50 protein-coding genes (2 of these 50 cut by a window edge) are annotated in these 57,017 nt (G+C 69.6%); 30 read left to right on the forward strand and 20 right to left on the reverse strand.

Annotation, left to right across the window (positions count from 1 at the left end; translation table 11 throughout):
* From J2847_RS22565 to J2847_RS22590, 6 genes are all read right to left on the reverse strand, one after another.
* On the reverse strand, positions 1–726 hold the 5' portion of the coding sequence (locus J2847_RS22565; protein WP_325169464.1) for an SDR family oxidoreductase. The gene continues 165 nt to the left of window position 1, outside the view; only the first 726 of its 891 coding nucleotides appear in the window; its start codon is at positions 724–726; its stop codon lies off the left edge, out of view.
* Positions 727–753: 27 nt separating this feature from the next.
* Positions 754–4,287, reverse strand: a complete 3,534-nt coding sequence (locus J2847_RS22570) for a serine/threonine-protein kinase (protein WP_209781073.1) — start codon at positions 4,285–4,287, stop codon at positions 754–756.
* Entirely contained in the window at positions 4,284–5,012 is a 729-nt protein-coding gene (locus J2847_RS22575; protein WP_209781074.1) for a hypothetical protein, read from the reverse strand. The genes J2847_RS22570 and J2847_RS22575 overlap by 4 nt, the downstream gene beginning before the upstream one ends.
* A gap of 62 nt (positions 5,013–5,074) precedes the next feature.
* Complete coding sequence (locus J2847_RS22580) at positions 5,075–6,424, reverse strand: TfuA-like protein (protein ID WP_209781075.1); 1,350 nt, start codon at positions 6,422–6,424, stop codon at positions 5,075–5,077.
* The gene (locus J2847_RS22585; protein WP_209781076.1) at positions 6,421–7,656 is read right to left on the reverse strand and encodes a YcaO-like family protein; all 1,236 of its coding nucleotides are present in this window, start codon (positions 7,654–7,656) and stop codon (positions 6,421–6,423) included. Before J2847_RS22585 ends, J2847_RS22580 begins: the two co-directional genes overlap by 4 nt.
* 91 nt (positions 7,657–7,747) lie before the next feature.
* Positions 7,748–7,975, reverse strand: a complete 228-nt coding sequence (locus tag J2847_RS22590; protein WP_085558098.1) for a hypothetical protein — start codon at positions 7,973–7,975, stop codon at positions 7,748–7,750.
* Positions 7,976–8,335: 360 nt separating this feature from the next.
* Between J2847_RS22590 and J2847_RS22595 the strand changes: the two genes are divergently transcribed.
* Both J2847_RS22595 and J2847_RS22600 read left to right on the forward strand, forming a co-directional pair.
* Positions 8,336–9,181 carry a GGDEF domain-containing protein gene (locus J2847_RS22595; RefSeq protein ID WP_209781077.1) on the forward strand — a complete coding sequence of 282 codons (846 nt, stop codon included), beginning with the start codon at positions 8,336–8,338 and terminating at the stop codon, positions 9,179–9,181.
* A 53-nt stretch (positions 9,182–9,234) separates the two neighbouring features.
* Positions 9,235–10,023: a PP2C family protein-serine/threonine phosphatase gene (locus tag J2847_RS22600; protein WP_209781078.1), complete on the forward strand. Its 789-nt coding sequence runs from the start codon at positions 9,235–9,237 to the stop codon at positions 10,021–10,023.
* On the opposite strand, the gene J2847_RS22605 is transcribed toward J2847_RS22600, so the two are convergent.
* Entirely contained in the window at positions 10,020–12,569 is a 2,550-nt protein-coding gene (locus tag J2847_RS22605; protein ID WP_325169465.1) for an HWE histidine kinase domain-containing protein, read from the reverse strand. The two genes, J2847_RS22600 and J2847_RS22605, sit on opposite strands and share 4 nt — an antisense overlap.
* 246 nt (positions 12,570–12,815) lie before the next feature.
* Here J2847_RS22605 and J2847_RS34285 point away from each other — a divergent pair, with 246 nt between their 5' ends.
* From J2847_RS34285 to J2847_RS22655, 10 genes are all read left to right on the forward strand, one after another.
* Positions 12,816–13,196 (forward strand): c-type cytochrome, encoded by a 381-nt coding sequence (locus J2847_RS34285; protein WP_223678024.1) that lies wholly within the window; start codon positions 12,816–12,818, stop codon positions 13,194–13,196.
* 19 nt (positions 13,197–13,215) lie between these two features.
* On the forward strand, positions 13,216–14,382 hold the full coding sequence (locus tag J2847_RS22615; RefSeq protein ID WP_209781081.1) for an HPP family protein: 1,167 nt from the start codon (positions 13,216–13,218) through the stop codon (positions 14,380–14,382).
* A gap of 118 nt (positions 14,383–14,500) precedes the next feature.
* Positions 14,501–14,725, forward strand: coding sequence for a periplasmic nitrate reductase, NapE protein (napE, locus tag J2847_RS22620; RefSeq protein WP_209781082.1), 225 nt, complete (start codon positions 14,501–14,503; stop codon positions 14,723–14,725).
* A gap of 10 nt (positions 14,726–14,735) precedes the next feature.
* Positions 14,736–15,260, forward strand: coding sequence for a ferredoxin-type protein NapF (gene napF, locus J2847_RS22625; protein WP_209781083.1), 525 nt, complete (start codon positions 14,736–14,738; stop codon positions 15,258–15,260).
* A complete protein-coding gene (locus J2847_RS22630; protein WP_209781084.1) occupies positions 15,250–15,561 on the forward strand; it encodes a chaperone NapD in 312 nt (103 codons plus the stop codon). The genes napF and J2847_RS22630 overlap by 11 nt, the downstream gene beginning before the upstream one ends.
* A 46-nt stretch (positions 15,562–15,607) precedes the next feature.
* Positions 15,608–18,100, forward strand: coding sequence for a periplasmic nitrate reductase subunit alpha (gene napA / locus J2847_RS22635; protein WP_209781085.1), 2,493 nt, complete (start codon positions 15,608–15,610; stop codon positions 18,098–18,100).
* A gap of 15 nt (positions 18,101–18,115) precedes the next feature.
* Positions 18,116–18,613: a nitrate reductase cytochrome c-type subunit gene (locus J2847_RS22640; RefSeq protein WP_209781086.1), complete on the forward strand. Its 498-nt coding sequence runs from the start codon at positions 18,116–18,118 to the stop codon at positions 18,611–18,613.
* Positions 18,610–19,236 carry a NapC/NirT family cytochrome c gene (locus tag J2847_RS22645; RefSeq protein WP_209781087.1) on the forward strand — a complete coding sequence of 209 codons (627 nt, stop codon included), beginning with the start codon at positions 18,610–18,612 and terminating at the stop codon, positions 19,234–19,236. Before J2847_RS22640 ends, J2847_RS22645 begins: the two co-directional genes overlap by 4 nt.
* A gap of 250 nt (positions 19,237–19,486) precedes the next feature.
* Positions 19,487–20,419, forward strand: coding sequence for a beta-keto acid cleavage family enzyme (locus J2847_RS22650; RefSeq protein ID WP_209781088.1), 933 nt, complete (start codon positions 19,487–19,489; stop codon positions 20,417–20,419).
* A 68-nt stretch (positions 20,420–20,487) separates the two neighbouring features.
* A complete protein-coding gene (locus J2847_RS22655) occupies positions 20,488–21,693 on the forward strand; it encodes an ABC transporter substrate-binding protein (RefSeq protein ID WP_209781089.1) in 1,206 nt (401 codons plus the stop codon).
* 26 nt (positions 21,694–21,719) lie between these two features.
* Here the strand turns inward: J2847_RS22655 and J2847_RS22660 are convergent, their stop codons facing one another.
* The 4 genes from J2847_RS22660 to J2847_RS22675 form a co-directional block, all read right to left on the reverse strand.
* Positions 21,720–24,029, reverse strand: coding sequence for a xanthine dehydrogenase family protein molybdopterin-binding subunit (locus J2847_RS22660; protein WP_209781090.1), 2,310 nt, complete (start codon positions 24,027–24,029; stop codon positions 21,720–21,722).
* Positions 24,026–25,018: an FAD binding domain-containing protein gene (locus J2847_RS22665; RefSeq protein WP_209781091.1), complete on the reverse strand. Its 993-nt coding sequence runs from the start codon at positions 25,016–25,018 to the stop codon at positions 24,026–24,028. The genes J2847_RS22660 and J2847_RS22665 overlap by 4 nt, the downstream gene beginning before the upstream one ends.
* Positions 25,015–25,551 carry a 2Fe-2S iron-sulfur cluster-binding protein gene (locus tag J2847_RS22670; RefSeq protein WP_209781092.1) on the reverse strand — a complete coding sequence of 179 codons (537 nt, stop codon included), beginning with the start codon at positions 25,549–25,551 and terminating at the stop codon, positions 25,015–25,017. The genes J2847_RS22665 and J2847_RS22670 overlap by 4 nt, the downstream gene beginning before the upstream one ends.
* 130 nt (positions 25,552–25,681) lie before the next feature.
* Positions 25,682–26,380 carry a pirin family protein gene (locus J2847_RS22675; protein WP_209781093.1) on the reverse strand — a complete coding sequence of 233 codons (699 nt, stop codon included), beginning with the start codon at positions 26,378–26,380 and terminating at the stop codon, positions 25,682–25,684.
* 151 nt (positions 26,381–26,531) lie between these two features.
* Between J2847_RS22675 and J2847_RS22680 the strand changes: the two genes are divergently transcribed.
* Positions 26,532–27,461 (forward strand): LysR family transcriptional regulator, encoded by a 930-nt coding sequence (locus J2847_RS22680; protein ID WP_209781094.1) that lies wholly within the window; start codon positions 26,532–26,534, stop codon positions 27,459–27,461.
* A gap of 23 nt (positions 27,462–27,484) precedes the next feature.
* On the opposite strand, the gene J2847_RS22685 is transcribed toward J2847_RS22680, so the two are convergent.
* Entirely contained in the window at positions 27,485–28,372 is an 888-nt protein-coding gene (locus J2847_RS22685) for an AraC family transcriptional regulator (protein WP_209781095.1), read from the reverse strand.
* Positions 28,373–28,533: 161 nt separating this feature from the next.
* Here J2847_RS22685 and J2847_RS22690 point away from each other — a divergent pair, with 161 nt between their 5' ends.
* The 6 genes from J2847_RS22690 to J2847_RS22715 all read left to right on the forward strand — a co-directional run bounded on the left by J2847_RS22690 (position 28,534) and on the right by J2847_RS22715 (position 35,503).
* Entirely contained in the window at positions 28,534–29,289 is a 756-nt protein-coding gene (locus tag J2847_RS22690; protein ID WP_209781096.1) for an SDR family oxidoreductase, read from the forward strand.
* A 228-nt stretch (positions 29,290–29,517) separates the two neighbouring features.
* Positions 29,518–30,627 (forward strand): ABC transporter substrate-binding protein, encoded by a 1,110-nt coding sequence (locus tag J2847_RS22695; protein WP_209781097.1) that lies wholly within the window; start codon positions 29,518–29,520, stop codon positions 30,625–30,627.
* A 279-nt stretch (positions 30,628–30,906) separates the two neighbouring features.
* Positions 30,907–32,154 carry a tyrosine--tRNA ligase gene (gene tyrS / locus J2847_RS22700; protein WP_209781098.1) on the forward strand — a complete coding sequence of 416 codons (1,248 nt, stop codon included), beginning with the start codon at positions 30,907–30,909 and terminating at the stop codon, positions 32,152–32,154.
* Between the two features lie 658 nt (positions 32,155–32,812).
* Positions 32,813–33,754: a replication protein RepA gene (locus J2847_RS22705; protein ID WP_085558120.1), complete on the forward strand. Its 942-nt coding sequence runs from the start codon at positions 32,813–32,815 to the stop codon at positions 33,752–33,754.
* Positions 33,755–34,304: 550 nt separating this feature from the next.
* Positions 34,305–34,934 carry a ParA family protein gene (locus J2847_RS22710; protein ID WP_085558121.1) on the forward strand — a complete coding sequence of 210 codons (630 nt, stop codon included), beginning with the start codon at positions 34,305–34,307 and terminating at the stop codon, positions 34,932–34,934.
* Entirely contained in the window at positions 34,931–35,503 is a 573-nt protein-coding gene (locus J2847_RS22715; protein ID WP_209781099.1) for a hypothetical protein, read from the forward strand. The genes J2847_RS22710 and J2847_RS22715 overlap by 4 nt, the downstream gene beginning before the upstream one ends.
* 104 nt (positions 35,504–35,607) lie before the next feature.
* On the opposite strand, the gene J2847_RS22720 is transcribed toward J2847_RS22715, so the two are convergent.
* Genes J2847_RS22720 through ptsP form a run of 3 tightly spaced genes read right to left on the reverse strand, consistent with a single transcriptional unit; the run spans position 35,608 to position 40,919 of the window.
* On the reverse strand, positions 35,608–37,386 hold the full coding sequence (locus tag J2847_RS22720) for a fructose-specific PTS transporter subunit EIIC (RefSeq protein ID WP_209781100.1): 1,779 nt from the start codon (positions 37,384–37,386) through the stop codon (positions 35,608–35,610).
* Positions 37,387–37,422: 36 nt separating this feature from the next.
* Complete coding sequence (gene pfkB / locus J2847_RS22725) at positions 37,423–38,373, reverse strand: 1-phosphofructokinase (protein WP_209781101.1); 951 nt, start codon at positions 38,371–38,373, stop codon at positions 37,423–37,425.
* Positions 38,370–40,919: a phosphoenolpyruvate--protein phosphotransferase gene (gene ptsP / locus J2847_RS22730; RefSeq protein WP_209781102.1), complete on the reverse strand. Its 2,550-nt coding sequence runs from the start codon at positions 40,917–40,919 to the stop codon at positions 38,370–38,372. Before ptsP ends, pfkB begins: the two co-directional genes overlap by 4 nt.
* A gap of 268 nt (positions 40,920–41,187) precedes the next feature.
* Between ptsP and J2847_RS22735 the strand changes: the two genes are divergently transcribed.
* Positions 41,188–42,189, forward strand: coding sequence for a LacI family DNA-binding transcriptional regulator (locus J2847_RS22735; RefSeq protein ID WP_209781103.1), 1,002 nt, complete (start codon positions 41,188–41,190; stop codon positions 42,187–42,189).
* A gap of 120 nt (positions 42,190–42,309) precedes the next feature.
* Here the strand turns inward: J2847_RS22735 and nhaA are convergent, their stop codons facing one another.
* Positions 42,310–43,527, reverse strand: coding sequence for a Na+/H+ antiporter NhaA (gene nhaA / locus J2847_RS22740; RefSeq protein WP_209781104.1), 1,218 nt, complete (start codon positions 43,525–43,527; stop codon positions 42,310–42,312).
* Positions 43,528–43,722: 195 nt separating this feature from the next.
* Here nhaA and J2847_RS22745 point away from each other — a divergent pair, with 195 nt between their 5' ends.
* A complete protein-coding gene (locus J2847_RS22745) occupies positions 43,723–44,637 on the forward strand; it encodes a LysR substrate-binding domain-containing protein (protein WP_209781105.1) in 915 nt (304 codons plus the stop codon).
* Position 44,638: 1 nt separating this feature from the next.
* On the opposite strand, the gene J2847_RS22750 is transcribed toward J2847_RS22745, so the two are convergent.
* Positions 44,639–45,592, reverse strand: a complete 954-nt coding sequence (locus tag J2847_RS22750) for a LysR family transcriptional regulator (RefSeq protein ID WP_209781106.1) — start codon at positions 45,590–45,592, stop codon at positions 44,639–44,641.
* Between the two features lie 232 nt (positions 45,593–45,824).
* Here J2847_RS22750 and J2847_RS22755 point away from each other — a divergent pair, with 232 nt between their 5' ends.
* From J2847_RS22755 to J2847_RS22795, 9 genes are all read left to right on the forward strand, one after another.
* The gene (locus J2847_RS22755) at positions 45,825–47,159 is read left to right on the forward strand and encodes an acyclic terpene utilization AtuA family protein (RefSeq protein ID WP_209781107.1); all 1,335 of its coding nucleotides are present in this window, start codon (positions 45,825–45,827) and stop codon (positions 47,157–47,159) included.
* 3 nt (positions 47,160–47,162) lie between these two features.
* Positions 47,163–47,525 (forward strand): AtuA-related protein, encoded by a 363-nt coding sequence (locus J2847_RS22760; protein WP_209781108.1) that lies wholly within the window; start codon positions 47,163–47,165, stop codon positions 47,523–47,525.
* Positions 47,522–48,718, forward strand: coding sequence for an ABC transporter substrate-binding protein (locus tag J2847_RS22765; RefSeq protein WP_085558132.1), 1,197 nt, complete (start codon positions 47,522–47,524; stop codon positions 48,716–48,718). The genes J2847_RS22760 and J2847_RS22765 overlap by 4 nt, the downstream gene beginning before the upstream one ends.
* Before the next feature lie 48 nt (positions 48,719–48,766).
* Entirely contained in the window at positions 48,767–49,663 is an 897-nt protein-coding gene (locus tag J2847_RS22770) for a branched-chain amino acid ABC transporter permease (protein ID WP_085558133.1), read from the forward strand.
* The gene (locus tag J2847_RS22775; RefSeq protein ID WP_209781109.1) at positions 49,660–51,468 is read left to right on the forward strand and encodes a branched-chain amino acid ABC transporter ATP-binding protein/permease; all 1,809 of its coding nucleotides are present in this window, start codon (positions 49,660–49,662) and stop codon (positions 51,466–51,468) included. The genes J2847_RS22770 and J2847_RS22775 overlap by 4 nt, the downstream gene beginning before the upstream one ends.
* Positions 51,462–52,187, forward strand: coding sequence for an ABC transporter ATP-binding protein (locus J2847_RS22780; protein ID WP_209781110.1), 726 nt, complete (start codon positions 51,462–51,464; stop codon positions 52,185–52,187). The genes J2847_RS22775 and J2847_RS22780 overlap by 7 nt, the downstream gene beginning before the upstream one ends.
* Before the next feature lie 40 nt (positions 52,188–52,227).
* On the forward strand, positions 52,228–53,685 hold the full coding sequence (locus J2847_RS22785; protein ID WP_209781111.1) for an aldehyde dehydrogenase family protein: 1,458 nt from the start codon (positions 52,228–52,230) through the stop codon (positions 53,683–53,685).
* Positions 53,686–53,712: 27 nt separating this feature from the next.
* On the forward strand, positions 53,713–54,876 hold the full coding sequence (locus J2847_RS22790) for an iron-containing alcohol dehydrogenase (protein ID WP_209781112.1): 1,164 nt from the start codon (positions 53,713–53,715) through the stop codon (positions 54,874–54,876).
* 91 nt (positions 54,877–54,967) lie between these two features.
* Entirely contained in the window at positions 54,968–55,519 is a 552-nt protein-coding gene (locus tag J2847_RS22795; RefSeq protein ID WP_233474717.1) for a P-loop NTPase family protein, read from the forward strand.
* 23 nt (positions 55,520–55,542) lie between these two features.
* Here J2847_RS22795 and J2847_RS22800 read toward each other — a convergent pair whose 3' ends face one another.
* From J2847_RS22800 to J2847_RS22810, 3 genes are all read right to left on the reverse strand, one after another.
* The gene (locus J2847_RS22800) at positions 55,543–56,247 is read right to left on the reverse strand and encodes a glutamine amidotransferase (RefSeq protein WP_209781113.1); all 705 of its coding nucleotides are present in this window, start codon (positions 56,245–56,247) and stop codon (positions 55,543–55,545) included.
* Between the two features lie 77 nt (positions 56,248–56,324).
* A complete protein-coding gene (locus J2847_RS22805) occupies positions 56,325–56,870 on the reverse strand; it encodes a carboxymuconolactone decarboxylase family protein (protein WP_209781114.1) in 546 nt (181 codons plus the stop codon).
* Positions 56,871–56,955: 85 nt separating this feature from the next.
* Positions 56,956–57,017, reverse strand: partial view of a hypothetical protein gene (locus tag J2847_RS22810; protein WP_209781115.1) — the 3' end only. It continues 658 nt past the right edge of the window; the window shows 62 of its 720 coding nt (coding positions 659–720); its start codon lies off the right edge, out of view — the gene reads right to left on this strand; its stop codon occupies positions 56,956–56,958.

The raw sequence follows: 57,017 nt of genomic DNA on the forward strand, positions 1-57,017 counted from the left end.
CTCCAGCGGAACGACGTCCCGCTCCAGGCGCGTCCCGCTCAGCGCCTCCATCCGGTCGATCACCTCGGCGAGCGACAGGGATTCCGGTCCGCCAAGCTCGAAGGTCCGGCCGAGCGCTTGCGGGTTGTCCAGGGTGGCGACCGCCGCCGCCGCGACGTCCGCGACCGCCACCCAACGGATCGGCCCAAGTCCTTCGCCGAAGACTCTGGCGCGCCCCTGGGCCGGATCGAAGCCCAGCGCCGGGCCAAGCCAGACCTCCCGGAAATGGGTCGGGTGCAGGATGGTCCAGGGAAGCCCGCTGGACCGGATCCTGTCCTCGACCGCCCGCTTGGCGTCCTGCAATGGAAAGCCGGCGGGATCCGGCGGAAAGGACACATAGACGAGATGGCCGACGCCCGCGTCCCGCGCCGCCGCCACCAGGGCGGTCTGTCCCTGGAGATCGACCGAATCGATGCTGTCGCCGTCGGCGCGCGACAGGGTCGACGAGGCGGTCGACAGCACGGCGCCGACGTCCCGGCAGGCGTTCCGCAGCGACGCCGGATCCTTGAGATCGCCCACGACGGTTTCGACCCCGGCCTCGACCAGAGCGGCCAGCTTGGCCGGGTCGCTGGTTTCGCGCACCAGCGCACGGACCGGACGCCCCTTCTCCCGCAGCAACCGGCAAATGGCGCCACCGAGTATCCCTGTCGCTCCGACAACCAGATCCATGACCGTTCCACTTTTCATTGGGCGCCCCCGGCGACGGAGGCGCCTTTAGATATACCCCAGTTCCTCGGCGGCGCTCAGGGCCTGCTCCAGTCCGGCTGCCAGCTCGGCAGCGTCCCCGGCCTCGCCGCCTGCCACGATCCGTCCCAGCCCGAGATGGATCGGGTCGGGCAGATGCAGTTGCGGGGGGTTGAACATCAGGCCGGCAAGCGCAGCCACCTGCGGGTTGCCGGCGTCGCCGCGAAGCAGGGCAAGCTCGGTCAGGGCCGCGCTCCACTGGAACGGGTAGGTGAAGGGAAGCGCCTTCCAGATGTCGAGCGCCCGCTGATTCTCCTCACGCGCTCTCGCGACATCCCCGTCCTTGGCGGCGCACCAGCCCAGACAGGCGTGGGCCAGACCACGGTAATCGTCCATCTTGCGTGCGGCGGCGACGCCGACCAGGCTGGTGGCGATGGTTCGGGTCTCGTCCGCCCGACCCTGCCGCCGGTGCACCATGGCGAGGTAGGCGAGCGCCCGCGTCTCGCCGGCAGCCTCGCCGATCCGCCGGCAGCCCTGCACCGCCTCGAACAGCTCGGATTCCGCCGCCTCCAGCTTTCCGGCGAACAGCAGGGTGAAGCCCAGGGTGAAGCGGGCGAAGCCGATGTCGGCGAGGTTCCCGGATTCGATGGCGGCGTCGCGCATCCGCCACCCGTTGTCCAGCGTGTCGTCGCTGACGCGGAAACGGAACTGCCGGTGGTTGCGCAGCACCACCGACATGAAATAGTGATAGCGGTGCGCCGGCGTGCCGACCTGTTCGAGAAGCGGCCGGACCGCCTCCAGCTCGGCGTTGATCTCGGCGACCCACACCAGCCAGTAGAAGACCCAGACGCGGTTCAGCTTGATCTGAATCCACTCGTGCTTCCAGGCGAGCGGAACCTCGTCGCCCTCGACCGACGGCAGGCTGCCGGCGGCCTGGTCGTAGGCGGCCAGGGCCTGTTGGTGGTCGTGCTCGATCTCCCAGGTCTTGCCGGTCTTGCGCCACAGCCGCGCCTGGGTCAGCGGATCGCCATCGCCCCCCGACAGCGCGGCCCGCGCGGCGTCGAAGGCGTCGCGCGCCGGCTGATGCGCGTTCTTCAGGGCCTGACAGTCGCCCAACCCCTCGTTCAGGGCGATCTCCGCCTCGCGCCACTCCCCGCCGGCCGGATCCGGAAGGCGCCGCAGCTCGCGCAGGGCGGCGGCGAACAGACGGATGGCGTCCTCCAGCGCGTGCAGCCGCTGCGCGGCCTCCGCCGCGTGGCGCAGGTGGGGGACGGCCCGCTCGGGCACGCCGCCGGCCGCCCAGTGCCGGCCGAGCGCGGCCCGCTGGGCCTCGCGCTCCGGGCCGTCGGGGTAGGTGACCTCCAGGACCTCGGCGATCCGGCGATGCAGACCGCCGCGCGCCTCGCCGTCGAGCTGGAGTTCGGCGATCTCGTGGATCTTGTCGTGGACGAAATGGAAATTCTCGTTCCCGTCCGCTTCGACGATCTGGTGGCGGACCAGAGCGTCGACGATGTCCAGCATGCCGGTTTCGGACTGGGCCTCCACCCGCCGCAGCACCTTGAGGTCGAGGACGCGCCCCATCAGGGCCGCCGCGTCGACCACCCGCCGGAGCGGCGCCGACAGGCGTGTCAGGCGCAGTTCGATCAGCTGGTGCAGGGAAACCGGCAGCGGCAGCGCCTCGAAGGCGGTGCGGTCGAGCAGCGACTGCGCCGGCAGCGACCAGCGGCCGGCTGCGTCCCGCCGCAGCACCCGTTCGGCGATGGCGCTGCGCAGATACTCGGCGATGAAGAACGGGTTGCCGTTGCTGCGCTCGGTGAGGAAACCGATGAAGGTCCCCGGCAGGCTGCTCATCGCCAGCATGCCACCGACCATCTCCCGCACCTCCGCCGCGCTCATGCGGAACAGGGTGCAGCCGATGGTGTGCGGCGCCGCGAACAGCTCGTCGAGGGACTGCGTCCGCTCCTCGGACCGGAAGGTGCCGAGCAGCAGCAGCGGCATGGCCGGCAACAGCCCGTCGTTCAGGTGACGGATGAAACCGAGGGTGAGGTCGTCGGCCCATTGCAGATCGTCCAGGACCAGCATGACCGGACGGTCCTGGCAATAGGCGGACAGCGTCCTGGCGAAGGCGGTGAACAGGCGCTGACGCGCCGCGAGGCTGGGCAGCAGCGGGGCGGTCCGTTGCGCCATGCCGGGCAGGGCGCGGATGGACGGGAAATAGTCGGCCAGCACCGGCCCATGATCGCCGAGCAGCCGCGCCTGGAGGTCGGCGCCCCCCTCGACGCAGCGGTCGGCCAGCAGATCCATCAGCGGACGGAAGACGTGCAGCGGCGCGCCCTGGGCGTAGCGGCCCTCCTCCCCCTCGGCGACCGTGGGCGAGCAGCTTCCGCTCACCACCTCGAGCCCGGCGCGGCGGGCCAGCAGGCCGGCCTCCATGGCCAGACGGGTCTTGCCCGCCCCGCTTTCGCCGGCGATCAGGACCAGCCGCCCCTCCCCGGCCGCCCCCCGCCGGATCTGCACGTCGAGCGAGGCCAGGAGGTCCTGCCGGCCGACGAAGCCGGAGCGGTAGAGGTAGGGCTTGGCCGCCGGCAGCGCGGAGGTCCAGGCCAGGACGGGAAGGGCGAGGTCGCCCAGCGTTCCGGCGACGATCTCCGCGTAGCCGACGCGCTCGTTCGGCTCCTTGGCCAGCAGGCCGACGATCAGGCCGTTGAGGGTCGGCGAAACATCGGCGGCGATGGCCGCGGGGGGCACGACCACATGGCTCAGATGGCTTTTGATGACGGAGCGGTAGGCGCCGGAAAAGGGGGTGCGGCCGGTGACGAGCTGGTAGAGGATGCAGCCGACGGAATAGAGGTCGCTGCGGGCGTCCAGAATCTCACCGCGCCCCTGCTCGGGCGACATGTAGGCCGGCGAGCCGCTGATGCTGTGCTGGGGCGACGAGATGTGCTCGCGCCCGACGGCGCCGCGGGCGTCCTCGACCAGCCCGAAATCCGCCAGCAGCGGCAGGCCGTTCTCGCGGATCAGGATGTTGTCGGGCTTGAGGTCGCGGTGGACGATCCCCTCGCCGTGCACGAAGGCCAGGCTGTCGCAGACCCGCTGCATGATGGCCAGCGCCTTGGCCAGTTCCCCGTCACGCAGCCCCTGCCCGGCCGTTCCGGCCGACGGATCGGCCTGTGGGGACTCGGCCTGACCGTAGGCCGTTCCGATCATCGTGATCGCCGTCGGGGAATCCGCCGAGCTTGCCGACGGATCCCGGGTCACGACGCTGCGGTCGGCGTTGACCAGGCTGCGGAAGGTCGGCCCGCTCAGCCGCTCCATCGCGTACCAGGGCTGGCCGTTCTCCACGCCCGAATCGAGAATGCGGATCACGCCCGGATGGTCGAGGCGGGCCAGGGCGCGGATCTCGCGCCGGATCTGGCCGAAGCGCGCCGCGTCCAGCCCGTCGACCGTCTTGATCGCGACGGGCGTGCCGTCGCGGTCGTGATGGCCCGCATAGACCACGCCCATCGCGCCCTGACCGAGCACGCCGGTGACTCGGTAGCCGCCGAAGCTGTGAGGCAGGCTCATGACTGGGAGGTGGAGGGCTGGGTGCCGTAAGTGACGGGCTCCCACTGCATCCACTGCGGGTTGGTCGCGACCGCCGTGTTGAGGGCACCCTTGACGGCCGGCTGCTCACCCAGCCACGCCACGGCGTCCGCCGGCTCCGGCCAATGCTGCGACGTCGACCAGATCTGGACGTAGCGCCGCAGCAGGCCGGTCTGGGAATAGTAGGCGTTGGCCAGCGTCCAGCCATACTGCGCCGTGATCGGGCTCTTGGGGTCGGTGGAGCAGGCCGCCATGAAATTGTCGAACGCCTGAAGGGCCGCCGGGTCGGCCACGACGTCGAACGTCACTTGCAGGTAGAAGGTCGCCTTGGCCGTCTCGGAGGCCGCGGCGGCGCCCGACGGGTTGTAGCTCAGGGCCTGGAAGAAGTCCTGGGTCTCCGCCAGCACCATCGCGTCGAGATGCTGGTAGATCGGGTTGTCGTCGAACAACTCCATCAGATAAGGCAGGGAGTTGTAGTCGCTCACCCGCCAGACGTGCAGGTAATGCTTGTTGGCGTCGGGGTCGGGGGGATTGGCCTGATCACGCTGCGCCGACCGCTTGGCGGTCAGCACCGGCTGCCAGCCCGGCCAGGGCGTCTGGGTGAAGGTCGGCAGCAACTCCCGCATGTACTCCTCGAAAGTCTGGCACATATGGTCGTTGTCGGGAACGCTCAGGGACACTTGAAGATACCGAACGGGCAACACCATCGCCGACCTCCCTCAATTCTTGAAAAAGGATAGAAGCGTTTGATTCACATGCAAAGGAAATTTTATTCCACATTCTGGCGGCGGAACAGATAGTCGCGCGCCAGGGCCTGCAACAGGGTGAAGCGGTCCGACAGCCCCAGCGCCAGGCAGTAGGCGTCGAGATCCTCGGGGACCGTGTCGCCCCGCCGTTCGACGAAATGCCAGCGCAGCAGCGCCTCCTCGCCCAGGCCGGTCGCCTCCAGACCGGCGGCCTGGAGATCGTTGTCCACCAGCCAGCGATGCTTGCTCTCGGCCCGCTCGAACAGGCGCCCGAAGCTGCCGGCGACCCGCAGGGCATCGGGAAGCTGCGCCAGCATCTCGCCCTGGAACAGGGTCTCGACCTGGGCGATCCGGGTTTCCTGGCCAATCAGACGGGTCAGCCCGTCGGGATCGAGCCCCTGCTCCTTCAGCCAGCCCGCGATGTCCTCCGGCGAGCGCAGGCCGCGGCGCAGGAAGAAGGCGTGCAGCGCCTCGCGGAACACCGCCCGGTCGACCGGCGGCGTCCCGCCCCGCTCGGCCTCCCGCAGGGCCAGGGCGCGCGACAGAGCCAAGGCCATGGTTTCGCGGTAGCCGTTTCCCTCCAGCCGGACCTCCTCCAGCAGGATTTCGGGAGGAAGCGCCGCCGGCATGGCGGCGGCGACCTGATGGCCGAGGCGGCGCGACACCTGCTCCCAGGCGTCGGTCGGCTCGAATCGGTAAGTGACGCGCCGGGGTTCGAACGGCTTCCGGAGCAGGTCGGCGATGGCGCGCAGCATGGCCTGGGCATCCAGGCGCTTCTGGTCCACCCGGCCGGCCGGCAGCCAGTCCTGGAACGCGGCGCGCTCGGCCTGCGGAAGATCGTCGGCGGCCACCGACTCGAGGAGGGCGGGATAGCTGCGCTCCGGGTAGTAAAGCTCCTTGGCCCGGCGCAGGAGCGCGTCCCGCGCGCGCGGGGCGAGGACGCCCTGCTCCGCCGCCCGCTCCAGGGTGGCGCGGATGTTGACCATCGCCTCCGAGGTCGCCGGGTAGCCGAGCTCGGCCGGCCCGTGGACGATGGTCACCTCGTCGTCGTCGTCCAGCCGGCCGTCCCGGAAGGCCTCGAACACCGCCCCGACTCCGACCATGCCGAAGGGGAACAGCTCCGCCGCCCGCAGGGCCCCCATGCTGGAGGCGCCGAACACATGGACCCCACGGCTCATCGCCCACAGGATCTCCTTGTGCCAGACGGCGGGGACACGCTCGAAATAGCCGTCGATCAGTCCGATGACGCGGGCGCCCTGGAGGACGGCGCGGTGGACGTCGCCTTGGGACACCGGCGGGCGGTAGTCGGCCGGCAGGATCGCCCTGGCCTCGGCCAGCGGCAGGCTGGGACCGACGAAGATGATCACGCTCACGGCTGGGTTCCCCGTTCCGATCCGCCGGGTTCCAATCCACGGGCCAGGGCGGCGGCGCGCGGACCGGGGATGTAGCCCGGCGCGTCGTGCAACCCCTCCAGTCCCGGCACGACGACCCGCGTCACGGCGATTCCGGGCACGCGGGACTCGAAATCCACCACCGCGACCTGCCCGATGCCGACCGCGCGCAGGCGGTCGAGCTCCCAGGCCACATCCTCGTCTAGGCTGCCGGAGGCGTGGTCGGCCACATCCTCCCAGCGGCGGGCCGGAGGCGTGGCGGGGGCTTCGATCTGCCGGCGGATGTGGGTCACCCGGTCGGCGTTGCGCGCCTCCTCGAACATGTCGCGGTGGGCGTCGTCGCGCGTGCCGGCGATGTAGGTCAGGCGGGTCTGGGCAGCCTCGGTCAGGGCGCGCAGCAGAGCGACCTCGCGGGTCGGGTGACAGCCGCTGCCGCGGCTGGAATAGACCTGCCCGATCGGCGAGCTCCGTCGGTCGGCGATGACGCATTGGAAGGCCGGCAGGCCGATGTCGCTGGTGATGTCCCACACCCCCACCGCCTGGTCCGCCGCGTGCAGGCGGTCGAGCAGGGCGCGGCAGGACGGCGCGTCGACGCTGGCCGTGTCCAGGCGCCCCACCGCATCGGCGGTCGCGCCGCGCAAGGTCCACAAGGCCAGGCAGTCGCGCTCCACGACCTCGCACAGCCCGTGGCTGATCGCCTCCAGGCGGTGGTTGCCCGAGGACAGGCCGTTGGAGCTCATCATGAAATTGCCGCTGCCCGCGGGAAGCGGCCGGGTGAAGTTGGTGTGGACCAGTTCGAAGGGGACCCACAGGGGGGCGTCGCCCCGCATCAGGTCGCGGCCTTCGCACCACAGGATCGGCTTGTGAGCGTGGAACCCGCTGACCGACAGCCGCGGCAGTCCGGACACGTCGACGACCGCGATCCCGCCCCCGGCGGCGCGTTCGCTCAGCTCGGCGAGGCTGGCCAGCCGGAGCGGCATGTCCGGATGCTCGGCGTGCCAGGACTCGATCGCCTCCATCAGGCCGGACACCCTGGCGGCCGTCAGATCGACGCCCTTGCCCTGGGACACCGCGACGGAACGGGCGTTCGGCCGGTAGACCGCCACCACCGGCAGCCCGATCCGGTCGAGGCCCGTGATGTTGGCGACCCGGGTGATCCCCATGGCCGGCAGATGCGGACGGATGATCTCCAGCGTCTCGGCGGGAGAGCGCAACCGATGGGTTCCCGCGAGGAAACCCTTCGGCGCAGAAATGGACGGGGACGTCCTCGGAACGCCCCCGTCCATCGAACCATCGGTCACTGGACTATTCGTCGGAACGAATGGAGTTCAGATCGATCAGGTAGCAGGCGGCGCCGATGCCGGTGCCGCTCTGCGGGATCGAGGCCAGGATGGAGCCGCTCTTCAGAAGCTGCATCACGTCGGCCTTCAGCTCGTCGGGAACCTCGTTCTTCTGCCAATCCGCCTCGGCGACGAAATACACCTTGTCGCCCCAGCCGATCGCGATGCCATGCTCATATGCGTTGTCGCTCATGAACTCCCCCCCCAATGCTCGTAGCCGTTATGGCGGAACCGGCGCGATGGTAGCGGAAGCCGTCTGTGATCGAAAGAGGCACGTTGCAACGATTCCTAGCGTTTTCCAGTTTCATTTCGTTGCCAGATTTCATCAATCCAAAATTGTTTCCATTTGATTTTATGCTGTCACACCGCTTTGGGATCCCGATAATCTGCAACTGCTTCCGCGGGCGGCGTCAGGGCATCGCGAGGCGGAGCACCCTTACACTCAAGCCATCGCAGAGGGCGTGCCTTGTCGGACCCTTTCAAGGACATTGATGGCGAGGTCACGCAAACCGTGGAGTGGGACACCCCCCAACCCGTGCTCGGGGACAAGGGGGTGCCCGTTCTGATCGCGGCGTCGGGCAACGAGGCCGGGCGGCTCTACCCGCTCGAAAAGAGCGAGACGGTGATCGGCCGCGGCGAACGTTGCGACATCCGGGTCACAAATTCGGCGACGAGCCGGATCCACGCGCTGATCCGCCTGGGCGCGGACGGCGCCGAGCTGGTCGACATGAATTCCAGCAACGGCACCGTGGTCAACACGGAGCGTGTCCGGCGCTGCCTGCTCCAGGCCGACGACGTCATCCATTTCGGCAAGAACGCCGTCTTCCGCTTCACCTACATCACCGAGGCGGAAGGCCAGTATCTGAAGAAGCTTCACCAGGCGGCCCTGTGCGACACCCTGACCGGGCTGGCCAACCGGCAACTGCTGCTCGACGAGCTCGACAGCCGGCTGAACGAGAACCGCAGCGGCCTGCTGTCGCTGCTGATGATCGACGTCGACCGTTTCAAGCTGGTGAACGACACCTTCGGCCATCTGCTGGGCGATCTCGCCCTGCAATATGTCGCCACCCTGATCGCCTCGGGAAGCCGGCCGAACGATCTGGTCGGCCGCTACGGCGGCGAGGAATTCATGATGGTGGTCAACGGCGTGACGCTCGAGGAAACGCTCCAGGTCGCCGAACGCATCCGGACGATGGTCGAGAGCAAGCCCCTCCAGTCCGGCGACGTGACGCTGCCGCTGACCGTGTCCATCGGCGTGGCGAGCGCCTACGAGGTCGATCGGGACAAGCAGCAGTTGATCGCGCTCGCCGATTCCCGGCTCTACACGGCCAAGAAGCAGGGGCGCAACCGGGTCTGCCCGAACTCCATGCTGCACGGCGGCCTCAAGAAGCCGGGATGACGCGGGCAACTCAATAAACAATCCTCTGCAAAAGAGAGAAGAGCGACGTGGGAATGGGAATCGACTTCGGCTGCCGCAGCATCGTGGGCGCACGTTCCAACCAGGAAGACTCGTATGTTCTCCGCCCTCTTCCGGAGTGTTCGACGGGCGCGGGCGGCCGGCTGCTGGCCATCGTCGCCGACGGCATCGGCGGACACGCGCACGGCGCGCTGGCCAGCCGCATGGCCGCCGATGCCTTCGACGCGGCGTTCCAGGCCGGTTCGGAGCCGGTTCCCGTCCGCCTGAAGGCGGCGCTCCACATGGCCAACGACCGGCTGGCCTCCGCGATCACGGCCAAGCCGGAGCTGCGCGGCATGGGGACCACGCTGGTCGGGGCCTGCGTGGAGGAACAATCGCTGTCCTGGGTCAGCGTCGGGGATTCCCACCTCTACCTGCACCGCAACGGCGCCCTGAACAAGCTGAACGCCGATCATTCGATGAGCCCCTTCCTGCGGCAGGCCGTGGAGGAGGGCGCGGCCGCGGCGACCATCGTCCGGACCCATCCGAAACGCCGCGCGCTGTGCTCCGCGCTCACCGGACAGGAGATTCCCCTGGTCGATCTGGTCCAGCGGCCGATCGCCCTCCAGCCGGGCGACACCCTCATCCTCGCCAGCGACGGCCTCAACACCCTCGGCGACGACGAGCTGCACCGGGTCATCGCGGCGTGGAACGGCGCAGCCGCCGAGGAGCTGGCCGCGGCGCTTGTCGCCGCGCTGGAGGGCAAGGGCGTCCCGCACCAGGACAACGCGACGGTGCTGGTCGCGCGGCCACAGGCGCTCTCGCGCCGACACGCCGCCCTCTAGCGAATGGACAGGGTGATCCGCCGCAGGCTCTCGATGATCGAGGCGGCCTCGTAGGGTTTGCGGACGATCGGAACGCTCTTGAACGTCGCGGGAATGTGCGAGCTGTCGCCATAGCCGGTGGCGAACAGGAACGGGATGCCCTGGCGCCGAAGCTCCTCCGCGACGGCGATGGAGGTCCCGCTTCCGAGATTGACGTCGAGAATCGCCACGTCGGGCACCTGCGCATTGATCTGAAGCAGCGCCTCGGCCACCGAAGCGGCTGTCACGACGCTGAGGATCCGTGCGTCGGCAAGCATCTGCTCCAGCCCGACGGCGATGACGAGCTGGTCCTCGACGATCAGAACCCGCAGCCCTCCGAGGTCGGCGCCGTCCTCCTCCGCCTGCCCCGGAGCGGGCTCGGGCTGTCCGGCCGCCTCGCCGTCGTGCAGCGTGATGAAGCGGGCTGGAATGCGGAACAGCGCCCTGACCCCGTCGGGGTGGTACTCGATGTCGCTCGTGCCGCCGAGGTCGAAGGGAACGCTGCGGTCGATCAGGACCGTTCCGAAGCCCGTCCGGCTCGGCGGGGTCACCGCCGGACCGCCGCTTTCCTCCCACCGGATCTCGCACCCGCCCCCGGCATCGACCGACCACCGGACCGCCAGCCGCCCGCCGCTGCGGGACAGCGCGCCGTATTTCGCGGCGTTCGTCGCCAGTTCGTGAAGAACCAGGGCGAGGACCGAATAGGCGCGGGCGTCCAGGCCGACCGCCGGACCGTCGAGCGCGATCGTGACGCCGCCCATCCGGTAAGGCGACAGTTCGGCGTCGAGAAGACCGGCGAGGCGACCGCCCCCGTCCCCACGCACGATCTGGTCATGCGCCATCGAAAGAGCCTGGATGCGGCCACGCAGCGTGGCGATGTAGCCTTGCAGGGTCTGGGCCTCCGCCACCGGATGCGCCACCAGCGCGCCGATCAGGGCGAGGATGTTCTTGACCCGGTGGTTCAGCTCCTCGTTGAGCATCCGCTGGCGGACCTCGGCCTTGGCCCGCTCGTCGGCGATCAGTTCGCTGTGATGGAGGACGACCTCGGCGATGGCGACGCGGATGGCCTCGGCGAACTGGCGGTCCTCGTCGCTCCAATGCCTCGACTGGCGGTGGACCATCTCCTTCCAGATCGCGAAGCTCTTGCGCGGAGTCAGACGGTCGCCGAGCGGCCCGGCCTCGTAGGTCTTTTCCGGGTTGCCGGCCCATTGGAGGGTTTCCACCACCTCCTTGCGGAAGAAGAGCAGGAAGTCGCGCGGCCGCTGCGACATCGGCACCACCAGCACGCCCGCCACGTCGGACGCGTAGTCCGCCGCCGCCGCGAACGCGTTCGACAGCTTGCCCGACGCCCAGACCCCTCCATCGGCGACGCTCTCGGCGAAGCGGACGAGGCCGGGCATCGCGTGCGCCGGCGGGACGGCGCCCTGGACCGACAGCCGGCCATGAAGATGCATGGCAATGCCGTCGCACGGAATCAGCGACGCGAAGTCGGACAGGTGGGCCCGCAGGAATCCGTCGATGTCCCCAGCGTGGTTGGCGTTCAGCAGCAGGAGGTCGAGGGCGCCGCGCGCGCGCGTCGCCGCTTGCAGGGTGTTCTTGTGGCGAAGCGCCTGGATGTGGAGCGAGAAGAATTCGCCGAACACCTCCGCCGTCAGCCGCTGCGCCATCGACAGCGCGCGGGGACTGTAATGATGGCAGGCGATGAGGCCCCACAGCGCGCCGTCGACGATGATCGAGATCGACATCGACGCGCAGACCCCCATGTTGCGCAGATACTCGCAATGGATCGGCGAGACGCTGCGCAGATGGGCGGAGGACAGGTCGAGCGGTTCGCCCGACTCGTCCAGCACCGGCACCAGGGGGATGGGCTGGGCATGAGCGTCCGAAATGATCCGGATCGGGTTGCGGAGATAGAGCGCGCGTGCCTGCTGCGGGATGTCGCTGCCCGGGAAATACTGCCCGAGGAAGCTTTCCAGCCCGGCCCTCTTCGCCTCGGCGATCACCTGTCCGGCCCCGTCGGCGCCGAGCTGGTAGATCATGACCCGGTCATAGCCGAGCATCGCCCGGAGATGGCGCGCGGCGTCGCGGTGCAGCCGATCGTCCTGCTCGATGCCGCCGATGTGGGCGATCACCGCCCGCGCAAGTTCGAGCGGTTCGCCGACGCTGGAGGAGGCCGGCTCGAACTCGACGATCGCGTTGCCCTTGAAGCGGTGGACCGAGACATCGCCCACGACCCCGGAGGCCAGGACGACGCCGAACGCCATCGCCGGCCGTGCCGCCTCGCGGGTGCGGGCCAGGGTGTTGCGGATGGTGTGGGCGGCCTCCGCGCCGACGACCGCCTCCAGAGGCCGGCCGTTGAGATCGCCATCGACCCCGATCATGTCCGCAGCGTTTCCGGAATGACGGAGAACGACCACCGCGGCGGTGTCGCAGGCCAGAAGGCAACCGTGCGGTTGAATACTGCCTGGAATATGGATCGGCTCGCGATCGCAGTTCGTCAGATTTACGGTCATCGTGCCGCTTATCATGGGGAGCAGGGCATCCGGAGGCAATTGCGTACGACCCGGAGCCCAAAAAACAACCAGGCGCCGCGATCAGGCGGCAACGCCGCCGGCATCCTTCGGAATCGCCGATGGCATCCATCGAATAGTTTCGCTTTTTCGCGCCGCGGCACATCCGTAAGGTCCGTGGGCCCGCCCGGCGGCGGTCGCCCGGACAGGGTGGCGCACGGCCCCGGCGTGGCTCGCCAACCGCCAAGAACAAGGATCGCTGACGTGACGTCATTGCGCGTGCTTCTGCTTGCCTGCGTTGTTTCCACTGCCGCGACGGGGATCGCGCGGGCCGACGGCGATGCCGAGGCCGGCCAGAAGGTCTTCAACGCCTGCAAGGCCTGCCACACCATCGAGGCCGGCGGCCCCAACCGGGTCGGCCCCAACCTGCACGGCGTCGTCGGCCGCCCGGTCGGCTCTGCGGCGGGCTTCAACTACTCCCCCGCGCTGAAGGACGGCGGCTTCGCCTGGGATGAGGCGCGGCTCGACGGCTACCTGAAGGATCCCAAGGGCTCGCTTCCCGGCAACAAGATGGCCTTCGCCGGCATCAAGAACGACACCCAGCGCGCCGACCTCGTCGCCTTCCTGAAAAGCCAGTCGCAATAATCGTCGCGGGCCCGCCGCCATGGCCTCGCTCGCGCAGCGCTTCGGCCGCTGGTGCCGGAGCTTCGTTCCCGCCCCGCCGGGCGTGGATTGGGTGGAGCGGACGCGCGCCTGCTGCGGCTCGTTCCTCGGCATCCTGGCGACCGGCCTCGTCTGCCGGACGATGGTCGGGCCGGTGGACGATCTGCCGCTGCTGATCGCTCCGATGGGGGCGTCGGCCGTCCTGCTCTTCGCCGCCCCCGCCAGCCCGCTGGCCCAGCCCTGGTCGGTGCTGGGCGGCAACGCCGTCTCGGCGCTGGTCGGCGTCGCCTGCGCCCGCTGGCTCGGTCCGGACATGGGCGTGGACATGGCCGGGACGGCGGCGCTGGCGGTGTGCGGCGCCATCGGGGCGATGTCGGCCCTGCGCTGCCTGCACCCGCCGGGCGGGGCGGTGGCGCTCACCGCGGTGCTCGGCGGCCCGGCGATCCAGGCCGAGGGCTACCGCTTCGCCCTGCTGCCGGTCGGGCTGAACGCGCTGATCCTGCTGATCCTCGCCCTCGCCTTCAACAACGTCACCCGGCGCCGCTACCCGCACCCGCTGCCGGTGCAGCACGCGCCCATCCACGCCACCGCCGACCCGCCGCCGGGCGACCGGCTGGGTTTCACCCCGGAGGATCTCGACGCGGTGCTGCGGCAGCACAACGAGTTCTTCGACATCAGCCGCGACGACCTCGACACACTGTTCCGTGAGGCCGAGCTGCACAGCCTGCAACGGCGCTTCGGGGAGATCGCCTGCGCCGACCTGATGTCCCGCGACGTCGTCGCCGTCACCCCCGACACCAGCCTGCGGCAGGTGTGGGACCTGATGCGCCGGCACCGGCTGACCGCCGTCCCGGTGGTCGACGCGGCGCGCCGGGTCGTCGGCATCGTCACCCAGGCCGACCTGACGGCCCAGGCGATGGGGAACAGGCTGATGGGGGATGGGCCGCGAGCCGGAGGGGCGAAGCGTGCCGCCGCCGTCATGACGGCCGCCGTTCCCTCGGTGTCGACCGCCACGCCGGTGTCGACGTTGATCCCGCTGATGTCCGACGGCGGGCTGCACCACATGCCGGTGGTGGACGCGGAAGGGGTGCTGGTCGGCATCGTCACCCAGACCGACCTGCTGGCCGCGCTCTACCGGGGCCGGCTGGCCGAATCCATCGCCGCCTGAAAGGAGCCGGGACCGGAAGGAAAGGGCTACCCCGTCTGGAGCGCTTTCCCTCACGAAACGCTTGGGACAATTCTTGGTTGGAGCGATGCCGGAAAAACGAGCAGAAGGCTGCAACCGGATGAGCCAGACCCGACCAAGCAACGGTTTCTCCACCGTTTCCCGATTGTCCCCCGGCGGCGCCCTGCCGCCCGATCCGCGCACCAAACGGCGGGAGATCGCCATGTTCCTGGTGCTCGCCGTGCTGATCTGGCCGGTGCTGTCGGTCGCCGTGGTGGGCGGCTACGGCTTCCTGGTCTGGATGTCGCAGCTGATCCTCGGACCGCCCGGTCCCCCGCCGGTTTGAGGAGCGCGTCATGGACGGCGACGCGACCGACTTAGGACGACGAGGCTTTCTCACGGGGCGGCGGCACCCCCCCCGCCCGATCCGCCCGCCCTGGTCAATGAGCGAGTTCTTCACCTCCCTGTGCAGCCGCTGCGATGCCTGCGTGGACGCCTGCCCGGAGGCCATCCTGCGGCCGGGCGACGGCGGCTTTCCCGAAGCCGACTTCTCGCTCGGCGAGTGCAGCTTCTGCGGCGCCTGCGCCGAGGCCTGCCCGGAACCGATCTTCGACCGCGCCGCCCGGCCCTGGGCGCTCGCCGTCGGGGTGACCGACCGATGCCTGGCCGCACGGCGCGTCGTCTGCCGGAGCTGTCAGGACGCCTGCCCGGAATCGGCCATCCGCTTCGCCCCGGCCCCCGGCGGCGCCGCCCACGCCCGCATCGACGGCGACGCCTGCACCGGCTGCGGCGCCTGCGTCGCCTCCTGCCCGGCCGGCGCCGTCACCCTGCACGCCCAGCCAGCACCGACCATCCCATCGGGAGGACCGCATGCGCCATGATCCCGCGCCGGATTCCGCGCCGACGGACGGGGAACGCCACCTCGCCTCCCTCCTGCTGCATGTCCGGCCGGAGCGGTCGGAAGCGGTGCGCGCCGCGCTGTCGGCCATGCCGGGCGTCGAAATCCACATCGAACAGCAAGGCAAGATGGTGGTCACCGCCGAAGGCCCGCACGAGGGCTGGATCGCCGACCGGATGACCGCCATGCACCTGATGGACGGGGTGATGTCGGCCGTCCTCGTCTTCCATCACCTCGAACCCTCATCACCCGAAGTGGAGGAGGCCGGCACGGCCGGTGCCTGAGCGAAACGAAACGCAATCCAAACACGCAGAAAGAGGGGAAACGCCAATGATGGACCGTCGGGATTTCATCAAGGCCCAGGCGGTGGCCGCCGCGGCCGCGGCCGGCGGCATCGGCCTGCCGGCCATGGCCCAGACCTCGATGGTGGCCGGCGAGGATTCCTCGCTGAAATGGTCCAAGGCGCCCTGCCGCTTCTGCGGCACCGGCTGCGGCGTGATGGTGGCGACCAAGGACAACCGCGTCGTCGCCACCCACGGCGACATGCAGGCGGAGGTCAACCGCGGCCTGAACTGCGTGAAGGGCTATTTCCTCTCCAAGATCATGTACGGCCAGGACCGGCTGACCCAGCCGCTGCTGCGCATGCGCGACGGCAAGTACCACAAGGAGGGGGAGTTCCAGCCGGTCTCCTGGGATCGCGCCTTCGACGAGATGGCGGCGCAGTGGAAGCGCGTGCTGAAGGAGAAGGGCCCCGACGCGGTCGGCATGTTCGGCTCCGGCCAATGGACGATCTGGGAAGGCTACGCGGCGTCGAAGCTGATGCGCGCCGGCTTCCGCACCAACAACCTCGACCCCAACGCCCGCCACTGCATGGCGTCGGCCGCCATCGCCTTCATCCGCACCTTCGGCATGGACGAGCCGATGGGCTGCTACGACGATTTCGAGCAGGCCGACGCCTTCGTGCTGTGGGGCTCCAACATGGCGGAGATGCACCCGATCCTGTGGACGCGCATCACCGACCGCCGGCTGGCCCACAAGCACGTCAAGGTCGCGGTGCTCTCCACCTTCGAGCACCGCAGCTTCGAGCTGGCCGACATCCCGATGATCTTCCAGCCGGGAACCGATCTGGCGATCCTGAACTACATCGCCAACCACATCATCCAGACCAACCGGGTCAACCGCGACTTCATCGACAGGCACTGCAACTTCCGGCTCGGCCAGAAGGACATCGGCTACGGCCTGCGCCCGGAGAACGTGCTGGAGGTGCGCGCCGCCAACGCGAAGGACCCGACCGATTCCAAGCCGATCGACTTCGACGCCTTCGCCAGGTTCGTCAGCACCTACACGCTCGACTACACGGCCGAGCTGACCAAGGTGCCGAAGGAGCGGCTGCTCGCCCTGGCCGAGCTCTACGCCGACCCGAAGACCAAGGTCATGTCGCTGTGGACCATGGGCTTCAACCAGCATGTGCGCGGCGTGTGGGTCAACCACATGGTCTACAACATCCACCTGCTGACCGGAAAAATCTCCGAGCCGGGCAACAGCCCCTTCTCGCTGACCGGCCAGCCGTCCGCCTGCGGCACGGCGCGCGAGGTCGGCACCTTCTCGCACCGGCTGCCCGCCGACATGCAGGTCGCCAACCCGACCCACCGCGCCCACACGGAGACGGCGTGGAAGCTGCCCAAGGACCTGCTGCCCGCCAAGGTCGGCTACCACGCCGTCCAGCAGGACCGCATGCTGAAGGACGGGAAGCTCAACGCCTATTGGGTGATGGTCAACAACAACCTCCAGGCCGCGCCCAACAGCGGCAACGAGACCTACCCCGGCTACCGCAACCCGGAGAATTTCATCGTCGTCTCCGACGCCTACCCGACGGTGACGGCATCGGCCGCCGACCTGATCCTGCCCGCCGCCATGTGGGTGGAGAAGGAGGGCGCCTACGGCAACGCCGAGCGCCGCACCCATTTCTGGCACCAGCTCGTCACCGCGCCGGGCGAGGCGCGCTCCGACCTCTGGCAGCTCATGGAGTTCTCCAAGCGCTTCACCACCGACGAGGTGTGGCCGAAGGAGACGCTGGACGCCAACCCGGACTACCGGGGCAAGACGCTGTTCGACGTGCTGTTCCGCAACGGGCAGGTCGACCGCTTCCCGCTGTCGGAGATGGATCCGGAGTACGACAACGCCGAATCCAAGGCCTTCGGCTTCTACGTCCAGAAGGGGCTGTTCGAGGAGTACGCCGGGTTCGGCCGGGGCCACGGCCACGATCTGGCGCCGTTCGACACCTACCACCAGGTGCGCGGCCTGCGCTGGCCGGTGGTCGACGGCAAGGAGACGCGCTGGCGCTACCGCGAGGGGCTCGACCCCTTCGTCAAGCCGGGCGAGGGCGTGAAGTTCTACGGCAACCCCGACGGCAAGGCGAACCTCTTCGCCTTCCCCTACGAGCCGCCGGCCGAGGAGCCCGACCGCGAGTTCGACCTGTGGCTGGTGACGGGGCGCGTGCTGGAACACTGGCACTCCGGCTCGATGACCATGCGGGTGCCGGAGCTGTACCGGGCGATGCCGATGGCGATGGTCTTCATGCACCCCGACGACGCCCGCGAGCGCGGATTGCGGCGCGGGTCGGAGGTGACGGTGATGTCGCGGCGCGGCGAAATGCGGACGCGGGTGGAGACGCGCGGACGCAACAAGCCGCCGCGCGGCGTGGTCTTCGTGCCCTGGTTCGATTCGGCCCGCCTGATCAACAAGTGCACGCTCGACGCCACCGACCCGATCAGCAAGCAGAGCGATTTCAAGAAATGCGCCGTCAAGGTCGTCGCGGTCTGAGGGAGGAGATGTGCCATGCGTCCCAGCCACCTCGCGGCGCTTGCCGTGCTTCCCTTCCTCGTCCCCGCCATGCTGTCGGCGCAGAGCGGCGGCCTCGACGCGCAGCCCAAGCGCCTGGACGATCCCTGGCGTCCGCCGGTGAACTTCGTCGACCAGAACCCGGCGCCGCCGATCCCGGCCGACGTCACCGATGACCGCCGCGTCGCCCGAAACTACCCCGAACAGCCGCCGGTGATCCCGCACAACGTGCGCGACTACCAGATCACGCTGAACAACAACCAGTGCCTGACCTGCCACAGCCGGCGCTTCACCGAGGCGTCGCAGGCGCCGATGATCAGCATCACCCACTACGTCGACCGCGAGGGCCAGACGCTGGGCGGCGTCGCGCCGCGCCGCTACTTCTGCATGCAGTGCCATGTGCCGCAGACGGTGGCGCAGCCGATCGTGCCGAACGGGTTCAAGGACATCGACGCCTTGCTCAGCCGGCCGTCCGACGGGGGGGACCGGCGATGAGGGGGCGGCTGACGGCCCTCCTGCTGGACGTCTGGCGCACCATCTCCAGCCCAAGCCGCTATCTCAGCCTCGGCTTCCTGACGCTGGGCGGCTTCGTCGCCGGGGTCATGTTCTGGGGCGGCTTCAACACCGCCCTGGAGGTGACCAACACCGAAGCCTTCTGCACGAGCTGCCACGAGATGCGCGACAACGTGTACGAGGAGATGAAGCAGACCATCCACTTCACCAACCGCTCGGGCGTGCGGGCGACCTGCCCGGACTGCCATGTCCCGCACAACTGGACCGACAAGATCGCCCGCAAGATGCAGGCCTCGAAGGAGGTCTGGGGCAAGATCTTCGGCACCATCGACACCCGCGACAAGTTCGTCGCCATGCGCCGCGAACTTGCCGAGCACGAGTGGGCACGGCTGAAGGCGAACAACTCGCTGGAATGCCGCAACTGCCACACCGCCGACTCGATGGACATCACCAAGCAGGGCGCGCGGGCGGCGCGCATCCACCAGGAGTATCTGTTCACCGGCCAGCGCACCTGCATCGACTGCCACAAGGGCATCGCCCACCGGCTGCCCGACATGAACGGCGTGCCGCCGGGCTGGAGCGAGGCCGCCAGCACGCCGCGCTGACCGGCGGGAGACAGGCGGAGACGCGCCATGATACGGCGGCGCGTCCCTCGCCCGCCCCTCCCAATCCGCACAAGCTCGAACAGATCGTTCGGCATACTGTCCGTCACGCCACCTTGTGCAGCAACCTACTTTTCAGTAACGTGCATTCCCGCAAAGTAGACAAGCAGGCCGGCCGTCCCGGCGGCGAAAACGCCCCGCCGCGAACAAGCCGCCCAACGGACAGCGGCCGGGAAGCCTGGAGGGAACATCCATGAAGCGCGCCGACAAGGTCATCATCACCTGCGCCGTGACCGGCTCCATCCACACGCCGACGATGTCGCCGCATCTGCCGATCACCCCGGACCAGATCGTGCAGGACGCGGTGGCGGCGGCCGAAGCCGGCGCCGCCATGATCCATCTCCACGCCCGCGATCCCGACACCGGCAAGCCGTCCCCGTCGCCGGAGCTGTTCGCCCAATTCCTGCCGCGCATCAAGCAGCGGAGCGCCGCCATCCTGAACATCACCACCGGCGGCGGGCTGGGCATGACGCTGGACGAGCGGCTGGCGGCGGCCAAATGGGCGCAGCCGGAGGTCGCCTCGATGAACATGGGCTCGATGAACTTCAACATTTCCGGCGCCGCCGCGAAGATCGGACAGTTCCAGCACGACTGGGAGAGGCCCTATCTGGAATCGACGACCGACTTCATCCTGTCCAACACCTTCGCCCAGATCGAGCGGGGGATGCGGGAACTGGGCGACGCCGGCACGCGGTTCGAGTTCGAGTGCTACGACGTCGGCCACCTCTACACTCTGGCGCATTTCGCCGACCGGGGCATCGTCAAGCCGCCCTTCTTCACCCAGTGCATCTTCGGCATCCTCGGCGGCATCGGCGCCGATCCGGAGAACCTGATGCACATGAAGGCGACCGCCGACCGGCTGTTCGGCCAGGATTACTACCTGTCGGTGCTGGCGGCCGGCCGCCACCAGATGTCCTTCGTGACGCTGGGCGCGATCCTCGGCGGCAACGTCCGGGTCGGGCTGGAGGACAGCCTCTACGCCGGCAAGGGCAGGCTGGCGACGTCGAGCGCCGAGCAGGTCGCCAAGATCCGCCGCATCCTGGAGGAGCTGAGCCTGGACATCGCGACGCCGGAGGAGGCACGCGCCATGCTCCAGACCAAGGGCGGCGACAACGTGGCGTTCTGACCGGACAGCGATAAACGACAAGCCGGCGAACGACAGCAACGAACGACAAAACAAAGGGAGGATTGCGCATGACGCGGTGGATTCTGGCGGCTGGCGTGAGCGCGCTGGCCCTGGTGGCGGGAGCGGCACAGGCCGAGATCTCCGACGGCAAGGTGAGGATCGCCGTGCTGAACGACATGACCGGCCCCTACGCCGATCCCACCGGCATGGGCTCGGTCGAGGCGGTGCGGATGGCGGTGGAGGAGATGGGCGGCAAGGTCGCTGGCAAGCCGGTCGAGATCATCTTCGCCGACCACCAGAACAAGCCCGACATCGGCGCGGCGCTGGTCACCAAATGGATCGACACCGAGCAGGTCGACGTGATCGTCGACGTGCCGACCTCCTCGGTGGCGCTGGCGGTGCAGGAGATCACCAAGCAGAAGAACCGCGTCTTCCTGATCTCCGGCGGCGGTGCCGCGCAACTCACCGGAACCGCCTGTTCGCCGACCACCGCGCATTGGACCTACGACACCTACGCGCTCGCGCAGGGCATGGGGACGGCGGGCGTCAAGCAGCTGGGCGACACCTGGTACTTCATGACCGTCGACTACGCCTTCGGCCACGCCCTGGAAAAGGACGTGTCGGAGGTGCTGAAGGCCAACGCCGGCACGGTGGTGGGAGCGGTGCGGCATCCGCTGAACACCGCCGACTTCTCCTCCTTCCTGCTCCAGGCGCAGGGGTCGAAGGCCAAGGTCATCGCGCTGGCCAACGCCGGGGCCGACACCGCCAACTCGATCAAGCAGGCGCAGGAGTTCGGGATCCCCCAGGGTGGCCAGACCCTGGCGAGCCTGCTGATGTTCCCGACCGACATCCATTCGCTGGGGCTGCCGGCCGCCCAGGGGCTGGTGCTGATGGACGGCTGGAATCCCGAGCGCGACGACGACAGCCGGGCCTTCGCCAAGGCCTACACGGCGCGGACCGGCCGGATGCCCAGCATGATCCAGACCGGCAACTACTCGGCCGTCCGCCACTACCTGAAGGCCATCGAGGCGACCGGCAGCGACGAGGCCAAGACGGTGATGGCGAAGATGCGCGAGACGCCGGTCAACGACGCCTTCGCCAAGGGCGGCACGCTGCGCGCCGATGGCCGCATGGTGCACGACATGTACCTGATGCAGGTGAAGTCCCCGGCCGAATCCAAGGGGCCGTGGGACTACACCAAGGTGCTGAGCACCATCCCGGGCAACCAGGCCTACCGCCCGCTCGACAAGGGCGGCTGCCCCCTGGTCAAGTAGCCCCCCTCCACGTCAGGGCATCCGCGTCACAGCAGTTTGTCGAGGGTGATCGGCAGTTCGCGGACGCGGATGCCGGTCGCGTTGTGGACGGCGTTGGCCACGGCGGCGCCGACGCCGGTGATGCCGATCTCGCCGATGCCATGCAGCCCCAGCGGGCTGTGCGGATCCGGGATGTCGTTCCAGATCACGTCGATCTCCGGAACGTCGAGATGGACCGGCACATGATAGTCGGCGAGCGACGGATTCATGATGCGGCCGGTCCGCTCGTCGAACAGCGTCTCCTCGGTGAGCGCCAGCCCGAGCCCCATGATGATGCCGCCGCGGAACTGGCTGGCCGCCGTCTTGGGATTGAGGATCCGGCCGGTGTTGAAGGAGCCGACCCAGCGCGTCACCCGCGTCTCGCCGGTCACGGCGTTGACCCGCAGCTCGCAGAACTGCGCTCCGTAGGAATGCATCGAATAGGCCTGCGTCTCGGCCGGCGGCGGGGCCGCCGCCTCGGCCACCAGTTCGTCTTGACCGGCGCGCCGCAGGATCGAGGCGTAGCTCTCGCAACGCCGCGGGTCGTCGCGGTAACAGAGCCCGCCGTCACGGGCCTCCACCTCGGCGGGTTTCAGGCCGGCCAGCGGCGAATCGTTGCCGGCCAGCCGGAGCAGCTGTTCGACCAGCACCGCCTGGGCCGCGGCGACGGCGGCGGCGATCGAGGCGCTCTGCGACGAGCCGCCGGCCAGCGTCCCGCGCGGCAGCGCGCTGTCGCCATACTCGAAGGTGACGCGCTCGACCGGCAGGCCGAGCCGCTCGGCCGCCTGCTGCGCCTGGACGGTCGCCGTCCCCATCCCCATCTCGTGCGCCGCCATCTGGACGACGGCGTGGCCGTCCGCCCTCAGGCGGATGCGCGCCTCGCCGCCCGGCATCCGGTAATAGGGGTAGGTGGCGGTCGCCACCCCCTGCCCGATCAGCCAGTCGCCGTCGCGCCGCGCGCGCGGGGTCGGGTTGCGCCGGTCCCAGCCGAAGCGTTCGGCGCCGCGCCGGTAGGCCTCCACCAGATGCCGCGACGAGAAGGCGAGGCCGGAGGTCGGGTCCCGCTCCGGTTCCAGCCGGCGGCGCAGCTCGACCGGGTCGAGCCCCATCGTCTCCGCCAGCTCGTCGATCGCCGATTCCAGCGCGAAGGTTCCGATCGATTCACCCGGTGCCCGCATGAAGGTGTTGGCGACCATGTCCAACTCGACCGCCGACTGGGTGATCAGGAAGGAGTCGGCGGCGTAGAGGTGGCGGGCCGGAAAGCTGAACTGCTCCGGGCACTGGTTGTGGCTGGTGATGCCGGTGACGCCCGAGTGGATCAGCCCGGCGAGCGTGCCGTCCGCCTTGGCGCCGAGCGCGACGCGCTGTTCGGTCAAGGTCCGGCCGCCGGTGGCGCGGAACACGCCCTCGCGCGACAGCGCCAGGCGGACCGGACGGTTCACCATCCGGGCCGCCGCCGCGGCGAGGACATGGTGGTTCCACACCGCCTTGTTGCCGAAGCCGCCGCCGACAAAGGGCGACAGGACACGGACCTGCTCCTCGGCGATGCCGAACACCGCCGCCATCGTTGAACGGGTCAGATGCACCATCTGGGTCGCGTCGTGGATGGTGAGCGAGTCCCCCTCCCAGGCGACGGTGACGGCGTGCGGCTCGATGGCGCAATGGTTGTGGCGCGGCGTGCGGTAGATCCGGTCGACGCGGAAGGCCGCCCCGGCGACAGCCGCCTCGGCGTCGCCGACCTTGATGGTCGTCGGCTCGCCCAGGATGTCGCCCGGCGGCGCGGCGTGCGGCTTGGCCGCGTCGAAGGAGAGGGCCGCCGCCTCGGCTTCGTAATCGATGCGGATCAGCGAGGCGGCGTGCTCCGCCTGTTCCTGCGTCGCCGCCACCACCAGGGCGACCGGCTCGCCGTTCCAGCGGATCGTCGCGTCCTGCATCACCGGCAGGCTGCTGGCCGCCGCGCCGCGCGGGTCGGCCATCATCAGCGGGGGCGGCGAGAGTCGCGGCGCGTTGCGGTGGGTCATCACCAGCAGGACGCCGGGCGCCGCCTCGGCCGCGGCGGTGTCCAGCACGGCGATGCGGCCGCGCGCGACGGCGCTGTAGCGCAACGCCGCGTACACGAGGCCGTCGAGCGGCACCTCGGCGGCGAAGCGCGCCTTGCCGGCCACCTTGAGCGGGCCGTCGACCCGCGACAGCGGCGTGCCGATCACGCGGCGCGCGTCGATCAGGGGATCGGGCGGCGCTTCGGACGGCAAGGCTCCGGGCAGCGCCTCGGGCACCAGACGGCGGACCGCGTCGATGGCATCGCGAATGAGGCTCATGACCGCTCTCCCCGGACCAAGCCCGCGAGGGTGGCGACGATGGTCCGTTTGGCCAGTTCGATCTTGAAGGCGTTGCCGGGCAGCCCGACGGCGTCCATCAGTTCGGCCTCGGCCGCCGCGCGGAAGCTGGCTTCGGTCGCCGGAGCGCCGTGCAGGGCGGCTTCGGCCTTCGCCGCCCGCCAGGGCTTGTGCGCCACGCCGCCCAGCGCCAGCCGGACGGTGCCGACCGTGCCGTCGGCGGCGACGTCGAGCGCCGCCGCGACCGAGACGAGCGCGAAGGCGTAGCTGGACCGGTCGCGCACCTTGCGGTAGGTCGAGCGCGCGGCGGCGGACAGCGGCGGCAGTTCCACCGCCGTGATCAGCTCGTCGGCGGCCAGCGCGGTCTCGATGTCGGGCCGGTCGCCCGGCAGGCGGTGGAAATCGATGAAGCGCAGGGTCCGCCCGCCCGTCGGGCCCTCGACATGGACGACGGCGTCGAGGGCCGCCAGCGCCACGCACAGGTCGGACGGGTGGGTGGCGACGCAGGCCGGCGACGCGCCGAGAATGGCGTGCATGCGGTTGAAGCCGCCGACCGCGTCGCAGCCGGCGCCGGGGACACGCTTGTTGCAGCGCGCCGCGTCGTCGTAGAAGTAGCAGCAGCGCGTGCGCTGCATGATGTTCCCGCCGACCGTCGCCATGTTGCGGATCTGAGCGGAGGCGCCGGCCAGAATGGCGCGGGCCAGCATTGGAAAGCGTTTGCGCACAGCGGGGTCGGCGGCGACGGCGGTGTTCCGCGCGGCCGCCCCGATCAGGATGCCGCCATCCGCCAGCACCTCGATCCGCCGGGACAGGCCGGTGACGTCGACCAGCGAGTCCGGGGTTTCGATCGTCTCGCGCATCAGGTCGACGAGGTTGGTCCCGCCGCCGAGGAACTTGGTGTTCGGACGCGCGCCGGCAAGACGGACCGCCTCCGCCGGGTCGGCGGCGCGGGCGTAGTCGAACGGGTTCATCGCGCGTCCTCCTTCACCGGAGCGGCTTGCGCCGGGGCGGGTGCCATGGCCGCCTGGATCGCCTCGATGATGCCGTTGTGGGCGCCGCAGCGGCACAGGTTGCCGCTCATCCGCTCGCGCAGTTCGTCGTGGGTCAGATCGACGGAGTCTCCGTCCAGATCTGCGGTGACGGCGCTCGGCACGCCGCGCCCGGCCTCCGCCATCATGCCGACCGCCGAGCAGATCTGGCCGGGGGTGCAGTAGCCGCACTGGAAGCCGTCATGCTCGATGAAGGCCCGCTGCAACGGATGGAGCGCCACCTCTTCGCCCAGCCCCTCGATCGTGGTGATCGGCCGCTCCTGGTACTGCACGGCCAGCGCGAGGCAGGCGTTGATCCGCTCGCCCTCGACCAGGACGGTGCAGGCGCCGCAGGCGCCCTGGTTGCACCCCTTCTTGGTTCCGGTGAGGTGGAGATGGTCGCGCAGCAGATCGAGCAGCGAGGTGCGCGCGTCCAGCGCCCGCTCGACCGATTGCCCATTGATGATGAAACGCATCCGCCGGTGCTCCCTGGCCACGGGCACCGGCCGGACGACCACACCGCCCCACGGCACCCCGCCGCCTGAACAGGAGACCGGGTGCCGGAGTTCCCTCACGGGACGGAGGGTGCCCGGAGGACGGAGGGCGTCAGGCGGCGTCCACCAGGACCAGCTCGCTGTCCTCGATCGCCGTCACCGTGAAGCGCTCGACATCCGAGATCGCCGCGCCGTCGCGGGCGTTCACCCGCACCCCGTCGACCTCGACCGCCCCGGTGGCGGGCACGAGGTAGGCGCGGCGATCCGAGCCCAGCGCATACTCCGCCGTCTCGCCCGCCTTCAGCGTCGCCCCCACCACGCGGGCGTCGGTGCGGATCGGCAGCGCGTCGCCGTCGTCGGCGTAGCCCGAGGCCAGCGTCACGAAGCGCCCGCCGCGCTCGCCCTTGGGGAAGGGCTTGGAGCCCCAGCCCGGCTTCTCGCCGGTCCGCGTCGGCAGGATCCAGATCTGGAAGATGCGGGTGGTCACGTCCTCCCGGTTGTATTCCGAATGGGCGATGCCGGTGCCGGCCGACATCACCTGCACGTCGCCCGCCTCGGTGCGGCCCTTGTTGCCGAGATTGTCCTCGTGGGTGATGGCCCCTTCGCGGACATAGGTGATGATCTCCATGTCGCGGTGGGGGTGCGGCGGGAAGCCGGTGTGGGGCGCGATGGTGTCGTCGTTCCAGACCCGCAGGTTGCCCCAGCCCATCCGCTTGGGATCGTAGTAGTTGGCGAAGGAGAAATGGTGCTTGGCGTCCAGCCAGCCATGGTTCTCACCGCCGAGCCGGGCGAAGGGACGAAGCTCGATCATGGTCGGTCTCCTTGGGAATGCCGGGGGCCATCGGTTGGGCACGGCCGGCTTGTTTCGTTGGAGAGACTGTATCGGTTGCCGCCGTTCAGGTTCAGCCGCATAAAACACGACAAGATGTTCGATGAAGTTGAACGATGAGCGGAGTTGAGCGATGAGCACCCCCGGTACCCCCAGCCTCGACCAGCTCCGCATCTTCCTCGCGGTCGTCGACGCCGGCAGCTTCGCCGGCGCCGGACGGCGGCTGAACCGCGCCGTCTCCGTCATCAGCTACGGCATCGCCAACCTGGAGGCCCAGCTCGGCCTGCCGCTGTTCGAGCGCGAGGGGTCGCGCAAGCCGACCCTGACCACCGCCGGGCGCGCCCTGCTCGCCGAGGCGCGCGCCATCGCGCAGGGGATCGACGGCCTGCGGGCCAAGGTCAAGGGCCTGCTCGACGGGCTGGAGGCGGAGGTCGATCTCGCCGTCGACGTGATGCTGCCGGCCGGCCGGCTGGGGCGGGTGCTGCGGGCCTTCGCGCGGGAATACCCGACGGTCTCGCTCCGCCTGCACGCCGAAGCGCTGGGGGCCGTGACGGCGCTGGTGCTCGACCGCCGGGCGGTCGTCGGCCTCTCCGGCCCGCTCGCCGCCGGGGTGCAGGGGCTGGACTGCATGGCCGCCGGCTCGGTGCCGATGGTCCCGGTCGCGGCGCCCGACCATCCGCTGGGGCGCATGGAGCGCATCCCGCCCGGCGCCGGCCGCGACCATGTCCAGCTCGTCCTCACCGACCGGTCGCGCTTCACGGAGGGGCAGGACTATTCGGTGATGAGCGCCCGCACCTGGAGGCTCGCAGACCTGGGCGCCAAGCACGCCCTGCTGCGCGAGGGGATCGGCTGGGGCAACATGCCGCTGCCGATGATCGAACCGGATCTCGTGGCCGGCACGCTGGTGCGGCTCGCCATGCCCGACCATCCCGGCGGCACCTACCGCTTCGCCGGGATCTGGCGGCGCGACGCCCCGCCCGGTCCGGCCGCCTCCTGGCTGCTCGACCAGTTCGTCCGGCTGGGGGCGGAGGACCGCGAGGAGGCGGGCTTCACCGACCTCTGACGGGGCCACTCTCCGGAAACCCGTCAGGCGGCCAGACCGCCTTCCTTCGCCGCCCTGACGTCGCGCACCGGCGGCCGGCCGAACAGCCGCCCATACTCCCTGGTGAATTGCGGCACGCTCTCGTAGCCCACCTCGAAGGCGGCGTGGCTGGCAGGGCGGCCTTCCGCCAGCATCAGCCGGCGCGCCTCGATCAGCCGGAGCTGCTTCTGGAATTGCAGGGGGGACAGCGTCGTCACCGCCCGGAAATGCTTGTGGAAGGAGGACGGGCTCATGCCGGCCAGCGCCGCGAGCCGGTCGACCCGCAGGGGCCTGGCGAAATCGCTCCGCAGAAGGGCGACGGCGCGGGCGATGCGCTGGCCCTGCTCCCCGTGCCAGCCCAGCCGCCGGATCGTCGGACCATGGCGGCCCGCCAGCAGCCAGTAATGCAGTTCGCGCACCAGCGGCTTGCCCAGCACGGGGAGCGCATCCGGCAGGTCGAGCAGGCGCATCAGCCGCAGCGCGGCGTCCGCGACCTCGGCTTCGGTCGGATCGACGCGCACGGGCGCGGCGTCGGTTCCGGGCTGCGGCGTCATCGCGCCGCACAGTTCGGCGATGACGGCCGGATCGAGGTCGAGCACCAGCGAGTAATAGGGGGCCGCCGGGCTCGCCCGCGTGATCTGGCTGACCGTCGGCACGTCCGCCGCGACGAGCAGGGACTCCCCCGCCGCGAAGTCGAAACCGCGGACGCCCATCGTCACGCGCTTGGCTCCCTGCACCACCAGCGCCACCAGCGGGCGCGAAATCGCGTAGACCAGATCGGTCGGGCCGAGCGCCCGGATCGTCGTGAGCCCCGCGATGGCGGTGCGGGCGATCCCGTCCCGGTCGGCGTGGGCATCGGCATGGCGGCGAACCGCATCGAGCAAGCTGGTCATGCGGCGATCATAGGCATTCCGCACGCTCCTGCGAAGACGATCCGGAGGATCGGGCAAGAAGCGCGGAGCATCCGGCAACACACGCGGGCACGCCTGACCGATAACGGACCGGCCACCGCGTGGCTTCCCACCGAGTGGCTTCGCCAGGAAGGAGCACGTCCATGACCAAGATCACCCTCGTTACCGGTTCCAGCCGCGGCCTGGGCCGCAACACCGCCCTTGCCATCGCCCGTCGCGGCGGCGATGTCGTCGTCACCTACCGCAGTCGCGCCGACGAGGCCGAGGCGGTCGTTTCCGAGATTCTGGACATGGGCCGCCGGGCCGTCGCCCTCCAGCTCGACACCGGCGCCATGGCCGGATTCGCGTCCTTCTCCAGCCGGCTGCGTGCCGCGCTCGACGAGACCTGGCAACGCCCGACCTTCGACCATCTCGTCAACAACGCCGGCCACGGCGACATGGCGCCGATCGGCGGGACGACCGAGGCGCAGTTCGACCGGCTGGTCGACGTCCATTTCAAGGGCGTCTTCTTCCTGACCCAGACGCTGCTGCCCCTGCTCGCCGACGGCGGGCGCATCGTGAACCTCTCCTCCGGCTTGACGCGGGTCTCCTATCCGGGCTTCGCGGCCTACGCGGCGGTGAAGGGCGCCGTCGAGATCCTGAGCCTCTACCTCGCCAAGGAGCTGGGGCCGCGCGGCATCGCCGTGAACACGGTGGCGCCCGGCGCGATCGAGACCGACTTTCTCGGCGGCGCGGTGCGCGACACGCCGGACCTCAACGCGGTCTTCGCAGACATGACCGCGCTGGGCCGCGTCGGCGTGCCCGACGACATCGGGCCGATGATCGCCAGCCTGCTGGGCGAGGACAACCGCTGGATCAACGCACAGCGCATCGAGGTGTCGGGCGGTCAGGCCATCTGACGCGCCATTCCGATCATCGCGCGTCGTTCCGCCGCATCGTCTCCCCGGCGGGCCGGCAGCGCGTGATCCGGCCGGCCGGCGGGCGGGCGGGCGGCGCGGCGGGACCGGCCGGAGGGCCGCCGAAACCCATGATCGCCCTTTCAAATACCTGCCGCTTCGGTCAGAAATGGACCACGCCACGGCCCGGAGGACAAGGGCCCGGCACATAATATCTTGGGAGAATCAACCATGCGTCTCACCGCCATTTCCTTCGTCAGCGCGACCGCGCTGCTGGCCGGCCTCGGCACGGCGCAGGCGGACATCGTCATCGGCCTTGGCACGGCGACCACCGGTCCGGTGGCGGCGCTGGGTGAACAGTCGGTGTACGGCGCCAGGCAGGCGATCGCCGACATCAACGCCAAGGGCGGCGTGCTGGGCCAGAAGCTGGTTCTGAAGGTGGGCGACGACGCCTGCGATCCGCGCCAGGCGGTCGCCGTCGCCAACCAGTTCGTGCGCGACAAGGTCGCGGCGGTGGTCGGCCATCTCTGCTCGGGCTCCAGCATCCCGGCGGCGGACGTCTATCAGGAAGAGGGCATCGTGATGGTCAGCCCGACCGCCACCAACCCCCTGCTGACCGCCAAGGGCCATCCGAACATCTTCCGCGTCTGCGGCCGTGACGACCAGCAGGGCGTGGTGGCCGGCAACTATCTGGCCCAGGCCTTCAAGGGCAAGAACATCGCGGTCCTCGACGACAAGCAGGCCTACGGCAAGGGGCTGGCCGACGTCGTGGCCCAGACGCTGGAAAAGGCGGGCGGCACGATCGCCTACCGCGGATCGGTCACCGCCGGCGAGCGCGACTTCTCCGCCCTCATCACCAGCCTGAAGGGCAAGGCGGTCGATGCGGTCTATTACGGCGGCTACCACCCCGAGCTGGGCCTGATCGTGCGCCAGGCGCAGGAGCAGGGGCTGAGGCCGCAGTTCATCGCCGGCGACGGCCTGAACAATCAGGAATACTGGGCGATCACCGGTGCCGCCGGCGAGGGCACGCTCTACACCGACAGCGCGTCGGCCGCCAGCGATCCCAGGGCGAAGGAGCTGATCGCCTCCTTCAAGGCCGCCGGCCTGCCCGAACCGGGCAACTTCGCCTTCTACAGCTACGCGGCGGTCCAGACCATCGCCCAGGGCCTGCAAAAGGCCGGCAGCGTCGACGGCGGCAAGCTGGCGGCGGCCCTGCACGCCGGCAGCTACGACACGGTGGTTGGCCCGGTGGAGTTCGACAAGAAGGGCGACATCACCAAGCCGAACTACGTCATGTATGTCTGGAGCAACGGCCGGCCGGAGATGGTGGCCCAGAAGTAACCGCGACAGGGCGGAGCGGCTACCGGCCGCTCCGCCGCCACGACCGGGCCGGCGCGGCGGCGCGCCACGAAAGAGTGGATCTTTTCCACGGCCCGGTGTAGGAGACCGCCATGACCGACCGCATCGCCCTCACCGTTCCGGCTTATTATCCGCCGCTCGCATAGCGCGGCGTCGATCGGTCATACCCGAAACCATGCCGCCGCATTCCGGCGGCCATGGTTCTCACGAGAAAAGAGACAGTCTCCGGAAGGCTCGGTCCAACCGTCGAGACTATCCGCCATGAGCACCCGTTCCAACGCCGCCGACTTTCTTCATATCCTGCGCGAGCGCGGTTTTCTTCATCAATGCAGCGACCCGGCCGCCGACCTGTCCGGGCTGGCCGGCGCCGCGCCCGGCGGGGTGCTGACCGCCTATGTCGGCTTCGATGCCACGGCGGGCAGCCTGCATGTCGGGCATCTGTTGTCGATCATGGCTCTGCGCTGGCTCCAGAAAACCGGCAACCGCCCCATCGTTCTGATCGGCGGCGGCACCACCAAGATCGGCGATCCCAGCTTCCGCGACACCAGCCGGCCGATGCTGGACGACGACCGGATATCCTTGAACGCCGCCGGGCTGCGCCGCGTGTTCGGCCAGTACCTGACCTTCGGCGAGGGAACGGTCGAGGCCCGCATGGTGGACAACGCCGACTGGCTGGACGGCCTGGATTACGTGCCGTTCCTGCGCGACATCGGCCGGCACTTCACCATCAACCGCATGCTGAGCTTCGACTCCGTCAAGCAGCGCATGGAGCGCGAGCAGCCGCTGACCTTTCTGGAGTTCAACTACATGATTCTCCAGGCCTACGATTTCCTGGAGCTGGCACGGCGCCACGGCTGCCTGTTGCAGATGGGCGGGTCGGACCAGTGGGGCAACATCATCAACGGGGTCGAGCTCGCCCGCCGGGTCGAGCGGCGCGAGCTGTTCGGCCTGACCACGCCGCTGCTGACCACCGCGTCGGGCGTCAAGATGGGCAAGACGGCGGGCGGGGCGGTGTGGCTGAACGCGGATGCACGCTCGCCCTTCGATTTCTGGCAGTTCTGGCGCAACACGGAGGACGCCGACGTCGGACGCTTCCTGCGGCTGTTCACCGAACTGCCGCTCGACGAGATCGGTCGGCTGGAGAGACTTCAGGGCGCCGAGATCAACGAGGCGAAGATCGTGCTGGCGACCGCGGCGACCCGGCTGTGCCACGGCGCCGGCGAGGCGGAGCGCGCCGCCGCGTCCGCCCGCTCCCCCTTCGCGCCAAGCGGCGACGGGTTGCCGCGGCTGGTTCTGCGTCGGGCCGCCTACCCCGCCGGCGTTCCGCTGGTCGAGGCACTGGTTGCCGCCGGCCTGTGCGATTCCAAAGGCGCGGCCCGGCGCCTGATCCGCGAGGGCGGGGCACGGCTGGACGGCGAGACGGTCACGGACGAGACACTGGTCGTCGCGGCGGACGGCGTCCTGTCGGCCGGACGCAAACGGCATGTGAGCTTGGCCTTGGAACCGTAAAACCCGCCGCCGGCCCGTGGGTCGGCGGCCCGCCCCCTCCTGGCAGTTCGTGGATGGCCCAAGGCACGCCATCACCTCGAAGGGGCCCCCCTTTCGTCCCTTCGCCGGCGATTCCAGCCCTTCGCGACGCCTCGCCAACCATTGCCGATGGGCCGAGCGCATCGAGCGGCGAGCTGCGGATCCAGAAGGCCGATGGCGTGGCATCTTGCGATGATGGAAGCGCCGCCGTGGCATCTTGCGATGCCTGATCACCCGCCGTGGCATCTTGCGATGACCATCCCGGATGCCCCGTGTCAGGCCGCCGCCAGGAAAGAGCCTGCATGAAGCTGCCAGTACGCAAACCCGACCCAAACCCGACCCGGACGCCGTGGCATCTTGCGATATCAGCCTCAAGCGATTCGGGTCGATTCGGTTGTGGCATCTTGCGATAGCGACCGACTCTCCCGAGTCATCCACAGACGCCGTTTGGCATCCTGTGATTTTCCCCTGGCATCCTGCGATGAACGACTCGGCGCGACTCGGTTTTTCCCCTGGCATCCTGCGATGAATCAAATAAAGACTCTCAAAACAGGGAACTACTAGCCCCATCGCAAGATGCCAAATTGCTTTTCTCCGCGTCACTCCCGATGATGTCGGTCAGTTTGCGCTGGGAGAACTCATGGGCACGATCCATCAACTTGTTCGTGAGCACGGCAGGGAAGCAGCGCGGGAGCTGGTTCCCGAGGAGGATCGCCGGCTGGTTGATCTTGCCGCCGAGATTCTGGCGAATCCAAGTTCGGCGTTCAACATCACCTATTCGGGATTCTGCCTGACCGCCCTGCCGCACAAGGCCCTCGGCGACAGCGCCAAATGGGAACGGCAAGGACACAACGTCTCCCTGCTGATCGAACCCGGTTCGCTTCCCGACGGGCGGGGAGGATTCAAGCAGTTCGGCGTGCCCTACGGCAGCCGCGCGCGGCTGATCATGCTCTACCTGCAAACCCGTGCCATCCAGACGGGCTGTCCGGAGGTCGAACTCGGCGGCTCAATGCGCGACTGGATGAGCCGCATGGGCGTGCCGATCGGTGGCAGCAGCTACAAGGTCGTGCGTGATCAGGCTGATCGCATCTCAGCATGCCACCTGACCTTCAGCTGGCATGGACCGGACGCCGGTCGCGGCGCCAAGTTCTCGAAGGAATCCATCGTCGACGGCGGCATCCAGCTTTACGAGGACGACGACGCGCAACCACGTCTCTGGGTCGATACGGTCCGGCTCAGCGCGAGCTTCTTCAAGGCTTTGCGCGAACACCCCGTGCCGATCTGGGAACCGGCACTGAAATCGATCTCCAGCCGGTCAATGGCCATCGACCTCTATGTGTGGCTGTCCTATCGGCTTCACAGCCTCAGCAAGCCGATGCCGATCACCTGGAGCGCGCTTTACGCCCAGTTCGGTGCCGGCTACAAGAACCTGTTCCAATTCAAGCCGCGCCTGATCGAATCCCTCAAATTCGTGCTGGCGGTCTATCCGGACGCGAAAGTCACTCTTGAAGGCGACGGTGTCGTGCTGCACCACTCGCCATCTCCCGTTCCGGAAAAAGCACCACGTGGTATCTTGCGATAGCGGCCGTCCGTGGCATCTGGCGATGGGTGGGTGGTGAGACTGGTGTCACCCGGTTCCTGCCCCTTCGCCACCGTCACGACGAGGATGATGACAGGGCCGACAGCGTTGGCCGCCTCCCCTCCATCTTGACCCTGGACCGAAGACAGAGCTGACCGGAGTCAGGTCAGCGGCAGCCCGCCCGTCTTCGAGCGGGTTTTCCCGAAGCGCACGCTGGGCGCCTGATCCACGACCAGCCGAGCGGATAAAACCGGCGGACGGCGGCCTCCCGGCATCCACGCCGCCTGAAGTCAGCGCGACGCCTTCCGTTCGCATGACGTGCCTCCAGTTCAACCTTCTCCGGACACCGTTTCCGCTTTCCAACAGCGGATATCCTTGTCCAGGTTTAACCGGAGGTCGCTGGCCGCCAAGAAAGCGCCGCCATCTCAACTCCAGGCAACAGGCGAATTGCCCTGTTGCCGAGCCTTCGCTAAGGTGGCGGCGCGATTTTCGGCGCGGCAGCGGTTCGTTAACCGGTTAACGCTTTGCTCGGCGCGCTTGACCGGAGATTTGAATGAAGCAGCTTTTGGTGCTCGGCCCGAAGGGCGGTGCCGGCAAAACAACCACAGCCCGGAACATGGCGGTCGCCGCCGTCCTCAGCGGTCTGCGCGTGGCCGTCCTCGACGCTGACCGTCAACGGACATTGAGCAAATGGCTGGAGCGCCGCCCGGACACGCTGCCGTCGATCCAGAGCTTCGAGGTGCCGTTGCGGGACATCGACAGCGCTCCGGAAGCGATGGACGACATCGATTTGTTGATCATCGATACGCCGGCTTCGGTGGAGGACCACCCGATGGCGCTCAAGGCGCTGATCGAAGCCGCGGATCTGATCCTGCTGCCGACCGGCGTCCGCGGGGAGGAAATGGACTCCCTGAAGGACACCTTGAAGGCTGTGCGTGCGTTCGCCCGTCCGATGGCCGTTCTGTTGAACGGTGTGAAGCCGAAGCAGGTTGAAACCGGAGCCGCGCATCGGGGACTCTCCGTTGGCGTCACGGTCGCCCCCGCCCTGATCCCCGATCTGGCGGAGGTCCACCGGACCTATGACGTCGGGATCGGCGTGGTGGAATTGCGCGGTGCCAAAACCGCCGAGCTCTGGTGGGAAAACTGGCGCTTCGTCGCCGATGTTCTGGGGGTGGCGCGGTGAAACTCGACGGAAAGGTCAAGCTGCCCCGCCCCGCTCCCGACCGTTACGCCGGTCTGTTTGCGGACGATGAGAACGGGCGGCGGCAGGAGGTGATCGCCTACCATTCGCGTTCCCACACCGTCGAACGGATCAAGGCGCTGTGGGAGCGGGCCCGCGACGACTTTCTCGCGATCGGCCGCTGGCTGGTGGTGGCGAAGGCCAGAATGGAGCATGGCGAGTTCGAGGCGATGGTCAGGGCGGAACTGCCGTTCAGTCCGTCGCGTGCACGACAACTGCGCACCGTGGCCGAGTTTGTCGACAGCGGCCGCATCCCGTTGGAGCGGCTGCCCCCGGCCGATTCGGTCATCTATGAAATCGCCACGTTGTCGGAAGACGAACTGGCCGCGGCGGAGCCCGACATCCGGCCCACGCTGACTCGCATCGAAGCAAAAGCCTTCAAGAAGCGAGTCCAGGGGGCCGGAGCCCCACCGGCTTCCGACCGGCCGGCACTGATCAAGCGGATCGCACGGCTCAGGCAGGAGTTGGCCGAGGCCGAGGCGATGCTGGCGGCGCTGGACCGGAATGGCTGATACCAGGGCCAAGCGTCAAAACTTTTCAGCCCTGGCATGAGACGGCAACCGGGCGGGCCGGCCAAGCAATGGCCGTGGGCGCCGCCCGATCCCTCCACTCACTGTCAGGCCGCTGAGGCCGCGGCCTTCCCGGCGGCCGAAGCCGCCGTGACCGGCTTCTTCAGCAGGCGCAGGGCGATTGCCGTGACCAGCGTGCCGGCGACCAGCGCCACGATGTAGCCGCCGAGCTGCGTCACCGCGTTGGGGATCGGCAGCACGAAGATCCCGCCATGGGGGACCTTCAGCTCTGCCCCGATGCCCATGGAGATGGCGCCCGTCAGCGCCGCCCCCGCCACCAGCGCCGGGATCACCCGGAACGGGTCGCGGGCGGCGAAGGGGATGGCGCCCTCGGTGATGAAGGCGATGCCGAGCACGGCGGCGGCGTTGCCGGCCTCGCGCTCCTCGCGGGTGAAGCGGTCGGCGAACAGCTTGGTCGCCAGCGCCAGCCCCAGCGGTGGCACCATTCCGGCGGCCATGGCGGCGGCCATCGGCGTGTAGATTTGGCTGGCGATGAGCCCGGTGGAGAAGGCGTAGGCCGCCTTGTTGACCGGACCGCCCATGTCAAACGCCATCATCGCGCCGATCAGCAGGCCCAGCAGGATGGCGCTGCTGCCCTGCATGCTCTTCAGCCAGTCGCTGAGCCACGCCAGCGCCTGCGCGACGGGTGCGCCGACCACGTAGATCATCAGAAGTCCGGTCAGCAGCGAGCCCAGCAGCGGCAGGATCAGCACCGGCTTCAGCCCTTCCAGGTTGCGGTGCAGCCGGATGTGGCGGTTCAGGAAGGCGGTGCCGTAGCCGGCGATGAAGCCGGCGACGATGCCGCCGAGGAAGCCGGCGCCGAGGCTGGCGGCCAGCATGCCACCGACCATTCCGGGGGCGATGCCGGGCCGGTCGGCGATGGAGAAGGCGATGTAGCCGGCCAGCGCCGGAACCATCAGGGCAAAGGCCGATTTGGCGCCGATCTGGAACAGGGCGTAGCCCAGCGTTCCGGCGTTGGACTCCTCGTAGACGTAGATGCCGCCCAGCGCGAAAGCCAGCGCGATCAGCAGCCCGCCGGTCACCACGAAGGGCAGCATGAAGGACACGCCGGTCATCAGATGCTTGTAGGGGCCGGTGCGCTGTGCCGCGCGCTCCGCCTTGCCGGCGGCGACGGAGTCGGCCAGATGGGCGGCGCCCTCAGGGCCTCCATGGACGGTCGCTTCCGTCAGCGCGCGCTCGACCAGCGCCTTGCCGTTGTTGATGGCGGGCTTGGTGCCGCTCTTGAACAGGCGCTTGCCGGTGAAGCGGGCGAGATCGACCTGGGTGTCGGCGGCGATCAGCACCACGTCGGCGTCACGGATCTCGGCCTCGCTCAACGTGTCGCGGGCGCCGACCGAACCCTGGGTCTCGACGCGCGCATGATGGCCCAGCGCCGTGGCCGCCTGCTGGATGCCTTCGGCCGCCATGAAGGTGTGGGCGATGCCGGTTGGGCAGGAGGTGATGGCGACGATCCTTTTCGACGCCGGTGCGGCCGGTGCGGCCGCAACCGTCGCCGTGGCGGGGACGCCGCCCAGAGCGCTGCCCAGAACCGCCCGCGCGTCGGTCAGCACGGCGTCCAGCGCCGCGACGGTGCGCGTCAGGCCGGCGAAGCGCTCCTCGTCGAACGCGCCGGTGCCGACCAGCAACACGCTCTGGGCGCCCTGAATCGCAGCCGTGTCGAGCGGCGCCTGGATGCCGAGGCTGCTGCGCAGCTCGACCTTGATGCTATGCCCCAGATCGGCCGCCGCCTTGCGCAGGGCCTCGGCGGCGAGAACGGCCTGGGTGCTGAAATCGCCCGCCGTGATCACGGCCAGCAGGTTCGCCATGGTGTTTCCTCCCGGGCGGCTTGGAAGCGCCCCTCGTTACAGGTCCGTGAGTTCCACTTGGGCGGCCAGCGCCCGCACCGTTGCCTTGTCCGGCAGGTTGGGGCCGAACTGCCCGAGCTTGCCCACCGCGAAGGCGATCGACAGGCGCGCCACCTCCTCCAGCGGGCTGCCGGCGGCGAAGGCGGCGATCAGGCCGGCGACCATCGCGTCGCCGGCCCCGACCGTGCTCAGCGGGTTGATCGCCGGCAGGCGCCCCCGGATGGCGCGGTCGCCCGACACGAACAGCGCGCCTTCGCCACCCAGCGACACCACCACCACTTTGACGCCGCGCCGGTGCAGATCGCGGGCGGCGGCGAGGAGATCGTCGAGGCTTGGCAGAGGGGCCCCGGCCCATTCCTCCAGCTCGTGGCGGTTGGGTTTGACGCAGTGGAGCGGAATGCCGCCGGCGGCCCCGAGCGCGGCCGTCAGCGGCGCGCCGCTGGTGTCGAGCACCGTGCGCGCGCCAAGGGACGCCAGATCCGCCGCCAGTGTGGCGTAACTGTCCGCCGGCAGACCGTTCGGCAGGCTTCCGGCCAGCAGAGCCAGCGCCCCCGGCGCCATGCGGTCGTGCAACGTCCGCCGCACCCGCTCCAGCGCCGCCGTATCGACGGTCGGGCCGGGCAGGTTGATGTCCGTGGTGTCGGCCGACTCAAGGTCGGCGATCTTGATGTTGGTCCGCGTCTCCCCCGCCAGCCGGACAAAGCCGTCGGTGATGGCCTTGGCACGGAACAGCGCGTCGAAGGAGGCGGCGTTGTCGGTGCCGAGCAGCCCGCCGGCGACCACCGGCACGCCCCAGTCGGCGAGGCAGCTCGCGACGTTCACGCCCTTGCCTCCGGCGTTGTGGCGCACCGCCCTGGCGCGGTGGACGGTTCCCGGTCGCAGGGCGTCGAGCGTGATGGTCTGGTCGATCGCCGGATGCAGCGTGATCGTCAGGACGGGGGGGCTCATGATGCCGCCTCCGTGCCCGCTGCTCCGGCATCGGACGTTCCGGCATCCAGCGCGCGCACCGCGTCGGCGGTCTCGCAATCGAGCGCCCGCCGAGCCAGATCCCGCAGTGCGGTCAGGCTGCTGTCGCGCAGCCGGTCCTTCACGCCGGGGATGTCGCGCGGCGTCATCGACAGCTCGCGCACCCCGAGTCCGGCCAGCAGGGCGGCGCCGAAGGGATCGCCGGCGATGCCGCCGCAGACGCCGACCCAGCGCCCGTGCCGTTCGGCACCCTCCACCGTCATGCGGATCAGGCGAAGCACGGCCGGATGCAGGCTGTCGGCCTCGGCCGCCAGCTCGGGATGCTGGCGATCCACCGCGAGCGCATACTGCGTCAGGTCGTTGGTGCCGATGGAGAAGAAATCGACATGGCGGGCCAGCGCGTCGGCCATCACGGCGGCGGCCGGCACCTCCACCATGATGCCGAGCGGCACCGCCGGGGCGTCCAGTTCGGCGCGGATGCGGTTGCAGGCGGCGCGCAGCGCCTGGATCTCGGCCAATGTGGTGATCATCGGGAACATGATCGACAGCGCGCCGGGCCTGGCCTCCCGGGCGGCGCGGTAGAGGGCGCGGAGCTGCGGTTCCAGCAGCTCGGGTTGGCGCAGCAGCAGACGGGCGCCGCGCACGCCGAGGAACGGATTCTCCTCGTGCGGCAGGTGGAGGTGCGGCACCTGCTTGTCGCCACCGATGTCGAGCGCGCGCACGATCAGCGGACGGCCGTCCAGCGCCGCCAGCATGGCGCGGTAGGTTTCGAACTGCTCGTCCTCGCTTGGCGCGTCGCCGCGCTCCAGGAACAGGAACTCGGTGCGCATCAGTCCGACCGCCTCGGCTCCTTGCGAGAGGGCGACGGGCACCTGGTCCGGGCGGTTGACGTTGGCGCCGATCTCCACCGCGTGGCCGTCGCGGGTGCGGGCGGGTAGGCCGCGCCGCTCCTCCTGTAGGGCCCTGCGGACGCGCTGCTCCTCGATCCAGCCATGGGCGGCGGCGAGGTCGGTGTCGGTCGGGTTCAGGAACAGGCGGCCGGACTGGCCGTCGAGGATGGCCGGCGTGCCGTTGGCGAGCCCCGTCAGCGCCGCACCTCCCGCCACCATCGCCGGAAGCCCCAGCGTGCGCGCCAGGATCGCGGTGTGCGAGGTCGGGCCCCCCTGCGCGGTCGCCAGCCCGATCACCCGCGCCATGTCCAGCCCGGCGGTGTCCGATGGCGACAGGTCGTCGGCGATCAGGATGCAGGGCGTGTCCGGCAGGTCGTGCAGGGTGCCGCCGCGCAGGCTCGGGTCGATGCGGGCCAGCACCCGGCGGCCGACATCGCGCAGGTCGGAGGCACGGGCGGCCAGCACCGGGTTGGGCAGGGCCGCCAGCGCCGCCGCTCCGCTCTCGACCGCCTCGTGCCAGGACCAGCCGGGGCCGTGCCCCTCCACCATCAACTGGCAGGTGCGGGTGATGAGGTCGGTGTCGTTCAGCAGTTCGGCCTGGGCGGTGAAGATTCCGGCCTCCGCCGGTCCCAGCCGACGGGCGGTGTCGTCGGCCAGGGCCTTCAACTGCTGGCGGGTGCGGTCCAGCGCCTCGTGCAGGCGGTTGCCGCCGTCGATCAGTGATTCCGGACGATCGGGAACCGCTGGCGGCGCGGTCAGCACGACATGCACCGGCCCGATGGCGAGGCCGGGGCTGGCAGCCACACCGGCGATGGCGGGCAGGGCGGTCGGCGGGGTCCAGCCCTGGACGGGGGCGCGGGCCTTGCGTTCGGCCGCCGCCGCGTCGGCCTGTTCCTTGGCGGTCAGGCGTGTGATGACGCCCTTCATGCGGGCGGCGGTGGTCGCCGCTTCGGCACCGTCGGCCGAGACCACCACCCGGTCGCCCATGCGCAACCCAAGCTGGAGCAGGGCCACCAGCGTCTTGGCGTCGGCGACCTGATCGCCATGACGGATCTGGACGCGGCCGGGGGCGGCGCGGGCGGCCTCGACCCAGGCCGAGGCCGGGCGGGCGTGCAGACCAGTCGGATAGTCCACCGTCCATTCGAAGCGCTCGGCCAGATCGGCCGCTGGGCCGGCTGGGGTGGGGGCCGCCGTTTCCTCCGACAGCGCGCCCAGCAGCAGGGCCGGGGCAGTGGCGATGAACAGCGCGTTCAGCCGTTCCTCGTCCTGCATCAGCCGGGTCAGCCGCCGCAGCACGGCGATGTGCGCATCCGACCGCGCGGCGATGGCGACCACCAGCCGGGCGGTCTGCTCCTCGTTCCATCGCACGCCCTGGGGGATCTGGAGGATGGCGATGCCGTTGCGCCGCACAAGCTCGCGGTCCTCGACCATGCCGTGCGGGATGGCCACGCCATGGCCGAGAAAGGTGTTCGCCGCCCCCTCGCGCCGGATCATGCTGTCGACGTAGGCCGGGTCGATGCAGCCGGCGGCGATGAGGAGCTGGGCGGCCTCGCGGATCGCCTCCTCCTTGCCGGCGGGGGTGGCGCCCAACCGGACCAGATCCGGGAGCAGGGGGACGCTGAGCGTGTCGGGAGCCATGGCGGTCCTTCCTCCGATTTTGTTCTTGTCTCTTGCCGTGTCGCGGCGTCGCCGGTCGGCACCAAAAGAAAGCAGGCTTCTGAAAACGTTTTCACTGAAAACGTTTTCATTGGCCTTGTCAATGGCTGTTGCGTTGCAACAAAACAATCCTTGACGGAAACGGGCTTGTGCCCTGTCAGCAAATAGGTGATTTTGGAGCCATGGCAATGGAAACGTTTTCACTGGGCCTGCCGAACTCTGCGTGGAGCAGCCCCAACCGGAGCGCCCGATGACCGTCGGCATCAAGGACGTGGCGCGGGCGGCCGGCGTGTCGGTCGCCACCGTGTCGCGGGTTCTCGGCAACGGTCCGGTCAGCGAGGCGCTGCGCAAGCGGGTGGAGGAGGCGGTTCGCGCCACCGGCTACCGGCCCAACCTGTCGGCCCGGCGTCTGCGGTCGCAGCATTCGCAGACCATCGGGCTGGTCGTCTCCGACATCCGCAACCCCTTCTTCACCGCGGTCGGCCGCGCCGTGGAGGAGGAGGCGTACCGCGCCGGCATGCGGGTGATCCTGTGCAACAGCGACGAGAATCCCGAACGCGAGCAGCTCTATCTCGGCCTGATGCAGGAGGAGCGCATCACCGGCCTGATCTTCGCCCCGACGCGGGCGACGCTGGAGCGGATCGACGGGCTGGGGCTGGATTTCCCCGTGGTGCTGATCGACCGCAGCGGGCCGCCGGGGCTGCATGATTCCGTGGTGCTGGACAACGCGCAAGCCGCCGCCGCGCTGGTGGAGCATCTGTTCGTCCGCGGCTACCGGCGGATCGGCGGGCTGTTCGGCAACACCAGCACCACCGGGATCGAGCGGCACGAGGGCTATCGCGGCGCGCTGGCTGCGCGCGGGCTGCCGGCCAACGCCCGCTTCATCCCGCCCAACGCCGACGCGGCGGAGGAAGCGGTGATGCGCTGGCTTGCCGGACCGGAGCGACCGGACGCCATCATGGCCAGCAACAGCCTGTTTCTGATGGGGGTGATCAAGGCGATGCGGCGGCTCGGCCTGTCGACCCCCGGCGACCTCGCCGTCGCCGGTTTCGACAACGAGCCGTGGACCGAACTGGTCGGGCCCGGCCTGACGGTGGTCGAGCAGCCGGTGGACGAGATCGGCCGCGCGGCGGTCAGCCTGTTGTTCGAGCGGGTGGAGACGCCGCAGCGTCCGGTCCGCAAGGTGGTTTTGCCGGGCCGTTGCGTGCTGCGCGGTTCGACGGCCGTCGCCGCTGTGGCGTCCGCCGTTTGAGAACCGCATCCGCCATCCGCGATGGCGGACCCGGCGGACCCGGCGGACCCGGCGGATAGGGCGCGCGCGGTCGGTCATCCTCTGCCGACCACGCGCCTCCCTCCGGGGATGGATCTCGAACTAGCGGCTGACCGGCGCCGTGGCCATCTCCGGCTCCGGTCGCGCCGTCCGCAGGAGCAGCGCTCCGGTGAGAGCGGATGCCACGGAGCCCAGCAGGACGCCAAGCTTCAGGTCGTTCTGCAAGGCCGGCTGGTCCGGAAAGGCCAGCAGGCCGATGAACAGGCTCATGGTGAAGCCGATGCCGCACAGGAGAGAGACGCCGTAGACGTGGCGCCAGTTCGCGTGCGGAGGCAGAGTGGCCCATCCGAGACGGATCACCGCCCATGTCGCGGCAAAGACGCCGGCCTGCTTGCCGAGGAAAAGGCCGAGCGCGATGCCCAGCGGAACGGGCTGGACGAGCGAGGCGGCCGACGTTCCGGCGAACGAGACGCCGGCGTTCGCAAAACCGAAAAGCGGAACGATGGCAAACGTCACCCACGGCGCAAGGGCGTGTTCGAGCGTGTGAAGGGGGGAATCCGGACCGTCCGCGCCGGCGGGGGCCTGGCGCAGCGGGATGGTCAACGCCAGCACGACGCCCGCCAAGGTCGCATGGACACCGGACCGCAGGATGAGGAACCAGAGAATGGCGCCCAGCGCAAGGTAGGGCGACAAGGCTTTCACGCCGAACCGGTTCAGGCCGATCAAGGCCGCTGTGACCAGCCCGGCCGCGCCGAGCGCCGCGGCGTCCAGGGTTCCGGTGTAGAACACCGCGATGATGAGCACCGCTCCAAGGTCGTCGATGATGGCCAGAGCCGTCAGGAACACCTTGAGCGCCATCGGCACGCGTGGACCGAGCAGGGACAGGACGCCAAGCGCGAAGGCGATGTCGGTTGCGGCCGGGATCGCCCATCCGCTGGGCCGGCCGTCCACGCCGAGATTGCAGGCGAGATAGACCAGGGCCGGGACGATCATGCCGCCGATGGCGGCCGAACCGGGGAGGACACGCCCGGACCAGGTCGAAAGCTGCCCATCGATCGTCTCGCGCTTGATCTCCAGCCCAACCATGAGGAAGAACAGGGCCATCAGCCCGTCATTGATCCAGTGCAGCAGGGAAAGGCCGCCGACATGGGTGTCGAGGCTGTCCGCATACAAGCCGGCGGCCGGCGAATTGGCGACGAACAAGGCCAGCGCCGTGGCGGCCATCAGGACGATGCCGCCTGAGGACGAATTCTCGAGAAACTGGCGGGCAAGGCTGCGGACACCGCGAGGTTGGGGCCTGGATGTTTGATTGGCGGACATGGGAGGGCGCTCTCCGGGCAGGGGTGATCGAGGTCTCCGTATCGGGATTGACCCGGCGCACGCAGCACACGCCGTCTTCGCACTGTCGGTCAGCCGCAGGGAGCGGCCGCGCCCCCCCCAGAAAGCACGTCCGGATGAAAATGGAAAATCGATATCTTCGTTTACTCTTATAGATAAAATCTATAATGTCCCTTCATGCCCCGCATCCAACAGCTTCGCTATCTCGTCGCCGTCGCTGACACTCTGAGCTTCAGCAGGGCGGCGGAAGCCTGCCACGTGACGCAGCCGACGCTCAGCATGCAGTTGAAGGAGCTCGAGGAGCGGCTGGGCAGCCGGCTGGTCGAGCGGACGCGCGCGCGCGTCATCCTGACTCCCGTCGGCGCGGAGATCGCCCGCCGCGCGCGAAACATCCTGGCCGAGGTGGAGGACATTCGCGAGATCGCCCGCCGCGACGATCCCGACGCCCTTCAGGGAACGCTTCAGATGGGGGTGGTGCAAACCGTGGGTGCCTATGTGCTCTCGCTGGCCATGCCCTCCTTGCGGGAGACCTTCCCGCATCTGCGCATCTTCGTGCGCGAGGATCGGCTGGAAGTCCTGCCGAGAAAACTGTCCGACGGCGTTCATGACGTGCTGCTTCTGCCGGACGATCCCAACCACGCGGACTTTACCGCGGTCCGCCTGATCCGCGAACCCTTGCAACTGGTGCTTCCCGCGGATCACCGCCTGGCAAGCCGGGAAACGGTGAGCCCGGAGGATCTGTCGGGAGAAACCATTCTGACCATGGAGCGCGGACATCGGCTTCATGACCAGATCGCAAGGCTTTGCAGCGACGTGGGTGCGATTCACGCCCGCGACTACGCCGGGACCACCCTGGACACCCTGCGCCAGATGGTGGCGACCGGAATGGGGCTCTCCCTTCTTCCGGCGCTGTATGTCCGCTCCGACGTCCTGCGCGAGAAGCTGGTCGTCGCGCGTCCCCTGGCCAAGGGCGCCCCTACCCGTGACATCATGATGGTCTGGCGGAATTCGTCCTCCCGCCAGAGCACCTATGCCCTGCTGGCCGAAACCATCCGCGAATGCCTGATTCGCTGGGAGGAGCCGGAACGCTGAGTCAGCCCACGGGCCAAGGGCCATCCTCCCGACGGACGCCGTCGGGGGCGTGAGGGACAACGCTGCCCGGCCCGAACGCCGCGCGGAGATACTCGGCGAAAGCCTCGCTGAGCGGAGGAAGGGTGCGACCGGCCTTGCGGATGATCCTCACCGAGCGGGAGAAGCCGGCGGAGTCGATGGGGCGGGAACGCAGGCCGGGCTCCGCGCCGATCTCGCGGGCCGATCCCGGCAGGATGGTCAGGCCCAGTCCGGCGCGCACCATGGCGACCGCCGTCATCATGTAGGTCGCCTCGCACACCGGCTTGGCGATGAGCCCGGCGTTGAGGAACGCCTCGTCGACAATTTCCCGCACGCTGGTTGCCGGGTCCATCAGCACGAGCGGCAGATCCGCCAGCGTCGCGATGGTCACGCTCGGCAGGCCGGCGACCGGGTGGTCCTTCGGGAAGACGACGTGCAGCCGGTCGCTGGCCTCCAGCAGCGTTTCGATGTCCTGTCCTTTCACCTCGCCGCCCATGACACCGAGATCGACCTCTTCGGAACGGACGAGGGCGAGGACGCGGCCGGCGATCACGTCCTTCAGAACGAAGGACGCGCCGGGGTGGCGTTCGCGGAAGGAGCGGATCGCGTCCGGCAGCACCCCGGCGGCGACGGTCGGCAGCGCCGCGACGCGGACGATTCCCCGGCGCTTGGCGGCGATCTCGTGGGTGTCGACCACCACCGCATCCAGGTCGTGGACCATGCGCTGGAACACCGGCAGCAGCTCGCGCCCGACGCGGGTCAGATTCACCGTGCGCGTGTTGCGGTCGAGCAGCTTCACGTCCAGCGCCTCCTCCAGGCGGCGGATCTGCACGGTCAGGGTCGGTTGCGCGACGTGGAGCAGGTCGGCGGCGCGCGTGAAGCTGTGGGTCTGCGCCACGGCGAGGAAGGCGCGGATTTGGCGCAAGCTGAGATCCATAGCTCATCTCTATTACTGAGATTAAATCTATTCAATTGTTTAACAGAACAATCCCGCCCAGGATAGTCCGCGCAACGACAGGGGCGCCCCGCCGGCCGAACGGACCGGCGGGGCGCGAACCGGAAACGTCGAAGGGGGGAGGGACATTATGCCGGCTTTCATCGCGGGCGCCGCCGGGGCGATCACGCCTTGCGCCGCGTCCGGCCGCGCGCCGCTCTGAGGACCGTTCTTCATGCACAGCATCAGGATCGGGTCCGGCGCCGGCTATTCCGGCGACCGGATCGAGCCGGCCATCGAACTCGCCGAGCGGGGCGGCCTCGACTACCTCGTGTTCGAATGCCTCGCGGAGCGCACCATCGCGCTGGCCCAGCAGGTGCGGCGGCGCGACCCCGACGGCGGCTATGACCCGCTGCTGGCGACCCGCATGGGGGCGGTGCTCGGGCCGTGCCGGCGCAACGGCGTCCGCATCGTCACCAACATGGGGGCGGCCAACCCGCTCGCCGCCGCCGCCGCGACCCGCGCCGTCGCCCGCAGCCTCGGGCTCGACGGCCTGCGGATCGCCGCCGTCACCGGCGACGACGTGCTGGAGGCGGCCCGCGCCGCCGACGTGGCGCTGGAGGAGGGCGGCACGCTGCGCTCGCTCGGCGACCGCGTGCTGTCGGCCAACGCCTACATCGGCGCCTTCCCGATCGCCGAGGCGCTCGCCGCCGGGGCCGATGTGGTGATCACCGGGCGGGCGGCCGACCCGGCGCTCTTCCTCGGGCCGATGGTCCACGCGTTCGGCTGGGCGGCGGACGATTGGGACGCGCTGGGGCGCGGCACCATGGCCGGCCACCTGCTGGAATGCGCCGGGCAGGTCACCGGCGGCTATTTCGCCGATCCCGGAGTCAAGGACGTGCCCGGCCTCGCCCGGCTCGGCTTTCCCATCGGCGAGGTCAGCGCTGATGGCGAACTGCTGGTGACCAAGCTTCCGGGCACCGGCGGGCTGGTCAGCGCCGCCACCGTGAAGGAGCAGCTTCTCTACGAAATCCACGACCCGGCCCGCTATTACCAGCCCGACGTGGTCGCCGACTTCTCGGGCGTGCGCGTCGAGGAGGCCGGCCCCGATCGTGTCCGGGTTCGTGGCGGGCGCGGGGCGGCGAGGACCGGCCTGCTGAAGACCTCGATCGGCTATGTCGACAGCTGCATCGGCGAGGGACAGATCTCCTACGCCGGGCCAGGCGCGGTCGAGCGCGGGCGGCTGGCGCTGGACATCGTCCGCGACCGGCTGGCGCTGACCGGGGTGCGGGCCAGCGAGATGCAGTTCGACCTGATCGGGCTGGACGCCTTGCATGGCGACCGGCTGTCGCGCGGCCACGCGCCCTATGAGGTCCGCCTTCGGGTCGCCGGCCGCACGGTGACGCTGGAGGAGGCCGCGCGGATCGGCAACGAGGTCGAGACGCTCTACACCAACGGACCGGCCGGCGGTGGCGGCGCCTGGAAGTCGGCGCGCGAGATCGTTGCCGTCGCCTCCGCCCTGCTGCCGGAGAGCGCCGTCCGCCCCATCGTCACCCTGCTGGAGGCGTGAGCCGTGAAGCTCCGGGACATCGCCCATTCGCGTTCCGGCGACAAGGGCAACATCTCCAACATCTCGGTCATCGCCTTCGACGAGACCGACTATCCCTTCCTGGCCGAGCATGTGACGGCCGCGCGCGTCGCGGCGCATTTCGACGGGATCGTGACCGGAACGGTCACCCGTTACGAGCTGCCGGCGCTGGGCGCCCTGAATTTCGTCCTGACCGGGGCGCTGGGCGGCGGCGTCACCCGCTCGCTGGCGCTCGACGCCCACGGCAAGGGCATGAGTTCGGCCCTGCTGGATCTCGAACTGCCCGATCTCGAACTGCCGGCTCCCGACCGGCACCCAAACAATCAAAACGGAGGAGAACGCCCATGACGACGCCCTTTTTGAAAACCCTGCTGGCCGCCACCGCCGGCCTCGTCATGACCGCGACGATCCAGGCGCAGGCGGCAGACCCGGTGAAGATCGCCTACAACGGCGACATCTCCGGCTCGCCCTCGGCGGAATCCGGACAGATCGGCGTGCTCGGCATCGGCGCCGCCGTGGAGGACATCAACAAGCGCGGCGGCGTGCTCGGCCGGCCGCTGGAGTTCCTGATCCGCGACGATCTCGGCCAGCCGCCCAAGGCCATCCAGAACATGACCGACCTGATCGACCGCGAGAAGGTCTCGGTCGTCTTCGGGCCGACCAACTCCGGCAACGCGCTGGCCTGGAAGCACATCGCCAACCAGAAGAAGATGCCGGTGCTGGTCTCCAGCGCGTCGAGCACCGCGATCACCGAGGGGCCGGCCAGCGGCAATTACCTGTTCCGCGTCTCGATGGTCGATCGCGAGCAGGCCGCCGCCCTGCTGGCCTACGTCAAGAAGAACCCCGAGGCGAAATCGGTCGGCTTCTTCGTCGAGACCACCGGCTACGGGCAGGCCGGGCTGAAGGATCTGGAGCAGATCGCCGCCCTGCACGGCATCAAGCCCGCCGCCACCGAGAAGTTCGACGCGCGCGACACCGACATGACCTCGCAGCTTGCCAAGGCCAAGGCGGCCGGGGTGGACACGCTGGTGGTCTGGGCGCAGGCCGCCCCGCTCGGCCATCTGGTGCGCAGCATGGAGAAGCTCGACTATTTTCCGAAGGTCTTCACCACCTGGGCGGCCTCCTTCAGCGGCTTCCCCGAGGTGGCCGGACCGAAGCTGATGGAATGGCCGGTCTTCCTGACGACGTCGAGCGAGCGCAAGTCGGACGCCTCCAAGGCGCTGTTCGAGCGGATCGGCCCGAAGCTGGCCAACCCGTCGATGTTCTGGGCGGCGAGCCAGGCCTACGACACGGTGCTGCTGTGGGCCGCCGCCGCCGAGCAGGCCGGCAGCCTGAAGGGCGAGGAGGTGCGGGGCGCCCTGGAATCCCTGAACAAGCCGGTCGCCGGCATGGTCAAGACCTACGAGAAGCCCTTCTCCACCGCCCAGCACGAGGGGCTGACCGCCTCCGACTACCACTGGTCGCGCTGGAAGGACGGCAAGGTCGTCGATTTCAACGACCCGGTCCTCGACGGGCTGCAACCGGCGGACTTCAAGAAGTGAGGCGGCCGGCGCATCGCGACAGGGGCCACCGGGACGGGAATTGACACCATGCTGCAAGCCATCATCGGCGGGCTGACGCTGGGCAGCGTCTACGCCCTGATCGCCCTCGGCTTCAACCTGACCTACACCACCACCCGGACGCTGAACTTCGCGCAGGGCGATTTCGTGTCGGTCGGGGCCTTCGTCGGGCTGGGGACGGTGGGGGTGCTCACCGCGGCGCTCGGCGCCGACGCCGTCGGCTATGTCTGGTTCTACGCGCTGGCGGCGGTCGCCGCGGCACTGGCGATGGGGGTGCTGGGGCTGCCGCTCTATCTCGCGGCGATCCGTCCCTTCGCCGGCAAGCCGGGCATGTCCTGGGTGGTCAGCACCATCGGCTTCGGCATCGTCCTGCAAAGCGCGGCGCTGTCGCTGTGGGGGTTGGGGGCGCGGATGCTGGCGCCGCCCTTCGGCGACGAGGTGTTCCGCGTCGGCGAGGTCGGCTTCCGCTCGCAGGAGCTGGTGGTGATGGCGCTGGCCTTCGCCATCCTCGGCGGCTTCGACATCGCGATGCGCCGCACGGCGCTCGGCCGCTGCATGCGGGCGGTGGCGCTGAACCGCGACGCCGCCGCCCTGATGGGCATCGACGTGCCCCGCGTCATGGCCCTGGCCTTCCTCGCCAGCTCCGCGCTTGCCGGACTGAGCGGGGTTCTGGTCGCCCCGATCCTGTCGGCCTCCCTCTTCATGGGGGTCATCATCGCCCTGAAGGGCTTTTCCGCCGCCATCATCGGCGGCCTGACCAATCCGCGCGGCTGCATGGCCGGCGGCCTTCTGATCGGTCTGGTCGAATCCCTCACGGCCCTGTGGAGCGCGCAATGGCGGGAAATCATGGTCTTCCTCTTGGTCATTCTGGTGCTGGCCATGGCGCCCAACGGGATGTTCGGCCGCAAGCTGGTGGAAAAGGTATGAGGACCGAGACCGCAACCCGGCCGGCGCCGTTCCGCCCCGCGATCCTGCGCGCGGTTCCGGCGCTGGGCGTCGGGGCCGCGCTGGTGGCGCTCGCCCTGACGTTGACCAACGACTTCCACCTCTACGTCGCCTTCATGGCCGGCGTGTATTACCTCTGCGCTTCCGGCATGAACGTGCTGGCCGGCTACGCCGGGCAAAAATCGCTGGGGCAGGCCGGGCTGTTCGCGGCCGGCGCCTACACGGTGGCGCTGCTGACCACCCGGCTGGAGGTTTCGCCGGTGCTGGCGCTGGCCGCCGCCCCCATCGTCGCCGCTGGGGTCGGCGTGCTGATCGCCCTGCCGTCGCTGCGGGTCAAGGGGCCGAGCCTCGCCCTGGTGACGCTGGCCTTCGGGCTGGTCGTCGAGAAGCTGGTGACGGAGTGGACCGACCTGTTCGGCGGGGCGCAGGGCGTCTACGGCATCGCGCCCCTGGAGTTCCAGGGCGAGCCCTTCGCGCTGCGCCACTGGGTGGTGCTGGTGATCGTGCTGGCGGTGGCGACGCATCTGCTGCTCGGCCATCTGTTGAACGGGCGGTTCGGCCGCGCCCTGCTGGCCTTGCAGAGCGACGAGATCGCCGCCGAGTGCGCGGGCATCTCGGTCTACCGCTACAAGATCCTGGCCTTCGTCGTGGCCGCCGCGCTGTGCGGGCTGGGCGGCGCGCTGGTGGCCCAGCAGAACCAGTATTTCAACTCCGACTTCGTGACCTTCCACCTGTCGGTCTTCATCCTGTTGCTGGTGCTGCTGGGCGGGGCCGGCAACCTCTACGGCCCCATCGCCGGGGCGGCCATCCTGACGGCGACCGAGGTGTTCCTGGCGCAATGGCCGTCGGTGCAGCATTTCATCTACGGCTCGATGCTGCTGTTCGCGCTCTACCTGATGCCGACCGGCGTCGCCGGGACCATCGCGCGGGTTCTGCCGCGCAAGGCGGTCGCCGAACCGGTGGTGACGGGAGCGCCGCTGACCCTCAGCCGGACCACGGACGATCCGGCCGGCGGCCCGCTGCTGGAGATGCGCGACATCGCCAAGGCGTTCGGCGGGGTGGTGACGGCCGACAAGGTCGGGCTGCGGCTGCACGCCCACCGGGTCCACGCGCTGATCGGCCCGAACGGCGCCGGCAAGAGCACGCTCATCAACATCCTGACCGGCGTCATCCCGGCGGATTCGGGCAGCATCCGGCTGGCCGGCGAGGACATCACCCGCGCCAGCGCCCATTCCCGCGCCGACCGCGGCATCGCCCGCACCTTCCAGAACCTGCGCCTGTTCGGGGCGATGACGGTGCTCGACAACGTGCTGGTCGGCGCCCACGCCCGCATCGGCGCCACCGGCCGCGAGGCCGAGGCCGTCGCCAAGGCCGCCGCCGTGCTGGAGTTCGTCGGGCTGGCCGAGCACGCCCAGGCGCTGGCCGGCAGCCTTCCCTATGGCCTGCAACGGCGGGTCGAGCTGGCCCGCGCGCTGGCCGGCGACCCGGTGCTGCTGCTGCTCGACGAGCCGGCCGCCGGCCTGAACCCGCGCGAGACGGCGGAACTGGGCCAGCTCATCAAGCGCATCGGCCGGCTCGGCGTCGCGGTGCTGATGGTGGAGCACGACATGGGGCTGGTGATGGGAATCTCCGACGAGATCGTCGTGCTTGACCGGGGCATCGTCATCGCCGAGGGCACCCCGCGGGAAATCCAGACCAACCCCCGCGTCATCGAAGCCTATCTCGGCCGCGAGGAAGCCCCGGCGGACGACGAGGCCGACGGCAAGGAGGAGGAGCGCGCATGCTGAGCGTCACGGATCTCAACGTCTCCTACGGCCCGATCCGCGCGCTGCGCGGCGTGTCGATGCAGGTCGGCGCGGGCGAGATCGTCGCCCTGATCGGCGCCAACGGCGCCGGCAAGAGCAGCCTGCTGCGCGGCATCACCGGCCTCGTCCCGGCAACCGGCCAAGTGCTGTTCAAGGACGCTCCCATCGGCGGGCTGACCACGCCGCAGCGGGTGGCGCTGGGCATCGCCATGGCGCCGGAGGGCCGGCAGGTCTTCACCGACCAGACCGTGCACGAAAATCTGCTGCTCGGCGGCCATCTGCTGCGCCGGCAGCCGCAGCGGGTCGAGGCCAACATCGCCCGCTTCTATGATCTGTTCCCCCGGCTGCGCGAGCGGCGCGAGCAGATCGCCGGCACCCTGAGCGGCGGCGAGCAGCAGATGCTCGCCATCGCCCGCGCCCTGATGTCGGAGCCGTCGCTGCTGATCCTCGACGAGCCGTCGCTGGGCCTGGCGCCGATCGTCACCGCCGACATCTTCAGGACTCTGGCCCGCCTGCGCAGCGACGGCATGACCATCCTGCTGGTCGAGCAGATGGCCAACCAGGCGCTGGCCATCGCCGACCGCGCCTATGTGCTGGAAGGCGGGGCCGTGGTGCTGGAGGGCGCCGCCGGCGCGCTGCGCCGCGACCCGCGCATCCGCGAAGCCTATCTGGGCGGCGACTTCGCCCACCGCGCCGCCTGACCGGCGGCCTTTCCCCATTCCCCTGCCTCGGATACCCATCATGACGACGCCTTCCTACGACTGCTTCATCGACGGCGCGTGGCGCCCGGCGCAATCCGGCCGGACCCTGGAGGTCCTCGACCCCGCCGACGGTTTGGTGCTGGCGACGATCGCGCGCGGCGAAGCGGGCGACATCGACGAGGCGGTGCGCGCCGCCCGCGCCGCCCTGCCGGGCTGGGCCGACTGCGTGCCGGTGCTGCGCGGCCGCGTGCTGTCGGCCATCGCCCGCCGCATCCTGGAGGAGAAGGACCGCCTCGCCCGCATCGAGAGCCAGGACACCGGCAAGCCGCTGGCCCAGGCGCAGGCCGACGCGGTCGCCGCCGCCCGCTTCTTCGAGTATTACGCCGGCGTCGCCGACAAGGTTCTCGGCACCTCCATCCCGCTCGGCCCCGACTACCACGACTTCACGGTGCGCGAGGCGCTGGGGGTGACGGCGCAGATCGTGCCGTGGAACTACCCGTTGCAGATCGCCGCGCGCGGTCTCGCCCCGGCGCTTGCCACCGGCAACACGGTGGTGCTGAAGCCGGCGGAGCTGGCGTGCCTCAGCGTGCTGGAGCTGACCCGCATCTGCCACGAGGAGGGGCTGCCGGCCGGCGTGCTCAACGTCGTCCCCGGCCTGGGGCATGAGGCCGGGGCGGCGCTGGCGGCGCACCCGGACGTCAATCTGGTGGTCTTCACCGGCTCGGTGGCGACCGGCTCGCAGGTGATGCGCGCGGCGGCGGAGAATATCGTCCCGGTGCTGCTGGAGTTGGGCGGCAAGTCGCCCAACATCGTGCTGGCCGACGCCGACCTCGACGAGGCGGTGCCGGTGCTCCTCAAGGCGGCCTTCCCCAACTCCGGCCAGACCTGCTCGGCCGGCTCGCGCGTGCTGGTGCAGCGCGCGGTGCACCGCGAACTGGTGGAGCGTCTGGCGGCGCGCTGCCGCGAACTGACGGTCGGCCCCGGTTTGCAGAACCCGGACATCGGCGCGCTGGTCAGCCGTGCCCAGCAGGGCAGGGTGCTCGATTACATCCGCATCGGCCGCGACGAGGGCGCCGAGGTCATCACCGGCGGCACGCCGCTGCCGGGTGTCGATCTCGACCAGGGCAACTTCGTGGCGCCGACCCTGCTCGACGGCGCCCGGCCGGAGATGCGCGTCCACCGCGAGGAGATCTTCGGCCCGGTGCTGACCATCCTGCCCTTCGACGAGGTGGAGGAGGCGGCGGCGCTTGCCAATTCCACCGATTACGGGCTGGTCGCCGGCATCTGGGGGCGCGACGTCGGCACCACCAACTGGCTGGCCCGCACCGTCAAGGCCGGACAGATCTTCATCAACTGCTACGGCGCCGGCGGCGGCGTGGAACTGCCCTTCGGTGGCTACCGCAAGTCGGGATTCGGGCGGGAGAAGGGGCTCGACGCCCTGCTGTCCTACACGCAGGTGAAGAACATCTGCACCCGCGTCGCGCTGCGCCGCTCCTGAACGCCCCGCTTCACGAGGTTCTTTCCCATGTCCTTTCCCGCCGTGTCCTCCTTCTCCTGCCCGACCAGGATCGTCTTCGGCGTCGGCGCCCACGAACAGCTTGCCGCCGTGCTGAGCGAATGGAAGGCGACGCGCCTGTTCGTGCTGCTTGATCCGGCGCTGGCGAACAGCGCCATCTTCCGCCGGGTCGAGGCGATCCTGGCCGACAGCGGCGTCGCCCTGTCGGTCTTCACCGGCATCGAGCCGGAACCGGGCGACCGGACGGTGTCCGCCGCCTTCGACCTCTGCCGCGAGGCGGAGGCCCAGGCGCTGCTGGCGATCGGCGGCGGCAGCACCATCGACGTGGCGAAGGCGGTCGGTATCCTGATGACCAACGGCGGCCGCATCGCCGATTACGAGGGCATCGAAAAGTTCGTCCGGCCGCCGCTGCCGCTGATCGCCATTCCCACCACCGCCGGCACCGGGTCGGAGGTGTCGGGCGCCTGCGTCATCACCGACAGCGCGCGCAAGACCAAGATGGCGATCCGTCACGCCGCCTTCCTGCCGGCCCAGGTCGCCATCCTCGATCCGCTCGCCGTCGGCTCGATGCCGGCGCACGTCGCCGCCCATGCCGGGATCGACGCCTTCGTCCACGCCTTCGAATCCTACCTGTCCAAGCGGGCGACCGCGTTTTCCGACGCGGTGAACCTGCACGCGATGACGCTGATCGCCGGCAGCATCCGCCGCTTCGTCGCCGACCGCGCCGACGAGGCGGCGGCGCTCGACATGCTGTGCGGCTCGGCGCTGGCGGCGATGTCCTTCGGCGTCACCGGGCTCGGCAACGTGCATTGCATGGCGATGTCGGTGGGGGCGCTGTTCCCGGTGCCGCACGGGCTGGCCAACGCGGTGTGCCTGCCCACCGCCGCCGCCTTCAACGTCCCGGCCAAGCCGGAGCGCTACGCGCGCATCGCGGCCATTCTCGGGGTGGAGGTTGCCGGACGGACGGAGGCGGAGGCGGGGGGGCTGGCGGTCGGCGCTTTGCGGACTCTCTGCGCGGATCTCGCCATCCCGCCGCGCCTGCGCGACGTCGGCGTGACCGAGGACAAGCTCGACGAGATGGCCCGGCGCAGCTTCGCGGCGGACTACAACCGCTGGAATCCGCGCCACACCAGCGAGGAGGATTTCCGCACCCTGTTCCGTTCCGCCTTCTGATTCGCGTCCCGGCCGGCCGGGAGGCGGAAGCCGGCGCGCAAATTCCGCTGGATCGGGCGGGGGGCATGAGTCTTCATGTCCCACCCGACCCATGACCGGATCCGTGCCCCATATCATGACGCTCGATGAACTCGGCCCCCGCCTCTGCATCCTGGGACCGTCGAACAGCGGCAAGTCCACGCTGGCGGTGGCGATCGGGCGCGCGCGTGGCCTGCCGCCGGTCCACCTCGACCAGCTTTATCACCGGCCGAACACCGACTGGCAACCCCGGCCGGTGGAAGAGTTCGTCGCCCTGCACGACGCCGCGATCGCCGACGCGGGCTGGGTCATGGACGGCAACTATTCCCGCTGCCTGCCGCAGCGGCTGGAGCGGGCGACGGGCGTCATCATGCTCAACGTCTCCACCCCAACCAGCCTGTTTCGCTACCTGCGCCGGTCCTGGTTCGAGCGCGATCGCCGCGGCGGGCTTGAAGGCGCCCGCGACAGCGTGAAGTGGGGGATGATCCGCCACATCACCGTCACCACCCCCGGAAACCGCAGGCGCAACCAGGAGACGTTCGACCGCATCGTCCTGCCGAAAATCCGGCTGGAAACGGCGCGCGATCTGGTCCGCTTTTACCGCTCCGAAGGGCTCGAACGATAGAGACGGCGGGCGACGGTGCCAACTCAGCCCAGGTCGAGGCCGGCGAGCCAGTCGGCGAAGAGGCGGCCTCCCGCTTCGCGCAGTCCCGGCCCATGCCGTCCGCTGTCGGCCCGCAGCGTGCGGGGATCCAGACCGGCGGCGGCGATTTCGCAGGCATGGCCGATCAGCCAGCGCTCGATGTCCTCCCCATCGACCTCGCCGTGAAATTGCAGGCCGAGCGCGTTGCGTCCCAGCGCGAAGGCCTGGTTCATGCAGGGTTCTGTCGAAGCGAGGCGTTCGGCCCCGGCCGGCAGGTCGAAGGTGTCGCCGTGCCAATGCAGCACGGCCGCGCCGTCGAGATGGGCGAGCGGCGAGGCGCGTCCGGCCGGCGTGAGGGCGAGCGGCGCCCAGCCGATCTCCTTGGCCGGTCCCGGATAGACACGCGCGCCGAGAGCCCGCGCCATCAACTGCGCGCCCAGGCAGACGCCGAGCGTCGGCCGGCCGGCCGCGAGCCGCCGCTCGAGAAGGCGCAGTTCGTCGGCGAGAAACGGATAGCGGTCATCCTCGTAGGCCCCGATCGGTCCGCCGAGCACGACGAGAAGGTCGGGCGCCAGCGGCTCCATGTCCCGCAGGTCGTCGCTGCCGGCGTCGCGGATCTGCGGCGTGCAGCCGGCTTGGCGCAGGACCGGCTCGATGATCCCGAGCCCCTCGAAGGCGATGTGGCGGATGGCGACGGCGGTCAACGGCATGGTGTTTCTCCTGCGGTGGTGGCGACGGCGGCCGGACGGTGGGGCGTCCGGCCGCCGCACGGCGTCGGGCTGCGGCGTCAGGCGGTGCGCGAGAGCGTCACCCCTGGGAAGTCGACCGGCACGTCGAAGGCGACGTTGACATAGTTCGTAAAGAGATTCAGCGCGACATGGGCCAGGATCTCGACGATCGCCTCGTCGTCGAAGCCGGCCGCGCGCAGGGCCTCGACGTCGGTCGCATCGACCGCCGCGCGGCTCTCGACGACCTTGACCGCGAAGGCGAGCGCTGCGGCCGTCCTCGGATCGGCCGAGCGGCCCCGTTGTGCGTCGGCCATCTCCCCGTCGGTCGCCCCGGCCCTGCGCCCGAGCGCGGTGTGGGCGGCGAGGCAATAATTGCAGTCGTTGCGGTCGGCGACCGCCACGGCGATCTGCTCGCCGAGCTTCGCGCCGATCTTGCCCTGGCCGAGCGCGCCGAACGAGCCCCACAGGCTGGCGAGGGCGGCGGGCGAGTTCGCGACGGCCTTGAACATGTTCGGAACGACGCCGAAGGCACCCTGGATCCGGTCGAGCGTCGGCTTGACGGCGGCGGAGGACGAGGCTGGATCGACGAGGTTGACGTGTGCCATGATGGCTTTTCCTTCTCTGTGCTTGGAGGGGGAGTTTTGGGCGGTCCGGCGATGGCAGTCGTCGGGCCGCTTTCCAATTCCGGCGTTACCGGCCGGGAACGACCTTGCCGGGCAGCGACAGGTTGCCGGAGGCGACCTTGTGGATGC

The sequence above is a fragment of the Azospirillum agricola genome (genome assembly GCF_017876095.1).
Taxonomy (GTDB): Bacteria; Pseudomonadota; Alphaproteobacteria; order Azospirillales; family Azospirillaceae; genus Azospirillum; species Azospirillum agricola.

What these genes read in the sequence shown, in the direction of transcription:
- J2847_RS22570 (WP_209781073.1), bottom strand. Translation starts at nt 4,287, where the DNA reads ATGAGCCTGCCTCACAGCTTCGGCGGCTACCGAGTCACCGGCGTGCTC.
- J2847_RS22575 (WP_209781074.1), bottom strand. Translation starts at nt 5,012, where the DNA reads ATGGTGTTGCCCGTTCGGTATCTTCAAGTGTCCCTGAGCGTTCCCGAC.
- J2847_RS22590 (WP_085558098.1), bottom strand. Translation starts at nt 7,975, where the DNA reads ATGAGCGACAACGCATATGAGCATGGCATCGCGATCGGCTGGGGCGAC.
- J2847_RS22600 (WP_209781078.1), top strand. Translation starts at nt 9,235, where the DNA reads ATGGGAATCGACTTCGGCTGCCGCAGCATCGTGGGCGCACGTTCCAAC.
- J2847_RS22605 (WP_325169465.1), bottom strand. Translation starts at nt 12,569, where the DNA reads ATGATAAGCGGCACGATGACCGTAAATCTGACGAACTGCGATCGCGAG.
- J2847_RS22615 (WP_209781081.1), top strand. Translation starts at nt 13,216, where the DNA reads ATGGCCTCGCTCGCGCAGCGCTTCGGCCGCTGGTGCCGGAGCTTCGTT.
- napE (WP_209781082.1), top strand. Translation starts at nt 14,501, where the DNA reads ATGAGCCAGACCCGACCAAGCAACGGTTTCTCCACCGTTTCCCGATTG.
- napF (WP_209781083.1), top strand. Translation starts at nt 14,736, where the DNA reads ATGGACGGCGACGCGACCGACTTAGGACGACGAGGCTTTCTCACGGGG.
- J2847_RS22630 (WP_209781084.1), top strand. Translation starts at nt 15,250, where the DNA reads ATGCGCCATGATCCCGCGCCGGATTCCGCGCCGACGGACGGGGAACGC.
- napA (WP_209781085.1), top strand. Translation starts at nt 15,608, where the DNA reads ATGATGGACCGTCGGGATTTCATCAAGGCCCAGGCGGTGGCCGCCGCG.
- J2847_RS22640 (WP_209781086.1), top strand. Translation starts at nt 18,116, where the DNA reads ATGCGTCCCAGCCACCTCGCGGCGCTTGCCGTGCTTCCCTTCCTCGTC.
- J2847_RS22645 (WP_209781087.1), top strand. Translation starts at nt 18,610, where the DNA reads ATGAGGGGGCGGCTGACGGCCCTCCTGCTGGACGTCTGGCGCACCATC.
- J2847_RS22650 (WP_209781088.1), top strand. Translation starts at nt 19,487, where the DNA reads ATGAAGCGCGCCGACAAGGTCATCATCACCTGCGCCGTGACCGGCTCC.
- J2847_RS22655 (WP_209781089.1), top strand. Translation starts at nt 20,488, where the DNA reads ATGACGCGGTGGATTCTGGCGGCTGGCGTGAGCGCGCTGGCCCTGGTG.
- J2847_RS22660 (WP_209781090.1), bottom strand. Translation starts at nt 24,029, where the DNA reads ATGAGCCTCATTCGCGATGCCATCGACGCGGTCCGCCGTCTGGTGCCC.
- J2847_RS22665 (WP_209781091.1), bottom strand. Translation starts at nt 25,018, where the DNA reads ATGAACCCGTTCGACTACGCCCGCGCCGCCGACCCGGCGGAGGCGGTC.
- J2847_RS22670 (WP_209781092.1), bottom strand. Translation starts at nt 25,551, where the DNA reads ATGCGTTTCATCATCAATGGGCAATCGGTCGAGCGGGCGCTGGACGCG.
- J2847_RS22675 (WP_209781093.1), bottom strand. Translation starts at nt 26,380, where the DNA reads ATGATCGAGCTTCGTCCCTTCGCCCGGCTCGGCGGTGAGAACCATGGC.
- J2847_RS22680 (WP_209781094.1), top strand. Translation starts at nt 26,532, where the DNA reads ATGAGCACCCCCGGTACCCCCAGCCTCGACCAGCTCCGCATCTTCCTC.
- J2847_RS22685 (WP_209781095.1), bottom strand. Translation starts at nt 28,372, where the DNA reads ATGACCAGCTTGCTCGATGCGGTTCGCCGCCATGCCGATGCCCACGCC.
- J2847_RS22690 (WP_209781096.1), top strand. Translation starts at nt 28,534, where the DNA reads ATGACCAAGATCACCCTCGTTACCGGTTCCAGCCGCGGCCTGGGCCGC.
- J2847_RS22695 (WP_209781097.1), top strand. Translation starts at nt 29,518, where the DNA reads ATGCGTCTCACCGCCATTTCCTTCGTCAGCGCGACCGCGCTGCTGGCC.
- tyrS (WP_209781098.1), top strand. Translation starts at nt 30,907, where the DNA reads ATGAGCACCCGTTCCAACGCCGCCGACTTTCTTCATATCCTGCGCGAG.
- J2847_RS22705 (WP_085558120.1), top strand. Translation starts at nt 32,813, where the DNA reads ATGGGCACGATCCATCAACTTGTTCGTGAGCACGGCAGGGAAGCAGCG.
- J2847_RS22710 (WP_085558121.1), top strand. Translation starts at nt 34,305, where the DNA reads ATGAAGCAGCTTTTGGTGCTCGGCCCGAAGGGCGGTGCCGGCAAAACA.
- J2847_RS22720 (WP_209781100.1), bottom strand. Translation starts at nt 37,386, where the DNA reads ATGGCGAACCTGCTGGCCGTGATCACGGCGGGCGATTTCAGCACCCAG.
- pfkB (WP_209781101.1), bottom strand. Translation starts at nt 38,373, where the DNA reads ATGAGCCCCCCCGTCCTGACGATCACGCTGCATCCGGCGATCGACCAG.
- ptsP (WP_209781102.1), bottom strand. Translation starts at nt 40,919, where the DNA reads ATGGCTCCCGACACGCTCAGCGTCCCCCTGCTCCCGGATCTGGTCCGG.
- J2847_RS22735 (WP_209781103.1), top strand. Translation starts at nt 41,188, where the DNA reads ATGACCGTCGGCATCAAGGACGTGGCGCGGGCGGCCGGCGTGTCGGTC.
- nhaA (WP_209781104.1), bottom strand. Translation starts at nt 43,527, where the DNA reads ATGTCCGCCAATCAAACATCCAGGCCCCAACCTCGCGGTGTCCGCAGC.
- J2847_RS22745 (WP_209781105.1), top strand. Translation starts at nt 43,723, where the DNA reads ATGCCCCGCATCCAACAGCTTCGCTATCTCGTCGCCGTCGCTGACACT.
- J2847_RS22750 (WP_209781106.1), bottom strand. Translation starts at nt 45,592, where the DNA reads ATGGATCTCAGCTTGCGCCAAATCCGCGCCTTCCTCGCCGTGGCGCAG.
- J2847_RS22755 (WP_209781107.1), top strand. Translation starts at nt 45,825, where the DNA reads ATGCACAGCATCAGGATCGGGTCCGGCGCCGGCTATTCCGGCGACCGG.
- J2847_RS22765 (WP_085558132.1), top strand. Translation starts at nt 47,522, where the DNA reads ATGACGACGCCCTTTTTGAAAACCCTGCTGGCCGCCACCGCCGGCCTC.
- J2847_RS22770 (WP_085558133.1), top strand. Translation starts at nt 48,767, where the DNA reads ATGCTGCAAGCCATCATCGGCGGGCTGACGCTGGGCAGCGTCTACGCC.
- J2847_RS22775 (WP_209781109.1), top strand. Translation starts at nt 49,660, where the DNA reads ATGAGGACCGAGACCGCAACCCGGCCGGCGCCGTTCCGCCCCGCGATC.
- J2847_RS22780 (WP_209781110.1), top strand. Translation starts at nt 51,462, where the DNA reads ATGCTGAGCGTCACGGATCTCAACGTCTCCTACGGCCCGATCCGCGCG.
- J2847_RS22785 (WP_209781111.1), top strand. Translation starts at nt 52,228, where the DNA reads ATGACGACGCCTTCCTACGACTGCTTCATCGACGGCGCGTGGCGCCCG.
- J2847_RS22790 (WP_209781112.1), top strand. Translation starts at nt 53,713, where the DNA reads ATGTCCTTTCCCGCCGTGTCCTCCTTCTCCTGCCCGACCAGGATCGTC.
- J2847_RS22795 (WP_233474717.1), top strand. Translation starts at nt 54,968, where the DNA reads ATGACCGGATCCGTGCCCCATATCATGACGCTCGATGAACTCGGCCCC.
- J2847_RS22800 (WP_209781113.1), bottom strand. Translation starts at nt 56,247, where the DNA reads ATGCCGTTGACCGCCGTCGCCATCCGCCACATCGCCTTCGAGGGGCTC.
- J2847_RS22805 (WP_209781114.1), bottom strand. Translation starts at nt 56,870, where the DNA reads ATGGCACACGTCAACCTCGTCGATCCAGCCTCGTCCTCCGCCGCCGTC.